The organism is Mesorhizobium sp. M3A.F.Ca.ET.175.01.1.1 (assembly GCF_004791945.1).
Taxonomy (GTDB): Bacteria; Pseudomonadota; Alphaproteobacteria; order Rhizobiales; family Rhizobiaceae; genus Mesorhizobium.
Window position 1 is genome coordinate 115344 of record NZ_SRTP01000007.1, and the last position, 57671, is coordinate 173014.

Annotated in this window: 51 protein-coding genes (2 of these 51 cut by a window edge); 28 read left to right on the forward strand and 23 right to left on the reverse strand. The window is 60.2% G+C overall.

Annotated features, from left to right (window positions below; all coding sequences use genetic code 11):
- The 8 genes from hisD to EN818_RS17975 form a co-directional block, all read left to right on the forward strand.
- Window positions 1-373, forward strand: partial view of a histidinol dehydrogenase gene (hisD, locus tag EN818_RS17940; RefSeq protein WP_135904919.1) — the 3' end only. The gene continues 938 nt to the left of window position 1, outside the view; 373 of the gene's 1311 nt are visible here — the last part of the coding sequence; its start codon lies beyond the left edge, outside the window; its stop codon occupies window positions 371-373.
- Window positions 374-436: 63 nt separating this feature from the next.
- Window positions 437-1690, forward strand: coding sequence for an ABC transporter substrate-binding protein (locus EN818_RS17945; RefSeq protein ID WP_189523803.1), 1254 nt, complete (start codon window positions 437-439; stop codon window positions 1688-1690).
- A gap of 90 nt (window positions 1691-1780) precedes the next feature.
- Entirely contained in the window at window positions 1781-2677 is an 897-nt protein-coding gene (locus EN818_RS17950) for a sugar ABC transporter permease (protein WP_127404800.1), read from the forward strand.
- Window positions 2667-3587 (forward strand): carbohydrate ABC transporter permease, encoded by a 921-nt coding sequence (locus EN818_RS17955; protein ID WP_245482196.1) that lies wholly within the window; start codon window positions 2667-2669, stop codon window positions 3585-3587. Before EN818_RS17950 ends, EN818_RS17955 begins: the two co-directional genes overlap by 11 nt.
- A gap of 4 nt (window positions 3588-3591) precedes the next feature.
- A complete protein-coding gene (gene ugpC / locus EN818_RS17960; RefSeq protein ID WP_127404801.1) occupies window positions 3592-4692 on the forward strand; it encodes a sn-glycerol-3-phosphate ABC transporter ATP-binding protein UgpC in 1101 nt (366 codons plus the stop codon).
- Between the two features lie 9 nt (window positions 4693-4701).
- The gene (locus EN818_RS17965) at window positions 4702-6198 is read left to right on the forward strand and encodes a GMC family oxidoreductase (RefSeq protein WP_127404802.1); all 1497 of its coding nucleotides are present in this window, start codon (window positions 4702-4704) and stop codon (window positions 6196-6198) included.
- Window positions 6199-6274: 76 nt separating this feature from the next.
- Window positions 6275-7690, forward strand: a complete 1416-nt coding sequence (locus EN818_RS17970; protein ID WP_127404803.1) for an aspartate ammonia-lyase — start codon at window positions 6275-6277, stop codon at window positions 7688-7690.
- 304 nt (window positions 7691-7994) lie between these two features.
- A complete protein-coding gene (locus tag EN818_RS17975) occupies window positions 7995-8804 on the forward strand; it encodes an IclR family transcriptional regulator (RefSeq protein WP_245482197.1) in 810 nt (269 codons plus the stop codon).
- Window positions 8805-8902: 98 nt separating this feature from the next.
- On the opposite strand, the gene EN818_RS17980 is transcribed toward EN818_RS17975, so the two are convergent.
- The gene (locus EN818_RS17980) at window positions 8903-9775 is read right to left on the reverse strand and encodes a dihydrodipicolinate synthase family protein (protein WP_135904914.1); all 873 of its coding nucleotides are present in this window, start codon (window positions 9773-9775) and stop codon (window positions 8903-8905) included.
- Between the two features lie 422 nt (window positions 9776-10197).
- Here EN818_RS17980 and EN818_RS17985 point away from each other — a divergent pair, with 422 nt between their 5' ends.
- From EN818_RS17985 to EN818_RS18000, 4 genes are all read left to right on the forward strand, one after another.
- Window positions 10198-11418: an ABC transporter substrate-binding protein gene (locus EN818_RS17985; protein ID WP_135904912.1), complete on the forward strand. Its 1221-nt coding sequence runs from the start codon at window positions 10198-10200 to the stop codon at window positions 11416-11418.
- A 100-nt stretch (window positions 11419-11518) separates the two neighbouring features.
- Complete coding sequence (locus EN818_RS17990) at window positions 11519-12406, forward strand: sugar ABC transporter permease (protein WP_127404806.1); 888 nt, start codon at window positions 11519-11521, stop codon at window positions 12404-12406.
- A gap of 1 nt (window position 12407) precedes the next feature.
- The gene (locus tag EN818_RS17995) at window positions 12408-13268 is read left to right on the forward strand and encodes a carbohydrate ABC transporter permease (RefSeq protein WP_245482198.1); all 861 of its coding nucleotides are present in this window, start codon (window positions 12408-12410) and stop codon (window positions 13266-13268) included.
- An 84-nt stretch (window positions 13269-13352) separates the two neighbouring features.
- A complete protein-coding gene (locus EN818_RS18000) occupies window positions 13353-14747 on the forward strand; it encodes an FAD-linked oxidase C-terminal domain-containing protein (RefSeq protein WP_210236480.1) in 1395 nt (464 codons plus the stop codon).
- A gap of 103 nt (window positions 14748-14850) precedes the next feature.
- On the opposite strand, the gene EN818_RS18005 is transcribed toward EN818_RS18000, so the two are convergent.
- From EN818_RS18005 to EN818_RS18020, 4 genes are all read right to left on the reverse strand, one after another.
- Window positions 14851-15876 (reverse strand): zinc-binding alcohol dehydrogenase family protein, encoded by a 1026-nt coding sequence (locus EN818_RS18005; protein ID WP_135904908.1) that lies wholly within the window; start codon window positions 15874-15876, stop codon window positions 14851-14853.
- A gap of 117 nt (window positions 15877-15993) precedes the next feature.
- Entirely contained in the window at window positions 15994-16914 is a 921-nt protein-coding gene (locus EN818_RS18010; protein WP_135904906.1) for a sugar ABC transporter substrate-binding protein, read from the reverse strand.
- A gap of 84 nt (window positions 16915-16998) precedes the next feature.
- Window positions 16999-17787 carry an ATP-binding cassette domain-containing protein gene (locus tag EN818_RS18015; RefSeq protein ID WP_127405896.1) on the reverse strand — a complete coding sequence of 263 codons (789 nt, stop codon included), beginning with the start codon at window positions 17785-17787 and terminating at the stop codon, window positions 16999-17001.
- Window positions 17784-18683 (reverse strand): ABC transporter permease, encoded by a 900-nt coding sequence (locus EN818_RS18020; protein ID WP_245482334.1) that lies wholly within the window; start codon window positions 18681-18683, stop codon window positions 17784-17786. The genes EN818_RS18015 and EN818_RS18020 overlap by 4 nt, the downstream gene beginning before the upstream one ends.
- Window positions 18684-19001: 318 nt before the next feature.
- On the opposite strand from EN818_RS18020, the gene EN818_RS18025 reads away from it, so the two are divergent.
- Entirely contained in the window at window positions 19002-19895 is an 894-nt protein-coding gene (locus tag EN818_RS18025) for a GntR family transcriptional regulator (protein ID WP_127405894.1), read from the forward strand.
- Between the two features lie 98 nt (window positions 19896-19993).
- On the opposite strand, the gene EN818_RS18030 is transcribed toward EN818_RS18025, so the two are convergent.
- From EN818_RS18030 to EN818_RS18050, 5 genes are all read right to left on the reverse strand, one after another.
- Window positions 19994-22132 carry a beta-galactosidase gene (locus EN818_RS18030; protein ID WP_135904902.1) on the reverse strand — a complete coding sequence of 713 codons (2139 nt, stop codon included), beginning with the start codon at window positions 22130-22132 and terminating at the stop codon, window positions 19994-19996.
- 28 nt (window positions 22133-22160) lie between these two features.
- Complete coding sequence (locus EN818_RS18035) at window positions 22161-23306, reverse strand: ABC transporter ATP-binding protein (protein ID WP_127405892.1); 1146 nt, start codon at window positions 23304-23306, stop codon at window positions 22161-22163.
- Window positions 23307-23355: 49 nt separating this feature from the next.
- Window positions 23356-24207 carry a carbohydrate ABC transporter permease gene (locus EN818_RS18040; protein WP_127405891.1) on the reverse strand — a complete coding sequence of 284 codons (852 nt, stop codon included), beginning with the start codon at window positions 24205-24207 and terminating at the stop codon, window positions 23356-23358.
- Window positions 24207-25091 carry a sugar ABC transporter permease gene (locus EN818_RS18045; RefSeq protein ID WP_127405890.1) on the reverse strand — a complete coding sequence of 295 codons (885 nt, stop codon included), beginning with the start codon at window positions 25089-25091 and terminating at the stop codon, window positions 24207-24209. Before EN818_RS18045 ends, EN818_RS18040 begins: the two co-directional genes overlap by 1 nt.
- A gap of 99 nt (window positions 25092-25190) precedes the next feature.
- Window positions 25191-26462 (reverse strand): ABC transporter substrate-binding protein, encoded by a 1272-nt coding sequence (locus tag EN818_RS18050; RefSeq protein WP_135904900.1) that lies wholly within the window; start codon window positions 26460-26462, stop codon window positions 25191-25193.
- A 114-nt stretch (window positions 26463-26576) separates the two neighbouring features.
- Between EN818_RS18050 and EN818_RS18055 the strand changes: the two genes are divergently transcribed.
- A complete protein-coding gene (locus EN818_RS18055) occupies window positions 26577-27773 on the forward strand; it encodes an ROK family protein (protein ID WP_135904898.1) in 1197 nt (398 codons plus the stop codon).
- Between the two features lie 34 nt (window positions 27774-27807).
- On the opposite strand, the gene EN818_RS18060 is transcribed toward EN818_RS18055, so the two are convergent.
- The 7 genes from EN818_RS18060 to EN818_RS18090 form a co-directional block, all read right to left on the reverse strand.
- Window positions 27808-28830, reverse strand: coding sequence for a transketolase family protein (locus EN818_RS18060; RefSeq protein WP_186815515.1), 1023 nt, complete (start codon window positions 28828-28830; stop codon window positions 27808-27810).
- Window positions 28827-29666, reverse strand: a complete 840-nt coding sequence (locus tag EN818_RS18065) for a transketolase (RefSeq protein WP_127405466.1) — start codon at window positions 29664-29666, stop codon at window positions 28827-28829. The genes EN818_RS18060 and EN818_RS18065 overlap by 4 nt, the downstream gene beginning before the upstream one ends.
- 19 nt (window positions 29667-29685) lie before the next feature.
- Window positions 29686-30435 (reverse strand): SDR family NAD(P)-dependent oxidoreductase, encoded by a 750-nt coding sequence (locus tag EN818_RS18070; protein WP_127405465.1) that lies wholly within the window; start codon window positions 30433-30435, stop codon window positions 29686-29688.
- Window positions 30436-30475: 40 nt separating this feature from the next.
- Window positions 30476-31369 carry an amidohydrolase gene (locus tag EN818_RS18075; RefSeq protein WP_127405464.1) on the reverse strand — a complete coding sequence of 298 codons (894 nt, stop codon included), beginning with the start codon at window positions 31367-31369 and terminating at the stop codon, window positions 30476-30478.
- Between the two features lie 63 nt (window positions 31370-31432).
- Window positions 31433-32395 (reverse strand): substrate-binding domain-containing protein, encoded by a 963-nt coding sequence (locus tag EN818_RS18080; protein ID WP_127405463.1) that lies wholly within the window; start codon window positions 32393-32395, stop codon window positions 31433-31435.
- A gap of 22 nt (window positions 32396-32417) precedes the next feature.
- Window positions 32418-33422, reverse strand: coding sequence for an ABC transporter permease (locus tag EN818_RS18085; protein WP_135904896.1), 1005 nt, complete (start codon window positions 33420-33422; stop codon window positions 32418-32420).
- Complete coding sequence (locus tag EN818_RS18090; protein WP_135904894.1) at window positions 33419-34945, reverse strand: sugar ABC transporter ATP-binding protein; 1527 nt, start codon at window positions 34943-34945, stop codon at window positions 33419-33421. The genes EN818_RS18085 and EN818_RS18090 overlap by 4 nt, the downstream gene beginning before the upstream one ends.
- A 130-nt stretch (window positions 34946-35075) precedes the next feature.
- Between EN818_RS18090 and EN818_RS18095 the strand changes: the two genes are divergently transcribed.
- The 3 genes from EN818_RS18095 (at window position 35076) to EN818_RS18105 (ending at window position 37850) form a co-directional block, all read left to right on the forward strand.
- The gene (locus EN818_RS18095; RefSeq protein ID WP_245482277.1) at window positions 35076-36047 is read left to right on the forward strand and encodes a LysR substrate-binding domain-containing protein; all 972 of its coding nucleotides are present in this window, start codon (window positions 35076-35078) and stop codon (window positions 36045-36047) included.
- A gap of 412 nt (window positions 36048-36459) precedes the next feature.
- Window positions 36460-37044, forward strand: coding sequence for a flavin reductase family protein (locus EN818_RS18100; RefSeq protein ID WP_167512056.1), 585 nt, complete (start codon window positions 36460-36462; stop codon window positions 37042-37044).
- Between the two features lie 116 nt (window positions 37045-37160).
- Window positions 37161-37850, forward strand: a complete 690-nt coding sequence (locus EN818_RS18105) for a GntR family transcriptional regulator (protein WP_135904891.1) — start codon at window positions 37161-37163, stop codon at window positions 37848-37850.
- Between the two features lie 194 nt (window positions 37851-38044).
- Here EN818_RS18105 and EN818_RS18110 read toward each other — a convergent pair whose 3' ends face one another.
- Window positions 38045-39181 carry a Gfo/Idh/MocA family oxidoreductase gene (locus EN818_RS18110; protein WP_135904889.1) on the reverse strand — a complete coding sequence of 379 codons (1137 nt, stop codon included), beginning with the start codon at window positions 39179-39181 and terminating at the stop codon, window positions 38045-38047.
- A gap of 580 nt (window positions 39182-39761) precedes the next feature.
- Here EN818_RS18110 and EN818_RS18115 point away from each other — a divergent pair.
- Complete coding sequence (locus EN818_RS18115; RefSeq protein ID WP_135904887.1) at window positions 39762-40646, forward strand: sugar phosphate isomerase/epimerase family protein; 885 nt, start codon at window positions 39762-39764, stop codon at window positions 40644-40646.
- A gap of 536 nt (window positions 40647-41182) precedes the next feature.
- A complete protein-coding gene (locus tag EN818_RS18120; protein ID WP_127406322.1) occupies window positions 41183-41842 on the forward strand; it encodes a GntR family transcriptional regulator in 660 nt (219 codons plus the stop codon).
- Window positions 41843-42137: 295 nt separating this feature from the next.
- On the opposite strand, the gene EN818_RS18125 is transcribed toward EN818_RS18120, so the two are convergent.
- The 5 genes from EN818_RS18125 to EN818_RS18145 all read right to left on the reverse strand — a co-directional run bounded on the left by EN818_RS18125 (window position 42138) and on the right by EN818_RS18145 (window position 47941).
- Window positions 42138-43196 carry a pyridoxal-phosphate dependent enzyme gene (locus tag EN818_RS18125; protein WP_135904885.1) on the reverse strand — a complete coding sequence of 353 codons (1059 nt, stop codon included), beginning with the start codon at window positions 43194-43196 and terminating at the stop codon, window positions 42138-42140.
- 212 nt (window positions 43197-43408) lie between these two features.
- A complete protein-coding gene (gene kdgD / locus EN818_RS18130) occupies window positions 43409-44317 on the reverse strand; it encodes a 5-dehydro-4-deoxyglucarate dehydratase (protein ID WP_127406319.1) in 909 nt (302 codons plus the stop codon).
- 39 nt (window positions 44318-44356) lie between these two features.
- Window positions 44357-45295, reverse strand: a complete 939-nt coding sequence (locus tag EN818_RS18135; protein WP_135904882.1) for a zinc-binding dehydrogenase — start codon at window positions 45293-45295, stop codon at window positions 44357-44359.
- Window positions 45296-45302: 7 nt separating this feature from the next.
- A complete protein-coding gene (locus EN818_RS18140) occupies window positions 45303-46457 on the reverse strand; it encodes a Xaa-Pro peptidase family protein (RefSeq protein WP_127406317.1) in 1155 nt (384 codons plus the stop codon).
- Entirely contained in the window at window positions 46454-47941 is a 1488-nt protein-coding gene (locus tag EN818_RS18145) for a M81 family metallopeptidase (protein ID WP_135904881.1), read from the reverse strand. The genes EN818_RS18140 and EN818_RS18145 overlap by 4 nt, the downstream gene beginning before the upstream one ends.
- Window positions 47942-48253: 312 nt before the next feature.
- Here EN818_RS18145 and EN818_RS18150 point away from each other — a divergent pair, with 312 nt between their 5' ends.
- From EN818_RS18150 to EN818_RS18190, 9 genes are all read left to right on the forward strand, one after another.
- Complete coding sequence (locus tag EN818_RS18150) at window positions 48254-49603, forward strand: ABC transporter substrate-binding protein (protein ID WP_135904879.1); 1350 nt, start codon at window positions 48254-48256, stop codon at window positions 49601-49603.
- Between the two features lie 108 nt (window positions 49604-49711).
- Window positions 49712-50656: a sugar ABC transporter permease gene (locus EN818_RS18155; protein ID WP_127405633.1), complete on the forward strand. Its 945-nt coding sequence runs from the start codon at window positions 49712-49714 to the stop codon at window positions 50654-50656.
- Window positions 50643-51527: a carbohydrate ABC transporter permease gene (locus EN818_RS18160; RefSeq protein ID WP_127405632.1), complete on the forward strand. Its 885-nt coding sequence runs from the start codon at window positions 50643-50645 to the stop codon at window positions 51525-51527. Before EN818_RS18155 ends, EN818_RS18160 begins: the two co-directional genes overlap by 14 nt.
- Window positions 51528-51606: 79 nt before the next feature.
- Complete coding sequence (locus EN818_RS18165) at window positions 51607-53205, forward strand: GMC family oxidoreductase N-terminal domain-containing protein (protein ID WP_135904877.1); 1599 nt, start codon at window positions 51607-51609, stop codon at window positions 53203-53205.
- A 184-nt stretch (window positions 53206-53389) separates the two neighbouring features.
- Window positions 53390-53866: a heme-binding protein gene (locus tag EN818_RS18170; protein ID WP_135904875.1), complete on the forward strand. Its 477-nt coding sequence runs from the start codon at window positions 53390-53392 to the stop codon at window positions 53864-53866.
- Between the two features lie 56 nt (window positions 53867-53922).
- Window positions 53923-55182, forward strand: a complete 1260-nt coding sequence (locus tag EN818_RS18175; protein ID WP_189523801.1) for an acyl-CoA dehydrogenase family protein — start codon at window positions 53923-53925, stop codon at window positions 55180-55182.
- Window positions 55179-56330, forward strand: coding sequence for a Xaa-Pro peptidase family protein (locus EN818_RS18180; protein ID WP_135904871.1), 1152 nt, complete (start codon window positions 55179-55181; stop codon window positions 56328-56330). Before EN818_RS18175 ends, EN818_RS18180 begins: the two co-directional genes overlap by 4 nt.
- Window positions 56331-56374: 44 nt before the next feature.
- Complete coding sequence (locus EN818_RS18185) at window positions 56375-57076, forward strand: SDR family oxidoreductase (RefSeq protein ID WP_245518839.1); 702 nt, start codon at window positions 56375-56377, stop codon at window positions 57074-57076.
- Between the two features lie 34 nt (window positions 57077-57110).
- A protein-coding gene (locus EN818_RS18190) for an amidohydrolase family protein (RefSeq protein WP_135904867.1) crosses the window boundary here: on the forward strand, window positions 57111-57671 show its 5' portion. The gene runs 669 nt beyond the window's last position; 561 of the gene's 1230 nt are visible here — the first part of the coding sequence; the start codon lies at window positions 57111-57113; its stop codon lies beyond the right edge, outside the window.

Genomic DNA, 57671 nt, shown 5'->3' on the forward strand with positions numbered 1-57671 from the left:
CATCGCCTCCGAGCATGTCCAGGTCATGACACGTGATCCGGACTACTTCCTTGAGAAGATGAAGAACTATGGCGCGCTGTTTCTCGGTGCCCGCACGAATGTGTCGTTTGGCGACAAGGTCATCGGCACCAACCATACGCTACCGACCAACAAGGCCGCGCGTTACACGGGCGGGCTCTGGGTCGGCAAGTTCCTCAAGACCTGCACCTATCAGCGCATTCTGACCGACGAGGCCTCGGCCCTGATCGGAGAGTACGGCTCGCGTCTCTGCCTGATGGAAGGGTTCGCCGGGCACGCCGAACAAGCCAACATTCGGGTCCGCCGCTACGGCAGAAAGAACGTCGGCTATGCCATGCCGGCTGATCCAAGCTGACTCCAACCCGCCCGATAACAGCGAAATGCGACCGGGCATTTCAACCTCAACAGGGGAATGACGATGACCAAACTCAAAAGAATTCTGCTCGCCGCCGCGCTGGGACTGCCCTTCGCGGGCCAGGCAATGGCACAAACCAAAATCGAAGGCCTGCATGTCTGGACGTCGGCGAGTGAAGTCGGTGCCCTGAAAGTGATTACCGACAAGCTCAAGACCATGGGCTTCGAGTGGCAGGATAGCGCGGTTGGCGGTGCCAATGGCGCCAATGCCCAGCAGGCACTTCGCACCCGCGTTGCCGCCGGCAATCCGCCTGCCGTCATGCAGTTCCTCGGCTTCGAGGGACTGGGCTGGGCCAAGGAAGGCGTGCTTCGTTCATTGAATGACCTCTACGCCAAGAACGGCTGGAAAGACGCCCTCCCGCCGGTCATGCTGCAATTCCTGCAGCAGGATGACACCTTTTTCTCGACCCCGATCAACATGCATCGCCAGAACTGGGTTTGGGCGAACAAGGCTGTCTTCGACAAGGCCGGGATCACCATTCCCACAAGCTGGGACGAGCTGATTGCCAGTGCCGAAAAGCTGAAGGCGATTGGTGTCACGCCGATCGCGATGAGCGATGAGAGCTGGCAGATCGAAGAGCTGTTCGAGTCCATGCTCATCGACGTGAACGGCCCGGATTTCTACAAGAAAGCTGCCATCGATCTCGATGAAACGGCGCTGTCCAGCCCTGAGATGATCAAGACGTTTGAACTTCTGGGCAAGGTGCGTGGATTGCATGACGCCGGTTTCACCGGCCGTGACTGGGCGGCTGCGACCAATCTGGTCGCCAACGGCCAGGCCGGCATGCAGATCATGGGCGATTGGGCGAAGGGTGAATTCCTTGCCAAGGGGATGAAGCCGGGCGTCGATTTCCTCTGCTTTCCGACGCCGACCGCCACGCCGAACTACAAGTTCGTGTTCGATACATTCGGCGGCTTCAAGATCAAAAATGCCGATATCGAAAAAGGGCAGGACGCGGTTGCGGAAGCGATCATGGACCCCGAGGTTCAGAAGAAGTTCAATCTGATCAAAGGCTCGATCCCGGCTCGTCTCGATGTGCCTATGGACGACTTTGACGACTGCGCCAAGCGTAGCTTTTCGGATCGCGTCGCTGCCATCAAGAACAACGCAATCTACGGATCGCTCACCGACGGCTTTGCTGTCGAGCCGCGCTTCTCGGGCGTGTTCCAGGACGTCGTCGGCAAGTTTTTCGTCACCGATATGAGTGCGGAAGACGCGGTCAAATCCTTGGTCGACGGGATCAACAACGCACGCTGAGGCGTGCGTTCGCTGCCGGGGCAATGCCTCCCATGAGGTCCCGGCAGCGCCTTGCTAGCAGCTCCATTGACCCAATCCGAGGGCAAGCCGATGAGCAGATCCATCCCTTTATCGAACCGTATCGAGAATTGGCTGCCACGGCTGGTGCTGGCGCCCAGCCTCTTGGTTGTCCTGGTTGCGGTCTACTTGTTCATCTGCTGGACGGGTTGGATCTCGCTCTCATCTTCCATGATCGTGCCGAAATACGATTTCGTCGGCCTCAATCAGTATGTCCGCCTGTGGTCGACGCCGCGCTGGCACACGGCCGTGTTCAATCTCTTCGTCTTTTCAACACTCTTCCTGGCTCTGACCACGGGGCTCGGACTGCTGATGGCAATCCTTCTCGATCAGAAGATCCGGGTGGAAGGCACATTGCGGGCGATTTTTCTTTACCCGATGGCGCTGTCCTTCATCGTCACCGGCACCGCCTGGAAATGGATTCTCAATCCCGCCCTGGGCGTGCAGAAAGTGGTCAATGACCTTGGCTGGACCAGCTTTGTGTTTGACTGGATCGCACAGCCGACTTTCGCGATCTATTGCGTGGTGATTGCCGCAGTATGGCAATCGACCGGCTTCGCCATGGCGATCTTCCTGGCCGGACTGCGCGGCATCGACAATTCGGTCATCAAGGCCGCCCAGATCGAAGGTGCAAGCCTGCCGCTGATCTATCGGACAATCGTCGTGCCGATGCTGCGCCCGGCCTTCCTGAGCGTGATCGTTCTGCTCAGCTACATTGCGATCAAGAGCTTCGATCTCATTCTGGCGCTAACCAACACCGGCCCCGGCTCCGCCACCGAGATGCCTTCCACCTTCATGTACTCCGCCACCTTCCGGCGTGACCAGATGGGCGTTGGCGCAGCCAGCGCGATCATGATGCTGATGACCGTCGCCGCGATCATCGTTCCGTATCTCTATTCAGAGCTGAAGGGGTCCCGCGATGGCCAGTAATGCCGCGTCCTTGGCTAGCAATTCCACGCCCTTGGCCACGAAAGCCGCGTCCTTCCGTCGGCAGCATCGGATCGGTCGCGCCGTCATCTACGGCAGTCTGTTTTTCATGGCTGCGTTCTACCTGATGCCGCTATGGGTGATGATCACCACTTCGGTGAAACACCTTGATGAGATCTATGCCGGCTCCTTCATCGGCCTGCCGCAGCAAATCAGCTTCGACGCCTGGCGCACCGCCTGGTCGGAGGCTTGCAACGGAACGGCCTGCAAAGGGCTGAAACCCTATTTCATCAACTCGCTGCTGTTGACGATCCCGGCAGTGATCATGTCGACCGGCATCGGTGCGATCAACGGTTATGTCATCACCAAATGGCGGTTTCCTGGCTCCAACGTGATTTTCGGGCTGCTGTTGTTCGGTTGCTTCCTGCCTTTTCAGGCAGTGATTCTTCCCATGGCGCAAACGTTGGGGATCCTTGGTCTGGCAGGGTCTCTTCCGGGGCTCGTGCTGGTCCATACAGTCTACGGGATTGCGTTCACCACGCTGTTTTTCCGCAATTATTTCGTCAGCATTCCCGATGAACTCGTAAGAGCAGCGAAGATCGACGGTGCGGGGTTCATCAGGATCTTCGTATCGATCATGCTGCCGGCGGCGCTGCCGATCATCGTCGTGTCCTGTATCTGGCAGTTCACCCAGATCTGGAACGACTACCTGTTTGGGGCGTCATTCACCGCCGGCGAAAATGCACCCATCACCGTAGCGCTCAACAACATCGTCAACGTCTCGATGGGTCGCAAGGAATACAACGTCGACATGGCTGCCGCCATGATCGCCGCGCTTCCGACCCTCTTTGTCTACGTCGTCGCTGGACGATATTTCGTGCGCGGCCTTACCGCCGGCGCCGTGAAAGGCTGATGCTATGTCAACTCTCGAAATCGATCGTGCCCGTAAGCTCTATGGTGAACTCGAAGTCCTGAAGGAAGTCAGCATCTCCATCGGCACCGGTGACTTCCTCGTACTGCTGGGCCCATCGGGCTGCGGCAAGTCAACGCTGCTCAACATGATCGCGGGATTGGAAGAGATATCGGGCGGCGAGATCCGTATTGCTGGCAAGGTGGTCAACGATCTTTCCCCGAAAGACCGGGATATCGCGATGGTATTCCAGTCCTACGCGCTCTATCCCACGATGACCGTGCGCCAGAACATCGAGTTCGGCATGAAGATACGCAGAGTGTCGCAGGCCGAGCGCGACAAAGCCGTGAAGACCGCGGCCGATCTGCTCCAGATGACGCATCTTCTGGACAGGAAGCCCTCGCAGCTTTCCGGCGGCCAGCGCCAGCGCGTAGCGATGGGGCGCGCGATTGTGCGTCAACCGAAGCTGTTTTTGTTCGACGAACCTTTGTCCAACCTGGACGCCAAGTTGCGTGTCGACATGCGCACCGAGATCAAGCGCCTCCACGCACGACTGGGAACCACCATCGTATATGTCACCCACGACCAGATCGAGGCCATGACGCTCGCCACGCGCGTCGCAGTGATGAAGGATGGCGTGGTCCAGCACCTTGACGATCCGCAGTCGGTCTACGACCGGCCGGCGAACGTATATGTGGCCAAGTTCGTCGGGTCGCCATCGATGAACATCATTCCGGCGCGCCTTCAGGTGGAAGACGGCAGGCCCGTTGCGGTGATCGACATCCCGGGCGCGGCGACAGCCCGCCTCTCGGGCATTTCTTTATCTTCACAGGCGGCAGCCAAATACGCTGGGCGCAGTATTCTGGTGGGCATTCGTCCGGAGTTGTTCAGCGTCGCCGGCGAGCAAGCCTCGCAAGCGCTCACGGTAAACATCGATGTTGTCGAGCCCACGGGCCCCGATACGCTCGCCCTGTTCCAGGCAGGCGGGGTCGAGGTCACGGCCCGGGTGCCGCCAAGGGCCGTGGCAGCCCGCACTTCGGCGACCCTCGCGGTCGATACTGGCAAGATCGTGCTGTTCGATGCCGACAATGAGCAACGCATAGACTGAGGCATCGACGTGGATCAAACAGCTGATATCGTCATTATCGGGTCGGGCATAGGAGGCGCTTCCCTGGCCTACAGCTTGGCCGGCACCGGCAGGCGCATTGTGATTCTGGAACGTGGCGAGCACCTGCGCGACGCGCCCCAGGCGCGCGACGACCGGGCTATATTCCTCGAGGGCTTCTACCGTTCGACCGAAGAGTGGCTCGGCGACGATGGGCAGGCTTTCCTGCCTGGCAATTACTACTATGTCGGAGGCAATTCCAAATTCTTCGGCGCGGTCATGTACCGCTACAGGCTCGAGGATTTCTCGCCCCGGCCCCACATGGACGGCGCCTCACCTGGATGGCCGATCACCTACGAGGAGCTTGAGCCCTGGTATGAGCGAGCCGAGGCGATTTTCAAGGTGCGGGGTGACCCCTCGCAGGATCCCACCGAGCCGCCGCGCATCAGTCCTTACCGTTTTCCGCCGGTACCCGACGAGCCGGCCATAGCGGCCGTGCGCGCTCGCCTCAAGGAGGCGGGGATCCACCCATCCAGCCTTCCCCTGGCTATCGACATCAATGAGTGGCTTCGCCGCGCTAAGACCGGTTGGGATGCGTTTCCCAATACGGGTTTCGGCAAGATCGACGCCGAGGTTGGACCACTGACAGCCGCTTTGGATAGCAGCAACGTCAACCTCGTGACCGGGGCCAATGTCGTGCGGCTGGAAACCGATCCGACGGGTCGCAAGGTGACTGCGGCAGTTTTTTTGAAGGATGGTGTTGAGCGCCGGATTAGCGCTGGCATCTTCGCCGTTGCGGCCGGCGCGGTCCAGAGCGCGGCACTCTTGCTGCGCTCGGCGAATGCTGCGCATCCGCGTGGGCTGGCCAACGGCTCCGACCAACTCGGCCGCAACTTCATGAACCACAACACCACCGCAATGCTGGCGATCGACCCGCGGTCGGCCAATACGTCGGTTTACCAGAAGACCCTAGCATTCAACGATTTCTACAATGCCGATCCGGAGACCGGCTTCCCGCTTGGCAACGTACAATTGCTTGGTCATATCACAGGCAACATCCTCAAGGCGAACGCGCCCTTGCTGCCACGCTGGCTGGCGGGGCTCATAGCCCGCAATTGCTATGGCTGGTTCTTGACGAGCGAGGACCTGCCCAACCCAGAGAGCCGGGTCACAGTTCAGAATGACCGCATCGTCATGCATTGGGTCCGCAGCAACATGCGAGCGCACGAGCTGCTGATCCGCAGGACACGAGGCGTGATGCGAAGGGCGGGCTTCCCCATCGTTCTTACTCGAACCTTCGGCAGAAAGACGACCTCACACCAGTGCGGCACTGCCCGACTTGGAAACAGTCCGGAGACATCGGTTGTGTCGCCTGAGTGCCGCTCTCACGAAATCGAAAACCTCTATGTCACGGACGCCTCGATACTTCCCACTTCGGCGGCTGTTAACCCGGCACTGACCATCGCAGCGCTCGCCATAAAGGCTGGCGCGTCCATCAGCCGGTCGTGAGGGGGCAATCTCACGGTCTTGTCGGACACTCGGGTCTGCTTTCGTGACGGGTTTTGTCTGAAGGAACTTTGCAATCATGTTTGCCGACCGCGTCGAATCGGATCTGATCGGTCCGCTGGATATCCCGGGCCACGTGCTCTACGGCGTGCACACCCGCCGGGCAGAGCAGAACTTCGATGTCTCGGGACTGCGGCTCAAGGATTTCCCCGAGCTCGTCCAGTCGATGGCGATGGTGAAAAAGGCCTCTTGTCTTGCAAACAGGGAGCTCGGACTCCTTTCCCCCGAAAAGGCTGAAGCCATCTCCAGTGCCTGCGACGAGATCATCGAGCTGAGGGGGATCGAAGAGAACTTCCCCGTCGACATGATGCAGGGAGGTGCCGGTACCTCGACAAACATGAATGTCAACGAGGTTGTGGCGAACCTGGCCCTGATCAAGCTCAGCGCCAAAGTTGGCGACTACGCAAAGCTGCACCCCAATGACGACGTCAACCTCTCCCAGTCGACAAACGATGTGTATCCGACCGCGATTCGTCTGACGGTGTTGCGGGCCTGCGAAGGGCTTGTTTCGTCGCAAACCAGCTTGCGCGATGCCTTTCGTGCCAAGGCGCTGCAGCACGCAGATGCGCTCAAGGTTGGTCGAACCCAGCTCCAAGATGCGGTGCCGATGACAGTGGGGCAAGAGTTCGGAGCCTTTGCCGAGCTCATCGACGAAGATATCGTCCAGCTTCAGTCGGCTTCGAGGTTGCTGCTTGAAATCAACCTCGGGGGCTCGGCGATCGGCACCTCCATCAATGTGCCCCGTGAGTTCCCCAGGGTTGTTTGCGGTCATCTCTCGCAGATATCGGGCATCCAGCTCGTTGCTGCCCGAAACTTTATCGAGGCAACTTCGGATACCGGCGGCTTCGTTTCCTTTTCGGGAATGCTGAAGCGCATCGCGGTCAAACTGACCAAGATCTGCAACGATTTGCGACTGCTTAGCAGCGGGCCGCTTGGCGGACTGGGCGAAATTCGATTGCCCCCCGTGCAGGCTGGCTCTTCGATCATGCCGGGCAAGATCAACCCGGTGATACCCGAGATGGTGAACCAACTCAGCTTCCAGGTCATCGGCAATGATCTTGCCGTGACCCTCGCCGCAAGCGCCGGGCAGCTCCAGTTGAATGCAATGGAGCCGGTGATCGTTTTGAACATCCTGCAATCCATGCGGCTGTTGACGAGAGGAATGCGGATCTTCAAAGAGCGCTGCGTGGACGGGATCGAAGTCGACGAGGATCGCTGCAAAGCCTTGTTGGACCAATCCCTTGCCTTGGCCACGCCGTTGGCGAAGCTCATCGGCTACAGCAAGGCTGCGGAACTGTCGAAGCGCGCTTTGGCAGGCAAGAGAAATTTGCGCCAGATCGTTGAAGAGGAGGGTGTTCTGCTCCCTGAACAGATCGAGCAAATCTTCGGCAACAGTGCCGAGTTCGCGGGTCTCTCGAACGCCGTCTCGGCTTGAAGCGCTGACCGGCCCCGCTGCGGTAACCGATAGAAGGCATAGGCCTGCGCCAGCACCTCGGGTGGCGGTCAGACGATCGTCGACCCTCTCGCTGTCTGTGTTGCCCGATGTTTCGGTGAGTGATATCGTTGTTTGGCAGGTGTAAGATACGAGTCGCTTCACCCGACTGTCGATTCGTATGCCCTGGGCACGGCGGGTAGCGGGAATGCTCACTGAACATCTCTGATTGAGCGCTTGCTGGCGGAGGCTCTGGCCAGTTTAGTTTGCTGGCGTCTGCCCATACGCCTCATACGGAGTTGGCTAGTTGACGGAACCATCGCAAAATCTGACCGAGAAAGTCCGTTTCGACGCGGTCGACCGGACTATGGCGATACTGCGCGTCCTGGAAAAGGCGGAAGGGCCACTGTCTTTATCGGCGATCGCAAGGGAGGTTGACCTCGGTAAACCAACGACGTTGCGATACCTGGCAAGCCTGGTCGGCCATGGGGTCATCGAGCGTGTGGACGGGAACGGCTACACGTTGGGTATCGACCTGTTCATGCTGGGACAGAAAGCCTTGCACCGTCGTGACATTCGCGCCGTGGCTCGCCCTTATTTGCAGAAATTATATGAGCATTTCAATGAAACCATCAACTTGGCGCTGCTTGTCCGCCAGGAAGTCGTCGTCGTGGACAGCATTGAGACAACGCAAATGCTTAGGCAGGGCGGGGCGGTTGGTTCCGTAAATCCCTGGCATGCATCATCGCTGTCCAAAAGCATATTGGCGTGGCTCGATCGCGACGAGGCCAACCGAATGCTGCAGCGATGCAGTTTTGACCGTTACACCCCGCGGACATTGACCAGCGCAGCCAAGGTTTTGGCCGAGTTGCCGGAGATCGTCGAACTGGGTTACGCTGTGGACAATGAGGAGGCAACCACGGGAAGCAGGTGTGTCGGGGCAGCGATATTCGATGCCTCCGGTCGCCCGATAGGAGCAATCAGCATCTCCGGTCCGACGACCCGCATTGTTGACGATGCGATTTCTTCCGTTGGGACTCATCTGCTCGAGGTTACTGGGCAACTGTCGCGAGCAATTGGGTTCGCCGGCAAAAGAGATGCCGGCTCTCGCACTTAAGGGTCGGACGCGATCGCGAGTGGAGTTGCGGACTTTGGCGAAGCGGGATCGTCTACCTCGACATAGGCCGTGGGACGACGACCCCGCCAGCAAAGTGGCTACCGCAGTCCGGCGACCCTGAGAGCATCCTCGATAGCCGCTTTGTCAGCTTGGCCAATCCGGTCCAGCGGACGGATGGGCGTCCCAACATCCCGACCAAGCAGGCAGATCGCATATTTTATGCGTGTGGGAAAATTGGTTGCCTGACTGACTTCTCGGCAGATCGGGCCAATGGCTTTGGTCAACTGCATAGCTTCTGCGATATTGCCATCTTTGAAAGCCTGATAGATTTCGACATTCTGCTTCGGCAATACGGCATGAATGCCACAGATCGAAGCCTCCGCACCCATCACATAGCCAGCAAGTGTGATCGGATCATAACCGGCGGCTACTGTCACATGATCGCCAACAGTCTGCACAAGCTCCCCTATGTTCTGGAACACACACTTTATAGCAATTACTTCAGGCACCCGAGCGATCCTCTTCAACAGATCGACGGAGTAATTGAAATGGTCGTAAAAAACTATTGGCAACCCAGATGCGGCGGCCACATCCGTGATAAAGGCGAGCGCCGACTCGTCGGTGATGCCATTGTATGTCGGTGGGCAAAGCAGCAACCCGGCGGCCCCCGCCAGTTGCGCAAGCTTAGCCCGGTTAATGGCGTCCTTGGTCGTGTCTGGGATGATGCCGGCGATAACGCGCAGGTTGCTCTTGCTCGTCGCAGTTCGAATCAAAGACGCTAGTTCTTCAGCGCTCAGCTCGTTGCCGGATCCAGTACTTCCGCCAATGATGATCACCTTGATGCCGGATGCCTCCATGAACGAAAGTTCACGCTCAAAGCAATTGAGATCGATTGTCTCATCGCGGCTAAACGGCGTTACGATCGGTGTAATGACGCCTCGAACTTCTTCGCGCCTTAGTGCTTCAACCATTTTGCAGTTCCTGCTGAGAGGGATTGTTGTGAAACCGGTGGGATGTCGTGCCCCAGTGTCGATGATGCGCTCGGAGGTCGATGCATCAAGTGTTTCATTGAGCGAAACAGCATATCGACTATCGCAAAATCGCGTGACCGCCGAGCCCTTGTCAAGGGGAATTTAGATGAGTAGTCCTGGCGGAAAGTTCGAACTATCGCAGAAGCTGCCAATATCTGCATCACATCGCGTCAGTTTCTTACCGAGTGCGCAATTGCTGGCGTTGTTCCATTGTATGAACCTCTGTACCGGTGGGCGGAAAACTATGATGTAAGATCACCGGGGCGGCGCGGGGACACAGGTTCTAAGCGCCTGTACTCATCGCAATTCGAAGATAGTTGGGAGAGGAAATGCGTAGTCGGTCTTTGTTACTGGGCGCAGCCATGTGCAGCATGATTTCTGCGACAGCCCACGCTGAAAATAAGTCTATCGAGGTCATCCATCATTGGGTGTCTGACAGTGAGGTGGCTGCCGTAAACACGATCAAGCAAGAGCTGGAAAAGCGCGGCGTCGTCTGGAAGGACACCGCCATAGGCGGTGCAAACGGCGCGAACGCCGAGCAGTCGCTCCGGGCTCGCATCGTCGCCGGCAATCCGCCTGGTGCAATGCAGATGCTAGGCTACGACGCTGCGACCTGGGCTAAGGAAGGCGTTCTGAGGGACCTGACCGATTTGGAGACCGCGAGTGGCGGCGTTCAGTCGCTTCCGGCCGACTACAGGCGCCTGGCGGCTCCCGACGGCAAGTGGGTCGAGGTGCCGATCGATTTGCTTCGTTCAAACTGGATCTGGGCCAACAAAAAGGCGTTCGACACCGCAGGCGTTTCGGTTCCCAAGACCTGGGAAGAACTCATTGCGTCAGGCGAGAAACTTCGCAAGGCTGGGATTATCCCTCTGGCAGCCAGTGACGAGCCATGGCAGATCGCCAAAATCTTCGACAGCCTGATCGTGGATTTGAATGGGCCGGAATTCTACACGCAAGTCGCGCTCAAGGTCGACGACAAGGCCATTCGCAGCCCCGAGATGGTCAAGGTGTTCGAAAAGCTGCGCCAGGTGAGAGGCCTGGTGGATGACAACTTCGTGGGCCGTGACTGGGCCGTGGCGACGGAGATGGTCGCGAGTGGCAAGGCCGGCATGCAGGTTATGGGCGATTGGGCAAAAGGCGAGTTCCTGGCCAAGGGTCTGAAGCCCGGTGTCGACTTCCTCTGTTTCCCGACCCCAACGTCGACGCCGAATTTCCTTTGGGCGATGGACTCGTTCAGCATGTTCCAAACCACCGATCCGAGCCTGCGGGCCGCGCAGGACGAACTGGTCAAGGTGCTTCTCGATCCGGAAGTGCAGATCAAGTTTAACCTGATCAAGGGATCCATTCCACCTCGGCTTGATGTCGACATGTCGAAGTTCGACGACTGCGCCAAACAGGCGGCTGTGGACCTCAAGGCCTCGATCGAGCACAAATCGTTCCTCGGCACTCTGTCCGGCGGGTATGCTGCCGAACCCCAGTTCGCCTCGATTTTCAAGGAAGTCGCCGCGAAGTTCTTCGTGTCGGACATGCGTGCGCAAGATGCGGTGACGCTTCTCGCGGACGAGATCAATAACGCACGGTAAGGACCACCCACGATGACCGGAAGGCTGTCGTTGGGCCTTCCGGCGGGCCTGCTGCCTGAGCGTCTATTGGCTCGGCAGATCCAGGAGACAAATAATTCCGATGATTGCGATAAAGCGATACCTTGCCGCCCAGTTGCCCAAGCTCGTGCTGGCGCCGAGCGGCATGGTTATCGTTGTAGCGATCTACGGTTTCATCGCCTGGACTGCCAGTGTCTCGCTCAGTTCATCCAAGGTGATGCCGATTTACGACTTTGTGGGTCTGGAGCAGTATGTCCGCCTTTGGTCGACGCCCAGATGGCACGTAGCCGTTGAGAACTTGTTTGTCTTCACCGCACTCTACCTTTCGATCGCCACCCTCTTTGGTCTCTTTATCGCCATTCTCCTCGATCAGCGCATCCGCGCCGAGGGCTTTCTGAGAACTGTCTTTTTGTATCCGATGGCGCTGTCCTTCATCGTTTCCGGCGTTGCCTGGAAGTGGGTACTGAACCCTGGCCTCGGCCTTCAGAAATTGGTTCGTGATTGGGGGTGGACCTCCTTCACCTTCGACTGGCTGGTGAATCCAAACTATGCTCTCTACACCGTTGTCATCGCCGCGGTATGGCAGTCGTCGGGCTTTGCGATGGCAATCTTTCTCGCCGGTCTCAGAGGCATCGACAACTCGATAATAAAAGCCGCTCAGATGGAGGGGGCTTCTCAGGCCCGTATCTATGTCAGCGTTGTCGTGCCGATGCTTCGCCCGGCGTTTCTCAGCGTGATCGTCTTGCTTGGGCAGATCGCTATCAAGACGTTCGACCTGACGTTCGCGCTGACGAATGGGGGGCCCGGCGGAGCGACGGAGATGCCGTCAATGTTCATGTTTTCGGCAACGTTCGAAAGGAACCAGATGGCGGTCGGCGCAGCCAGCGCAATGATGATGCTGGCCGCGGTGGTGGCGATCATGATCCCGTATCTCTACACCGAACTTCGGAAGCCCAGCAATGAGCACTAGAATGCGCAAGCTGGAGCGCTACGGCGGCAGGCTGTTTGTGTATGGGTGCCTGGCTGTCCTGGCCACCCTCTATCTGGTGCCGCTCTGGGTTATGTTGATCACATCCTTCAAGCCCCTGGACGAGATTTATTCCGGCTCGCTTATCGGGCTGCCGAAACAGATAACGTTTGAAGCTTGGTCAAAGGCCTGGAGCACGGCTTGCATCGGTACCAACTGTGTCGGGCTTTCACCGTTCTTTCTGAACTCGCTGATTATCACGATCCCTGCGGTCTTCGTGTCCACCGCAATCGGCGCAATCAACGGCTACACGCTGACGAAGTGGAAATTTCGCGGAGCGGATCTCTTTTTCGCCGTCATGTTGTTCGGCTGCTTTCTCCCGTTGCAGGCCGTGTTGCTGCCTATCGCGCGAGTGCTTGGAATGTTGCGGCTATCGGGGTCCACCGCCGGCCTCATACTGGTTCACTCGGTCTATGGAATCGCATTCACGACAATGTTTTTCAGAAACTATTTTGTCTCGTTCCCCGATGAACTGACCAAGGCGGCCTTGGTCGACGGCGCCGGCTTCTTCAGGATATTCTTTAGCATTGCCCTGCCTACGGCCATTCCTATCGCTGTCGTCTGCTGCATTTGGCAGTTCACGTCGATATGGAACGATTTCCTGTTCGGCGTGTCGTTTTCCGCCGGGGGAAGTTCGCCGATCACTGTCGCGTTGAACAACGTCGTGAACGTAACCCTGGGGCGCAAGCAATATAACGTGGACATGGCGGCGGCGCTGATAGCCGCGCTTCCCACGCTGATCGTCTATGTCCTGTCGGGACGATACTTCGTCCGGGGCCTGACGGCCGGCGCGGTCAAAGGATAATCGCGCCGCCAACGGCAAGCCGGCCGGTCTCTTCAAGAGCCAAGACGAACCCGGACATACATACACAGTTCGATGGGATCTCCAATGAAGCATTCGTTGCCGACTGCCTTTGTCCACGAGGTCGCAAAGGTGCTTGGCGACCGCTTCACGACCAACACGTCGCTGAGGCACCAGCACTGCGGCGGAGAGGGGTTCCACGCGGTGGAAGAACCGGACGCCGTCTGCTTTGCCGAGACCGAAGCGGAGGTCGCGGCGATCCTCGAGAACGCCAATGCCCACGGGGTGGCGGTCATTCCCTTCGGAGCCGGAACGTCGTTGGAAGGGCATTTGAGCGCCGTCCACGGCGGCGTCAGCCTGGACGTCAGCCGCATGAATCGAATACTTGCGGTGCATCCTGATGATCTCGACGTGGTCATTGAACCGGGCGTCACGCGACAGGCGCTGGATAGGCATCTGAAGGATCTGGGGTTGTTTTTCCCGGTGGATCCTGGTGCTGAGGCAACGATTGGCGGGATGGCGGCTACGCGTGCTTCCGGCACCAATGCCGTGCGATACGGCACGATCCGCGAGAACGTGCTGTCCTTGCGTGTGGTATTGCCCGATGGCCGGGTCATCAAGACAGGGAGTCGGGCGCGAAAATCGTCGACGGGCTACGACCTGACCAAGCTTTTTATCGGGTCGGAAGGCACTCTGGGCGTAATCACACAACTGATCATCCGCGTGCATGGTATTCCAGAAGAGACCGTCGCGGTCGTGTGCGGCTATCCTTCGCTGAAAGCTGCGGTCGACACGGTGACTCAGATTATTCAGCTGGGCTTGCCGATTGCGCGAGCGGAGTTGATGGACGAGCCCGCCATGCGCGCATGCGTCGATTACTTCAAGCTCGACTATGGAATTCAGCCCACCTTGTTTTTTGAATTCGCCGGTGCGCCACAAGCCGTTGCCGAACAAATAGCCACGGTGGGGGCGATATCTGCCGAAATGGGAGGAGGCGAGTTTCGCTGGGCGAAAGATCAGGAGAGCCGGGCAGCCCTTTGGCGCGCGCGCCATCGCATGCACAATGCGCTGTTGGCCAGCCGGCCCGGCGCGAAGGTGATGCCCACGGATGCTTGTGTACCGATTTCCCGACTGACCGAGTGTGTCGTGGAAACGAAGGCCGACATCGAAAAGGCTCCGTTCTTTGTGTGTCTGAACGGACATGCGGGAGACGGGAACTTCCACCTTGGTCTGGTGATCGATCCGGATAGCCAGGAAGAATACGAGATCGCTAGCGGCATCAGTTCCCGGTTGGCCTATCGCGCCTTGGCGATGGAAGGGACCTGCTCCGGGGAACATGGGATCGGATTGGGCAAACTCAGATACATGGAAGCCGAACACGGGCCTGCCCTGGATATCATGCGCGCTATAAAGGGTCTTTTTGACCCGAACAGCATCATGAACCCCGGGAAACTCATTCCACAATCTTCTGGCCGCGGCTAGCAAGATTTGGGAAAGACGGACCGGGTCTTTCGCAAGCTCTAAACAATATTGTGAGGGCAGGCACGGCTCAGGAGGGACCGGCGCCTGTACTTGCGCCCACGCGTCAGGCATCGTCGTGGACGGTGATGACAGCCTTGATCAGCCCAGCCTTCTCACGTGACCAGCGCGCAATGTCATGAGGGCTCTTGGCCAGAGTGGTCCGGTGGGTCACAAGCCTGGCAATCGGTATTTTGTCGTCCCGGATCGATGCCACGACCTGATCGAAATCGCTTCTGGTGGCGTTACGGGTGCCGATCAGCGTCATCTCGCGTTTGTGGAATTCTGGATCGGAAAAGGAGATCTCGTCCTTCACCACGCTGACCATGACGAGCGCGCCGCCATGCGCGACATAGCCAAAGGCGGATCGGATCGACGCACCGTTTCCGGTGGCGTCAAAGACGATATCGAAGGCCTCGCCGGCGGTGCGACTTCGCAGAAGCTCGGCGCTTGTCGCAATTGACCCGTCGACGACGGCGAAACCGAGGTCCCGTTCGACGAATTCCAGCCGATCGCGGTCGACATCGAGTATCGTGACCTCATGGCCCGCAATCCTGGCGAAGAGAGCCGTGCCGAGGCCGATCGGCCCCGCGCCGATGACCAGGGCCCGCTTTCCCTTGCCTGGCATCGAGCGGCGAACGGCATGAGCGCCAATGGCGAGAAACTCGACGGCTGCGGCGTCGCCCAGCGAAAGCCCGCCGGTGGGATAGAGATTACCGGCAGGAACCAGGATCTGCTCGCACATGGCGCCATCGCGATGAACGCCAAGCACCTCGATGGCGACGCAGCAATTGGGCTTGTCCTGGCGACAGGCAATACAACGGCCGCACGACAGATAGGGGTTGACGATCACCGACTGGCCAGTTGCGACGCCGACGCCCTCACCGGCAGCCACGACCGTCCCGGAAAATTCGTGACCCATCACGCGAGGATAGGTCAAGAAGGGGTGCTTGCCTTCGAAGATGTGATAGTCGGTGCCGCAGATGCCAACATGGCTCACGCTCAGCAATGCCCACCCTGGCGGTGGCAATGCCGGCCAGGCCAGGTCCCTGAGAACCAGCTTGCCGGGTGCAAGACAAACGGCGGCTTTCATGGCGAGGATGCTCCTCGTGCAATTGGGCGTGCGCGGACCCCTGGGCAACGAATTCGGATTTCAGCGGTGCCGGGTGAACGGCCCGGCGGCAATCACAACCGCCGGGCGATCTTTTGACTATTCGAAGTCTTTGACGTTGGCGAGCGTCACCAGCCCCGCGCCGGTGTCAACATTTGCCTCCACCTTCTCGCTGTGTATCGCCCTGACCACGGTATCGATGCCGAGTTCACCCATCTTGGCCGGAAACTGGGCGACGCTGGCATCCTCCGCTCCAGATTTGATCGCCTCGATCTCACCGCAGCACGCATCGAAGCCGACTAGGATGAACTTGTCGTTGGCAATCCCGGCGTTGGCAATCGCCTTCGCCGCGCCGGGAATGGGCGGTCCGCAAGCGGCGTAGATGGCTTTCAGGTCGGGATTGGCGGTGAGAATGTCCTCGGCGACCGAGGTTCCGAGCTCGAGGGTACAGTTGGTCGCTCCCTTGCCGACGACCTCTACCTTGAGATCGCCCAGGCCCTGCATCATGCCGGTCACGCGATCGTCGAGCGCGGGCACGCCCGGCACGCCTTGCAGAATGCCGATCTTGTCTCCCGCCTTGAGAACCGTCTTGAGATATTCACCCGCGATCTTGCCGCCGTTCAGATTGTTGGTGGAGACAAGCGCGCTCGATCCCTTCCAGTTCGGTATGCCATTGTCGACCAGCACGACCTTGATGCCTGCTGCCACGGCCTTGTCGAGTGCAGGCGCCACCGTCGGATCGACGGGCGTGATGGCCAGACCCTTGACGCCTTGGGTAATCATCGATTCAATCAGCGAGATCTGACCTTCTATGTCGGTCGCCGATTGTCCCTGGCCGGTCACCAGCTCGACCTCGGGATGGGCCGCCGCATATTTCTTGGCGGCCTCCTCCATCGTTGAATAGAAGGGGACTGGGAATTTGGTGATCAGGCCGACCTTGATCTTGTCGGCCGCATGGGACGGCGTCGCAAGCGCCAATGCTATGGCAAGCCCTCCCAACAGTTTTCCTTCCAGTCGCATGCTCGTTTCCTCCCTTGTTTGGGCGCCTTCCGAAGGAAGGTTCACCCTCGTTGCAGGCTGCCCCTGCAGCCGACAAAATCCTTGTCAGGCCCCGACGATCATGGAGACCAGTTGCTGCTTGTTGTCCTCGTTCGGGACCAGTTCACCAACCTTGCGTCCTTGGCGGAGCACGACGGCCCTGTCCGCAAGCTCGACGACATGTTCCATGTTGTGGGTGATCAGGATGACGGCGTTCCCCTGGTCGCGCAGCCTCGCGACCAAATCAAGGACCTGGCGGGACTCGCGCAGGCCGAGCGCGGCAGTAGGCTCGTCTAGAATGACCACCTTGCGAGCGAAGACCGTCGATCGCGCGACGGCGATGGCCTGCCTCTGTCCTCCCGACATCATCGCGACGACGGTGTCGTTCCTAGGCAAGGTCACTTTGAGATTGTCGAGCAAGGATCGAGCCTCGGCGTCCATGCGCCGCTGCCTGAGAAATCGCAAACCGCGTGGCAGCCATTGCGGTCCCGCGATTTCACGTCCGGCGAAGAAGTTCTGCGCCGGAGTCAAGTTGTCGAATAGCGCGAGGTCCTGGTAGACCGTTTCTATTCCAGCGGCGCGCGCCTCGGCCGGGGATCGGATGGGCGTGACCTGTCCGTCGATTACGATCGAGCCGGCGTCCAGGCGATGAACGCCGCTGATACACTTGATCAAGGTCGACTTGCCGGCGCCGTTGTCGCCGAGAAGGCACAGGATCTCTCCCCGCCGCACCGAGATGCTTACATCGCTCAGCGCGAGCACGGAGCCAAACCTTTTGCTCGCGACTTCGACCGACAGGACCGGTGTATCCTCAATACTGGTCCATTCTTTGGAGCTCAGCGAAACGGCGCTCATGACTGCTTCCCCGCCTGCATCACGCGAACTCGCCCTTCGAGATAGTTGCGAAGAACGTCGCCTTCGACGGCGATGACGATGACCACCCCGATGACGATCAACTGGAAGAAGATGTTGACGTTGAGCAGGTTGAGCGAATTGCGAATGACGCCGATCATCAAGGCGCCGATAAGAGCGTTGCCGAGATGTCCGCGGCCACCGAGGAAGCTTGCCCCGCCTATGATGACGGCAGCGATCGTGTCGAGCTCGAGCAGGTTGCCAAAAAGCGGCGAGCCGGCATCGGTCCTCCCGGCCAAGATCACAGCTCCAATGCCCGCGCAGGTGCCTGATACGACGTAGGTCGAGACCAGCACCCATGATACGGGAATGCCCATGCGCAGGGCGGCATCCGGCCGCCCGCCAACGGCGTAGATCCAGCGGCCCCAGACCATCGTCCTGGTCACCACGAAGAACGCGGCCGCGACCGCCAAAACCACGAAGACCGATCCCGGCAACCCCCCGAGCGCATCCGTGCCGAGGGCGCCGATGGACGGCGGCATGCCTGGAATCGCGCGTCCATCGGCAAGCTGCAGGGCAAGTCCCTTGGCTATGCTCAAGGTAGCAAGCGTGATGATGAATGGATGCGGCAGGCGCCCGAAGACGTAGAAGCCGCCGTTGATGGCTCCGACCAGGGCGCCAGACAAGACCATGACCGCGATTACCAGCGCAGCCGGCGCGCCTGCATGGAACGACAGAGCACCCAGGACCGAAGCCAGAGCCAGGTTTGACCCTACGGACAGGTCGATGCCGCGCGTCAGGATCACCAATTGCTGCCCCATGGCGACGACCGAGATGACTGCCGTTTGCGCCAGTATGTTGCTGATGTTGCGGGCAGTGAGAAAATAGGAGGATGTCATGCTTAGCGCTGCAATGAGTAGTAGAAGGATCAGCGCTGGGCCAAAGTTCAGAATGGCAAGACTTACGGACAATGTGTTTGGCTGCGGTAGCGGATCTACCATGGTGTTGCCGCTAGTGTCTGTTATGGGGCTCTTGGTCATTCCAGCCAAATATTCGCCCGAGATCGAACGTGGCGCGCACGTCGATTTCCCTGCTTGCTGTTGTTTATTGCCTCTTCCTCTTATCGATAAAAAACAATACTATCCGCGCCAGCGTCAAGTTGTTTTTTATGGATAAAAATTCGCCAAAAAGGACAAGCCTGGGGAGGGTTGGCCTTCATGAAAACCGACACCGTCTTCAAAAAGGCATTCAATCGAATTCTCGATCTTATGGTCCGAAGCGACATTGAGGATCCGCTGCCCTCGGAAAACGCGCTCAGGCGTCAGCTGGGCGTGAGCCGCACCACCATTCGCAAAGTGTTGAATGAGCTGGATCATCGTGGCGTCATCGCCTGCGCCACGCGGTCCCGCGTCAAAGATCGGCAAGTTCAACCGAGCGATTATTTTCCTGATGTAGAGACGACGCCGCGCAATATGCATGTCGAACAGCAGTTCATGGAATGGATGCTTCGCGGCGACACCAAGCCGGGGACATTGATCAACGAACTTGATCTGTCGCGCCAATTTGGCGTCGCGACCAGCGGAATACGGGAGTTCCTAATCCGCTTTGCCCGGTTCGGTTTGGTCGAAAAGCGTCCGAACTCCGGATGGATATTCAAGGGGTTTACCGAGGATTTCGCGCTTGAGCTTTTCGAAATTCGCGTGATGTTTGAGTTGCGATCAGCGCGGCTCTTCGCCATGCAGGCCGCCCACTCTCCCCTATGGCAAAAGCTCGAGACACTGAAGTGCGCACATCTCGATCTGCTGGGAGACATCGAATATCGATTCCATGACTTTTCCAGTCTCGACGATCGTTTCCATCGGCTGGTTAACGAGGCTTCATCCAATCGATTTATCAGCGACTTCTACGATATCATCAGCTTCATCTTTCACTACCACTACCAATGGAACAAGCGCGACGAGAAGCAGCGGAACCACGCAGCCTTGATCGAGCATCTGGCTTACATCGATGCGTTATTGAGTCACGACTTGTCGCGCGTTGAGCTGGCGGCCGACGCCCACTTGTCATCCGCAAGGGAGACGCTTTTGCAGTCCCTTCTGGCGGCGAGTTGAAGGGTATCGACTCGACCCAAGTGTGTGTTCGGGGGATGAGGCGGTTCGTTTATTCCGGGCCGTCAGGCCCGTATGCCTACTCACGCGCTCGAGCCGAATCAGTCGAGCCGAATGACCACGCAGCCATAGGCGTCTAGCGGCAGTGTTCCCGAGACGGGCTTTCCTGCCAACAGATCGACGCCCGCGGGAACGTTCGGCACAATGACCGGAGTCTCCGTGGTGTTGAGCACGAACATCAACCGGCGGTCTTCGGCTTCCCGGACAGTGACCTCCACTCCGGCAGGCAGTTCAGGCAGCAAAGGCGCGATGCCGGCCTTGGTGAGCACGACATCGACAAGTTTCTCAACCAGCTGCTGCGTGAGATACGTGCCGACATAGACGACACGCCCGCGCCCCACCTGACGGGCGGTGATCGCGGGAGAGCCGGCGGCGAAGCGGTTCGACCAGGCGCCAAGCACCTCGGTGTCGGGCGCTGCCTCGAGCAGCTCGTACAAATGCGCGGCCTGGAATTCTTCATTGCCAAGAGTGAAAAGGTATTTGCGTTCGACCGATGAGGCCGGAAGCGGCGGCGGCGCATAGGCGCCCATGGCGGCCGGACGGAACAGGGGGAAGAGGCCGCTGCCGCCTTCGGGAGCGACACGGCCGAACTCCGTCACCTTGACGCCGCTCAGTGCCGACAGGGCGTTGCCGGGAGCCTGCTCACGGATGATGTGATTGTTCTCGTCCCTTGTTCCGCTCAATGCCGACAGGATCAGCGTGCCGCCATTGCGCACGAACGTCTCGACAGCCTCGTTCCATTGATCCTTCCACATCACCCAATGCGGGATGTAGAGCGCCTTGAGCCGCGAAAGATCGTCTTCGGGATGAATGAACCCGCATGCAATGCCATTGTGATAGCAATGGCGATGAAGCAGCGTCGCGTCTTCGAGCGGGCTGGGAAGCCCGATCGGATAGGTCTTGTATGCTTCCTGGTTGTCGAAGTCGGCGCCGGCAATGCCGAGATCCATGCGCACGGCCGTACCTAGGATCTGGTCCTTGACGGCGGCGATTTCGTGGAAGAACCGGCTTGCCTCGTCATAGCGGCGGCGCGGTACGTCGTCGTGATCGATGACGCCCATCCAGTATATTTCGGCTCCGAAATGCGCGGGACGCCAACGAAAGAACATAATGCCGTCGGCGCCGCGCGCCACCGAGGTCATGGCCATCCGGCGCATTTCGCCCGGCTCCGGCGTCATCGTCGAGAATCCGGGCTGACTGCCGAGGCCCGAGGCCTGCTCCGGCACGATGAAGTTGCCGGAGTAGGCGCGGCATATATCGAGGTGGAAGGCCTGGGTCGTCGCGTGCCCGCCGGTCCGGCGCATCTCGTCATAGAGCATCGGATAGATGTCGAAGCCGATGAAATCGAGGTCCTGTCCGAACCGGCCGCGCAAATCGATGTCGGCAAGCTGGCCAAGATTGTGAAAGATGAACCAGTCCGGATTGGCGGCGCGCAGGATCTCGACTTGGTCGTCTTGGAACGCGGCGGTCGCTGCGGCCAGAAAGCGATGGTAGTCCTGCACATGGCCAGGGCTGGGGTATGACGGCATAAGCGGTCTCGGTAGGTCGATCTGCGAGAAGTCGTCGTAGGCCGTCGCCCAAAAGTGACCGCCCCAGGCGAAGTTCAGCGCCGCGATAGTGCCGTAGGCCTTCTGCAGGTATTTCTGGAACTCCAGCCGGGTCGAGGGCGCAAACGATTCCGACACGGTGGTGTTGAGCTCGTTGTCCGTCTGCCAGCCGATTACACGCGGGTTATCCCGATAATGCTCGGCCATGGCGCGCGTGATGCGGCGGCTGTGGGCGCGGAATACCGGGCTTGTGGTGTCGGCATGCTGGCGCGATCCGTGGCTCGAGGGCCGCCCGTTTATGTCGACGCGCAGCACTTCGGGATAGTTGACGGTAAGCCAGCGCGGAGGGGTCGCCGTCGGCGTGCACATGATCGTGTCGATCCCCACCTGGCCGAGAATTTCGATCGCGCGATCGAAAAGGCCGAACTCGAACCTGCCTTCACGGGGTTCGAAAATGTGCCAGGCGAACTCCCCCATGCGCACGGTGTTGACTCCGGCGGCAGCCATGCGCTCGGCGTCACGCTGCCAGCTGCCCTCGTCGACATGTTCGGGGTAGTGCGGCGCTCCGAGCAGAAAGCGGTCGAGATTAAGGGGCCGCCATACGGATAGCGGGGCGGGCTTCTTGCGGTTCATTCGTATGGGACTTTCGAATTTTCGAGGTTCAGATTGAGGCGACGGGTTTTCTTGGCGTTAGCGTGCGCCCATCGGGCCCGAACAGGTAGGCGTCGCCGGTGTCGAAGCCCACCTGCAACGTGGCGCCGACGCCGATCGCGGAAACCTTGTTGAGCTGAAGCGTGAAATTGCCGGTGCCGCTGTCTGAATTGGTCGTCTGAAGCGGGGAGGCATCGACGTAAAGAACGGTTTCGCGTCCCAGCTGCTCGACCAGCCGCACCTGGCCGGAGAAGACCGGCATTGCGCCGCCGCTCGCTTCGACGACATGCAGCGCCTCCGGCCGGATGCCGATGGTCACGGCGTCGCCGGCCGAAAGGCTGGTCACGTCGATACCGCCGAAGCTCAGTGTCGGCAGGCCGGCTGCCGTTACCGAGACGACGGATGCCTCGACGCTGACCGCTTTCGCTTCGATGAAATTCATGCGGGGCGCGCCGAGGAACCCGGCGACGAAGATGTTTGCGGGGTTGGCATAGAGCTCCAACGGGGAGCCGACCTGCTCGATACAGCCTTTGTTGAGGATCACGATCCGGTCGGCCATGGTCATGGCCTCGACCTGGTCGTGGGTGACGTAGATCATCGTCGATCCGAGCTGCGCGTGCAGGCCCGAAAGCTCGACCCGCATCTGGGTGCGCAGTGCGGCATCGAGGTTCGAAAGCGGCTCATCGAAGAGGAACACCTCGGGCGAGCGTGTGATGGCGCGACCGATCGCGACGCGCTGGCGCTGTCCGCCCGACAGTTGTTTCGGGCGCTTGTCGAGTTGCTCCTCCAGACGCAAGATCCGTGCCGCGCGTTTGACGGCAGCCTCGATCTCGGTCCTGGGCCGTTTGGCCATCCTGAGGCCGAAGCCCATGTTCTCGGCGACGGTCATATGCGGGTAAAGCGCATAGGACTGGAAGACCATTGCGATGCCGCGGTCGCCGGGCTCTTCCCTGGTGACGTCGCGCCCGTTGATCACGATCTGGCCGGAGTTGATCGTTTCCAGCCCGGCGATCGTCTTCAGCAATGTTGACTTTCCGCAGCCGGACGGGCCGACCATGACGACGAACTCGCCCTTTTCGATCTTCAGGTCGACTGTCTTGAGGGCATGGTAGCTGCCATAATGCTTGTCGACTTTTCGCAATTCCACGCTGCTCATATCGCGGCGCCTTTCCGTGCGTGTCGGGTGCGGCAGGGTTCGCGGCGGATCATCCCTTGACGGCCCCCATGGTTAGGCCGGCGACAAAGTGTTTTTGCATCATGAAGAACATCACGACCGGCGGCAGGGCTACGAAGACCGTGGCCGCCGAAACGATGTTCCAGGCCGATGTCCATTCGCCGCGCAGATTGTTCAAACCTGCGGTAACGGGTTTGACCGCATCGCTCTGGGTAAGCACGATTGCCCAGAAATAATCGTTCCAGACGAAGGTGAAGGTGAGGATGGCGAGTGCCGCCAGTGCCGGCCGCACCAGGGGAACAACCACGTGGCGCAATGTCTGGAATGGCGAGGCGCCTTCGGCTCGCGCCGCCTGGAACAACTCGCCCGGCAAAGCAGCGATGAAGTTGCGCATGAAAAGCGTAGCAAAACCGGTCTGGAACGCGATGTGAAAAATGATCAGTGCATAGACGGTGTCATAGAGGCCGAGCCGTACCATCAGGTCGCGGACGGGGATCATCATGATCTGCGCCGGCAGGAAGTTGCCGCCGACGAAGAGCGCGAAGATCAGGTTGGAGCCGCGGAACGGATAGCGCGACAAGACGAAGCCGGTGAGCGTCGACAGGATGAGGACGCCGATGACGGAGGGTATGGTGATCAGCAGGCTGTTGAGGAAAAAGCGCAGCATGGCGGTCTGCTCGAAAACCGCCTTGTAGTTCTCGATCAGGCTGAATTTCTGCGGCCAGCCCCAGTAGTTGCCGGCCATCAGCTCCTCGTTGGAGCGGATCGAGGTCAGCATGACGGCAAGCAGCGGCAGCAGCCACAGGATCACGACCAGGGCGACACCGCCCAGATACAGGGCTCGCTGGATCCTGGCATCGTCGGGAATTGGTCGCGGGTACATCAGGCGTTGCTCCGCTCAGCCTTGATGAGGCCATTGAGATACCAGGCGATGAAGACGATCATGATCACGAACAGCACCGTGGCGATCGCGGCGCCGTAGCCGAAGCGATAGGAAAAGATCGACTCCTGGTACATCTGGTAGGCGAGCACGGTGGATGAGCCGTAGGGGCCGCCACTGGTCATGACCGCGATCATGTCGAAGGAGCGCAGCGCGCCGATCACCGTCACCGCGATGGCGATGAAGCCGACCTGCGACAGCTGCGGCAGGACGACATGGCGCAGCATGCGCCAGCCGCGCGCGCCGTCGACGCGCCCGGCGGCGATCAGATCGTCGTTGAGGCCGTTCAGCCCCGCCAGGAACAGGATCATGCAGAAGGCGATCTGTGGCCACAGAGCGGCGGCGGCAACCGCGAAGGTGACGAAGGTCTCGTCTGAAAGCAGCGCCGGGGCGGTCGCTCCAAAGGCGCTGAAGACAAGCTGCAGCAAGCCGAAGTTCGGATCGTAGACCCAGCCGAACACTACACCGACCGTAACGGTCGCCAGAACCAGCGGCACGAAGAACAGCGATTTGAGAATACGCATGCCGCGGATCTGCTGGTTCACGATCAGGGCAAGCGCGAGGCCGATCGGCGGCGCCAGCATGAAGATCAGCAGCCAGATGAGGTTGTTCTTGAGCGAAACGTAGAACTGCGGGTCGTCGGCCAGTTCGGCATAGTTGGCGAGGCCGACCCAGGCCTTGGCGCCTATGCCATCCCAGTCGTGCAGCGAAATCCAGACCGTCTCGACGGAGGCGGCAAGGATCACCGTTCCAAACAGGATGAGACCCGGCAGCAGGAACAGGGCAGGGGTCACCCAATGACGATTTCTGCGCCATAGACGAGACATGGCAGGCTATCCCAAAAGAGACGGGGTTATCCGAAACAACCGGTCACCCAAAAAAGAGGCGGGAGCCGCCGAAAGACGGCGCCCGCCAGCCAGGGAGGATCAGCCAAAGATTCTCTTGCGGGTTTTTTCGAGGCGCCCGAGGATCTGGTCGCGGCGGTCTGGCTTGACCATGAATTCCTGAAGCGCGGTCATGCCTTCCTGAGCCATGTCCGGATCGGTGTCGCGGTCGTAATATTGCGATGTCGCGACCACCTTCTTCAGTTCCTCGACCGCGGCATTGACCAGCGGGTCCTTGCTTGGCGGGCAGTCATTGCGAGGCGGAATGGCGCCTTCGGCGGCAAGGAAGGCCCCGAGATTTTCCGGCTTGTAGAAATAAGCCAGAAAGTCGCGCGCGCCCTGCTTGTTCTTTGCATTCGCAGGTACATGGATGGAGTTGACCGAGAAATCCTCGTAGCGGGCGACGCCGGGCACGATCTCGGGAAACGGCGCATAGGCAAGCTGGGGCAAGTCCGCCTCCGGGAAAGCGGACCTGACGAAACCGCCAAGGTCCATCATGGCCGCCTTCTTCTGTGCCAGGGCAGCACCGGCCTGTTCCCAGCCGAAGGAACTGTGGCTCGGCGAAAAGAAACCGGCCTTGAGCAGGTCGTTCCATTTGTCGAAGACGGGCGTCAGCACTGGATCGGTATACTGAACCTTGCCGTCCATCAGAGCGATGTGCTTGTCGAGGCCGTTGATGCGCAGATTCATATGGTCGAACCAGCCGCCTGCGGGCCACAGTTCCTTGGTGCCCATGCTGATCGGAACAAGGTTCGCGGACTTCGCCGCCTCGCCAAAGGCCAGGAACTCCTTCCAGTCCTTAGGGGGGGGCCAGTTGTGCTGCGCAAAGACGTCCTTGCGGTAGAACAGACCCCAAAGGATGCCGCCCATCGGCAGGCCATATTGCTTGTCGCCAACCGTGACGGCACTCGTCGTCGCCCCGAGCACGCTCTTGTAGTTCTCCCGCGCGAACAGATCGGAGATGTCGTCGAAAAGACCCTTGGCGACAAACGCCTTCATGCGGTTGCCGGAGAACCAGAAGCAGATGTCAGGGGCGCCGACGACAAGATAGCTGCGAATGGCCGTCTTGTGCGCTTCGTGGTCCATGTTGTTTATGACCACCTTGGCGCCGGACTTCGCCTCGAATTCGGTGGCCAGCCGCTGCAGGATCTGACGCTGCTCGACATTGCTGAGATTGGAGATAATCGTGATGTCCTGCGGCTGCGCCAAAGCAGGCAGGCAAAGCCCTCCAGTGGCGGACGCGACAAGCGCCGCGCCGGTGCCTTTCAGGAAACGGCGCCTCGTCGTCAACAATGCGGCAAGCTTGGTTGTCATGGCTTCTATCTCCTCCCTGAGAACAGCCGGATTTCATTTGAACCGAGGCTATGGGTAGCGTATGCAGGTGAGATCGGTCAATAGTTAATTTACAAAATTAATAATGAGACAGACATGAAGCTCAAGGGCGACCAGCAGACGTCACGTGCCATAAATCGGCGGCTGATCCTCAATCTGCTGCGGCGGGAGGGGGCGATCAGCCGGGCCGAGATCGCAGCGATCACCGGGCTCAGCCCGGCGGCTGTGACGTTCGTCGTCACCGAGTTGCTGGAAGAGAAAATCCTCGTGGAGGGAGAGGCGAGCCCGGGCGCGCCGGGACGTCGGCCCATCCCGATCAACATAAACTACGCCGGTCGGCTGGTTGTCGGACTGCAATTGAAGGTCGGTGCGATCGATTGCGTGCTGACCGATCTTGCCACGACCCCGCTTGTGACCAGGCAGGTAGCCGTCCCCGATCCGTCCCCACAATGCACGGTGGAAGCCTGCGCCAAGGCGGTCAATGAACTGATCTCCGATCGCGGAGCCCCGACGACCGCGCAGCTCAGCGGCATCGGCATCGCGATACCAGGCGTCATCGAGAACGGCGTCTGTCGCCTGAGCCACCGGTTCAACTGGGCCGACGTGCCGTTTGCCGCCATGCTTGCCGAACTCGTGCATGTGCCGGTCTGGGCGGACGACGACACCAATGCTTTCGCGCTTGCACAGCAACTGTTCGGCCTTGGCCGGCATCATCGAACCGTCGGCGCGCTGGCCATCGGCGCCGGGATCAGCTGCGCGGTCGTGATCGATGGCTCGGTCCATCACGGGGCGAATGGAGCCGCGGGCAAGATGGGTCACTCGATATACGATCCAGATGGTCCGCTGTGCGAATGCGGCCGACGCGGCTGCCTGCAGACCTTTTTCTCGGAGCCGGCCTTGGTGCGGCGATGGAAAGAGGCCCGTCGCCTATCGGGGGAGGTCACACGCCACGACATGCTGAGCGCGGCTCAGGCCGGCGACAGCACAGCAATCGATCTGTTGCGGGAGGCAGGCCTGGGAATAGGAAGATTCCTTGGCGGCTTCTGCAACATCGTCGATCCGGAAGTGATTGTCGGCGGCGGCGAAGCCGTCACTTTCGGCGATTTTCTGTTCGAGCCGATGCGCGACGCACTGAAGCGCTATGCATTGTGGAGCCCGCCACCAATCACGCCAGACTGGGCAGACGATTCCTGGGCGCGTGGCGCGGCGGCGCTTGCGACCCAAAGGCTCTTCGACTTTGAAAGCAGCCCAGGCGAGGTCGCAGGCGTGGGACTGCAGATATCAGGTGTCTAGGCTCGTTGATGAGCGAAGAGGGCGATCTGGTCACCTACTTAGCCCATTCACGAACACGGCGCGCGACCTCAGCTGTCGACATCCCGTAGCGATCGTGAAGCGTCGGCAGAGCCCCGGCATCGAGAAACTCGTCGGGGAGCGCGATCTGCCGGAAGACAGGGCTCACACCCTCGCGCATCAGCAGGGCGGCCACACCTTCGCCCAGCCCGCCGATCAAGGTGTGGTTTTCCGCAACCACCACCATTCGCCCGGTCCGTCGCGCCGCGGTAAGTATCGTTTCTGCGTCGAGCGGCTTAATCGTTGGAACGTGCAGCACAGCGCAGCCGATACGGTCCGATTCGAGAGCTTTTGCGGCCTCCAGCACACGCATGGTCATCAGGCCGCTGGAAATGAACAGCACGTCGGCCCCTTCGCGCAGCAGCCGCGCCTTGCCGATCTCGAACCGGTAGTCGTACCCGTCGAGGACCACCGGCACCTTGCCGCGCAGGAGCCGCATATAGACCGGCCCTTTGTGGTCAGCGATTGCCTCGGTGGCCTGCTCGATATCGATCGCGTCGCATGGATCGATAATCGTCAAGTTGGGCATGCCGCGGAAGATGGCGATGTCTTCCGTCGCCTGGTGGCTGGGGCCGTAACCGGTGGTCAGTCCCGGAAGGGCGCAGACAATCTTCACGTCGAGCTTTTCCTCCGCGATAGCCATGCAGATGAAGTCGTAGGCGCGACGTGAGGCAAAGACGGCGTAGGTCGTTGCAAATGGCGTAAACCCTTCCCGGGCCATCCCCGCAGCCGCGCTCATCAGCACCTGCTCGGCCATGCCCATCTGATAGAAGCGATCCGGATGTTCCTGGGCGAAGACATGAAGGTCGGTGTATTTGGCAAGATCGGCGGTGAGCCCGACGATCCCGTTCCGCTGATGTGCCAGCCTGGCGAGCATGTGGCCGAAAGGGGCGCTGCGCGTCGGAATGCCGTCCGGGGCGATCGAGGCGATCATCGCCGAGGTGGTCTTGCGCTCTCCGGCAATGACAGCCTGACGTGGCTCGAATTTTGACAACCTCACTGCGGACGTCCCTTCTCCAGAGCCTCGAGCGCCAGCGTCCATTCATCCGGCTCGACACGGATGAAATGCGTGATTTCGCGGGCCTCCAGGAAAGGCACACCCTTTGCCATGCGCGTGTTGCAGACGATGATGCGCGGGCGCGGCTCCTTGAGGTCCCGGGCAATGTCGAATGCCGCGCGGACCGCCTCGATGTCATTGCCGTCGACACGCTGTGCGTGCCAGCCGAAGGCCTCAAACTTATCGGTCACCGGCTCGGAAGACAGCGTCGCCGTCGACGGACCGTCGGCCTGCTGGTTGTTGAAGTCGACGATGGCGATGAGATTGTCGAGCTTGTGGTGGGCGGCCGACATCGCCGCTTCCCAGGTCGAGCCCTCACCGAGCTCGCCGTCCGACAAGAGATTGTAGACGAAACTGTCGCTCCGCTTGCGCTTCAGCCCCAGGCACATGCCGACGGCGATGCCGAGCCCATGGCCGAGCGAGCCGCCGGTGATCTCCATTCCAGGCGTGTAGGCGGCCATGCCGGACATCGGCATGCGGCTGTCGTCCGTGCCATAGGTTTCGAGTTCTTCCTCCGGCAGCACGCCTGCTTCGATCAATGCCGCGTAGAGCGCGATCGCATAATGTCCGATCGACAGAAGAAAGCGATCGCGCTTCTCCCATAGCGTCTCATCTGGCCGATAGCGAAGCGCATGGAAATAGGCGACCGCGAGCACGTCGGCGATGCCAAGCGCCTGGCCCACATAGCCCTGGCCCTGGACTTCGCCCATGCGCACGGCATGCCGGCGGATGCGATAGGCCCGTTCGGCAAGGCTGATATTGCTGCCCGAGCGCGGCATCTCAAATTCTGCCGCCCCCTCAGCCATGGATCAGCATCCCGCCATTGACGTCGATCACGGCGCCGGTGATGTAGCTGGCCAGATCCGACGCGAGGAACAGGTAGGCGCCAGCCACGTCGCGCGCCTCGCCGAGGCGGCTGAGCGGAATCCCCTTGATGATGTCGGCGCGCATGGCCTCCGTCAGCTTGCCGCCGGTGATGTCGGTCTGGATCAGGCCTGGCGTGACGCAGTTGACGCGGATGCGGTCGGGTCCGAATTCGCGCGCCATCGCCTTTGCCAGGCCGAGCACGCCCGCCTTGGCGGCGGAGTAATGCGGGCCGCCGAAGATGCCGCCGCCGCGTTGCGCCGAAACCGATGACATGCAGATGATCGAGCCGCCATTCTCGCGCATGTGGGGAATGAAAGCCTGGCTGAGATAGAGCACACCGCGTAGATTGACGTCGAGAATGCGGTCCCAATCGCCTGGGCTGATCTCCAGGGTCTTCACCGGCTGGGTAATGCCGGCATTGTTGCAGAGCACGTCAACCTTGCCGAAGTTTTCGGTGACTTGCGCCGCCGCTGTCTTGCATGCGGCGAGGTCGGAGACGTCGCAGGCGAGGCCCATGTGGTCGCCTCCGAGCGAAGCGGCGGCATCCCGCGCCAGTTCCTCATCGAGATCGAGGATCGCGACGCGTGCCCCATGTTCGGCCATCAGCGCTGCCGTGGAGCGGCCTATCCCGCGTGGGCTCGCGGCGCCTGAAATGACCACAGCCTTGCCCTTCAGCAACATGTGGAACTCTCCTGCTTTTTCCAATCTCTTGGCGGATGATCTAGAGCCGGTAGAACCGGGCGGCGTTGTCGTGGAACAGCGCGAGCCGCTCTTCACGCGGATAGTGTCGCGTGATCTCCTTGAAGGCGTTCACGACGGCGTCGAAGCTCGAGAACAGCTTGTCGACCGGGAAGTTCGTCGCAAACATCGATCGGTGGATGCCGAAGGCGGCGATCGCCTCCTCGACATAGGGACGGATCGACGCCGTCGTCCATGTCCAGTCGCCCATGCCGAGACCCGAGATCTTGCAGGCGACGTTCGGCGCCTGCGCCAGCTGGCGCATGCCCTTCTTCCAGGCGTCGAAATGCTCGGGTCCGTCGACCTGCATGCCGGTATGGTTGAGAATGATCTGCACGTCGGGAAAGGCGCGCGCCAATTCAAGAAACTCGCCCATCTGCGGATAATAGAGCTGCAGGTCAAAACTCAGCCCGCGCTTCGCCAACTCGCGGAAGCCGCGCCGCCATTCGGGTGTCCGGCTGACCTCCGGCCGCGCCAGATAGGTCTTGGCGGGATCGGCATGGTAATTCATCGACTGCCGGATGCCGCGAAAGTTCGGATATTCCATGTGTCGGTCAAGAAGGTCGCCGACATCGGGCTTGGACAGGTCGGCATAGCCGACGATGCCATGGGGAAAGCCCCGCTTGTTGGCGATGCCTTGCAGCCAGCGCGTCTCCCCAACCGGATCGGCGGGATTGAACCCGACGTCCAGATGCACCGATTTCACCAGGTTCTGGTTCTTGGCGTCTTCCAGATAGTCGTCGATCAGGTAGCTCTTGCGGATCGCCTCATAGTCGCCGAAGGCGGCCGGCTTAACGCCATCGGTCAGCCATGGATAATAGTGGGTCTCCAAATCCCAAAGGTGATGATGCGGATCGATGAAAGGCAGTTCGGCCACGGTCGGGGTCCCTCGCTTGCTGCTGGACCCGCCGGCTTTGCCGGCGGGTCCGTTCGAAGGCGGTCAGTTGCTCGGGGGGAAAACGCGGGCGATAACCTTCTTCGCCTCGGGACTGTCGACCTTATCGGCGGTGACCAATGGCATCACCAGGGCCAGATCCTGGGTCACCTTGCCTCCCGTCAGGGCGTTGTAGACTTGCTGGGTGCCGTCGATGCCTTGGCCGACCGCTTCCTGGAAGAAGATGCCCTGGATCGCCCCCTTCTTCAGCAGCGCAATGGTGGTGGGCGAGCCATCGGCGACGGTGATGCCAACTTTGCCGGTGAGGCCTCGGGTCTCGACCACCTTTGCGGCACCGCTCCCGGCCTCATCATACATGCCGTAGATAGCCTTGATGTCGGGATGTGCAGTCAGCAGGTCGTTTCCCTGGGTGACAGCCTCGTTGATGGTGAGGCCCCGGGTTTCAAGCATCTGGACCAGGTCGCAGCCGTCTGCCGCGAACGCCTCCTTGGCGCCCTTGAGATACTTCTGCGCATTCTCCCGGTCCTGCGGCAGCGACAGCATGCCTACCTTGTTGCCGCCGCGCTCCTTGGCGAGATCGCAGGTGAATTTCCCTTGCGCCTTGCCGGTCTCATAATTGTTTGCGGTGACAGAAGATGTGTAGTTGGTTAGTCCCGGCTGCGGACCGATGCCGGCGAAGGCGATCGGCACCTTCTGCTTTTCCAGATAATCGAGCAGCGGCGGCGTCGATGTTGAGCTGACCGGACCGATCACGATTGCCGCGACCCCCTTTGTCACGGCCGTCCTCGCATTGTCCATCTGTTTGGCCGGCGAGTTCTCCGAAGTGTACTCGACATAGTCCATGCCGAGTTCCTTGGCCTTCTCCTTCACGCCGTACCCGACCCATTGCCAGTAGGAGATGTCCAGCGAGGGCGCGATATAGGCGACGGTCTTTTTGTCCTCGGCATATGATGCGCTGGACAAGGCGGACGCCGCCAGTGCTGCAATCAGGATGCTCTTCAACTTCATCTTGGTTCCTCCCGTTGATGATCTAGAGTCGGTTCTTGTTGCTGAAGCGGTCGATCAGAACCGCAAGCAGGATCGCGGCGCCGGTGACGGAGCCTTGCCAGAAGCTGTTGACGCCGATGAGGTTCACGCCGTTCTGGATGCAGGTGATCATCAGCGCGCCGAGCACCGCGCCGATCGCGCTGCCGGTTCCGCCAAAGAGGCTGGCACCGCCGATGACGACCGCGGCAATCGCCTGCAGCATCAGGCTGGCGCCGGCCGTTGCCTCGGCATTGAGGATGTAGCTCGCCGTCAGCAGCCCGGCGAACGAGGCGAGCAGGCCGGAAATGACATAGGCGGCGAATTTGATGCGAAGCACGGGAATGCCGAGCAGCCGGGCTGCGGTCGCCGATGACCCGACGGCATAGAACCAGCGACCCAGCACGACCTTGCGCAGCACATATTCCAGCAAGACCATCAGGACGATGCAGAACAGAAGATGATTGGGGATTCCGGGGACGATCTCGCCGGAATTCAGCAGCCAGAAATCCGGCGCGCTGATCGGCATCGAGCGACCGTTGGTGACGATGAAGGCCAGGCTGCCCGCCACCGCGTAAGTGATGAGGGTGACGACGAAAGGAGCAAGCCTGACGACAGTGACGAGAAACCCGTTGATCGCTCCGAATACCAGCCCCACGGCCAAGCCTGCCAGGCAGGCGGTAAGATCGTCCGCTCCATTGGCCATTGCCAGCGCCGTGACCATTCCAGTCAGCGAGAACACCGAGCCGACCGAAAGATCGATGCCGCTGGTGACCACGACCAAGAAGACGCCGAGCGACATGATGATGAGCGGCGCGGCGGCCTGGATGATGTTTTGGACGTTGCCCATGCTGAGCGCCGCGGGGACGAATATGCCCACCGCCAGCAACAGGACGACAATCGCGCCGGCGATTGCGGCCTCGGTGCGGTAGGACAGAAGAATCCCGGGAGCGCGGGTCCCGGCGGCCCGAGCCTTCTTGCCCGTCGCGGCGCCGTTGGTTGCGTCGGTCATGCTGCCATCCCCGTCAGCTCGGCGAGCCCGTCTTCGGTGAAGCGCTCGTCTGGCAGAAACCCCTTCGGGCGCCCCTCGGTGTCGAAGGCGAAGATCACATCGCACAGCTCGAGCAGCTCGACGTTCTCGGTCGACCACCAGACAATGACTGCTCCCGTATCCGCCATCTCGCGGATCAGCGCGTAGATATCGTGCTTGGTGCCGATGTCGACGCCGCGCGTCGGCTCTTCCAGCACCACCATGCGCAGCGGCAATCCGAGCCAGCGCGCAACGATCAGCTTCTGCTGGTTGCCGCCGGACAGCGACGCCGGAAGGTCCCAGATCGAGCCCGCCTTCAACTTGAGCGCCGAGACCAGATCGGAACATTCCTGCCGTTCGGCGGCGCCGACGATCCGCCGGTTGTCGCGAACCCTGCGCGCGGCAAGCACGTTGTCGACGATCGGAAGCTGCGAAAGGATGCCCTTCGCTGCCCGGTCACCCGAGACGAAGCCGATGCCCGCGCGCGCCGCCGCGGCCGGGGAGGGGAAGCCATCTGCGAGACCCTCGCCGGAGAGGCGCCAGCAGGCGCCCTTTCCCGCGCCGACGAGGGGATCGATCAGGCCCGTCGGACCCGCCGGTGCGCCGGCCAGCCCCAAGATGGTGCCGGGCCAGATTACCAAAATGGCGCCGTCGGGCCCCAGCAACTCCACCGGCGTACCCTCTCGGCTGCGCTCCCGCCGCTTGAGCTGCGCGCCGGAACGGTGGGTCGATTGTCCCATCTGCTGGATGATCTCGGCGTCGCTCAGCGAGGCAAGCGGCGTCCCATTCGCCACAGTGATGCCGTCCCGCAGGATGGTGCAAACATCGCAGAGCTCGCGGATTTCCCGCATCCTGTGCGAGACAAATACGATTCCGATACCCTCGTCGCGCGCCAAACGCTTCAGCACGGAGAAAAGCTTGGCCGTCTCGCCTGCGGTCAGGTTGGCGGTGGGCTCGTCGAGAAGCAGCACTTCGGCGCCCGTTGAAAGCGCGCGAGCGATCTCCACGATTTGCCCTTCATGCAGGGACAATTTGGCCGCCGGGAGGTCCACGATCTCCTCGCCGATCGCCGCATCTATCAGGCGCAGCGCATTGAGCGCGATGTCGCGCATGCGGCGGCGGCTGCTCTGCGACAGGCCGGACTTCGCATGCACGATACCGATGTTTTCCGCGACCGACAGTTCGGGCAGCAGCGCCAGCTCCTGATGCACCACCGCTATGATCGGGCCGCCCCGGCCGAGCTTCGCCGACGTGAAGGCGACCTCGCCGGCATCGCGGGAGGTAAGGCCTGTGATGATGCGGATGAGGGTACTCTTGCCGGCGCCGTTGCCGCCCAGCAGCGCATGTATTTCGCCTGCCCGGACCTGAAAGCTCACGCCGCGCAGGACGCGGGTTGCGCCGTAGCTCTTCTCGACATTGGCAGCGTCGATCAGAGGCGTCCTGGTCGATGCCTGTGCGGCCGCGCTCACATTGCCGGCGACGCCCAGGCCCTGGGCCGTTTCCATCCTGCATCTCCTCCCGAGATCGCAGGGATGATGCGACCGATTGACATTCGGCTCAATTCTCGTTTCTTAACATTCTGTGTAGCTGAACTTAACTGACGATCACGATATGTCGGACATCAAGTTCAAGTCGATGGCGCATTTCGAAGCCGTTGCGCGCCTCGGCGGCGTGGCGAAAGCGGCGCAGGAATTGCAGGTGACGCCTTCGGCCGTCAGCCAGCAACTGCGCTTGCTGGAGCACCAGTTGGGCGTGCGGCTGTTCCAGCGCGAAAAGCGCCACCTTTCCCTGACGATCGACGGGGAGCGGCTCTACCAGACCACCACGCAAGCCTTCGAATCCATCCGCGAGGTTCGAAACGCCATCGTTCGGCAGCGCGAGAGCTTTCAACTCAGCCTCCGGGTCAGCCCGTCCTTTGGCGAAAAATGGCTGGCGCCGCGGTTGGCTGAATTCAGCAAGGACTATCCGACCTGGAATCTGCGGGTCGACGCGACACCCAATTTTTCGGATTTCGAAACTGAGGTCATTGATCTCGATCTTCGCTACGGCGACGGGGGCTGGGCCGGCCTTTATTCGGATTGCGTGGTCAACGACCTGATCCTGCCGATGTGCTCGCCTTCTTATCTCAACGAACTACAGAGGCTTTCATCCGACCCGCGCGAGCAGCTGCGCCAGGCAAGACTGATCGACAGCGTGAAGGCCTATTTCCGCTGGGATTACTGGCTGCCGCGTAACGGTGTCCAGGGCGCGCGCATGACCTATCCCTATCGTTTCGACCGCTCCTCGATGTCGGTTCAGCTGGCGAAGGATGGAGCGGGCGTGGTTCTGGAAAGCACGTCAATTGCGTTCGAGGACCTTGTTTCGGGCGCTTTGGTGCCCGTCTCGACCGAGTTCGACGTGATAGAGTTCCCCGGATACTGGCTTGTCTGTCCTTCGCGGCATATGAACCGGCGCGCGGTGCGCCTGTTTTCCGAATGGGTGTCGCGGGTCGGCAGGCGCGACACAGACCGTGCTCGGGATTTTATGTCCGAGTTAGGGCTGCGCATATCGTTTGAACGACGGCCTCATTTCGGATTGCGGGATGACAAGCCCGCCGCCATGGCTTGAACAAGAATATCTGGCGCTCTTGCTGGATTCCACGCTCCAAACAAGCCAGTTCGCGACATAGGTAGAATAAAGTTATCTGGGGATTGGAAGCGCCGATCTCGCTTGTTTTGTTTTCGACCAGACTATGTGGGCGATCCATTTCTTCCAATGTCGTGAGCTGCTCGGCTCAGTGCAACCGTACCCCGTTGCAAGCTGTGGCCTTGAGACCCTCCTGGCTGCTCAGGACCTAACGCTGAACACCTCCGACCACACCTACAGATTCCCGTTGCGCACTGCGGAGTTCCTCGACTACGCAAACAGGCCTCCCAAGGCCCTGCGAGGTGGATTTGGCTAGCGACCTGGCTTGCAAATCACATTCATGCGCGCTAGTGTATGCAGAATTCAGTACGCAATCGAAGGCTGGCACACGGGCATGACATCTCAGACGGTCGCCTCAACTTCGAAAGATGAGCAAAATCCAGGAGACCGGGCAGGTGTGGACGCCGACACCTTTCGTGGCATATTCGGCGGGTTTCCCAGTGGCGTAACCATCGTGTCGGCAACCGACTCCGGTGGAGCGCCGGTCGGGTTGACCGTCAGTGCAGTGATGTCCCTGTCGCTGAGCCCCCCGCAGCTGGTCATATGTCTGCAATCGTCAAAATACACGCTTCAGGTCATCCGGGCCCAGAAGCGTTTCGCGGTCAATTTTCTGGCCAGCGATCAATCGTGGATCTCAGATCAGTTCGCGTTCGGTCAAGGCGATAAGTTCGGCGGCATAGATTGGGCTTTTGGCGAAACCACGGGTGCTCCCGTGATCAAGGACGTGCGTGCATATGCGGAATGTCAGGTGGATTCCCTGATTGAATCTGGCGACCATACGATTGTCGTTGGACGCCTGGTCGCCGGCGGCACAGCCGATGCTTCTCCTTTGGTTTATCACGCTCGCAATTACGCTTTGCTTTCGGCCCATCCTGGAAGCTCTCGCAGGGCACCTTCGGACCGGCCAAACAACAAGTAGGCGCACAATCGCGGCATTGCATCGAAGCTGAGGCACAGGTTTTGCCAAACCACGGATTTGAACGACCGTCGGCTTTCATGACGAACATAGCGCCGCCGTCGTTTAGGTAGGGAGCAGTGATTACCGTGCAGGAACTTGAAAAGAATGCAGCGGTTGGCGTGCCGGCTTACGCGATGGTCAAGAAGCTGATCGTTGACAGCAATTTGCGACCCGGTGAACTGATCTCCGAAAGCGACCTTGCAGAGCGTCTGGACATCGGCGAACCGCTAATCAGGGCGGCAGTGGAGCGATTGGTTGAAGATGGTCTGGTCAATCATGTAGACGCGAAGTTCCTGCAGGTGGCTGCGCTCGATAGAAAATACATCGACGATGTCTACCAGGTTAGCAAGGCCCTCGAGATTCAAGTCGCGGTACAGTCGATAGACCACATACCGGCAGACGCGGTCGAGGAGTTCGCGATGGTGCTCGAAAACATCCGACCGAACGTGGAAGCGGGCAATCCATACCCGGTTCGCGAGGCCTATGAGCATCTGCAGCGCATGTTCCTGACATACTGCGAGAACGATCTTATCTGCTTGATACTTGGACGGCTGCAGGATCATCTGAGCCGCGTCAGGCTGGCCAGTCGCGCTACCGATGACCGCCAATGGCTGCACATAGAATATTGGGTCATGAAGGACGAACTCGATGCGCTTCGTGCGCGCGACGTCAACAGGCTGACCACAACGCTTTCCGCGCATATGGACATGTTCCGGCGCTGGATACTCCAAAGCTGGATCTCACCCGATCAAGCCGAGAAAGGCTGACGGTTTCTTCGCAGGGCAAAACCGCCGTCAACCCAAAGGTCCGGCCACTCATGAATCCTGCCTCATCGCTTGAGATATCCTCGGCGTCGTTTCCTTCCTGGTTCACATGGTCGAGCTCTAAGGGATCTTCATCGAAGCGCCTCGGAGCGAAGTCTCGACGCCATCCTGTCCACAGGCGGCTCTTGGGGAAACGCTCATAACTCGAATGGAACGAACACGCTTCCCGCCCCGACTGACCGTAGCGCAGTGAACATGAAGCCTACGCCCCTTGCCCCGTCGTGAACGGTGGGGAAGTCTCCATTGTCGGGCGTGTTTCGACCTTCCGAAATTGCCCGCGCCACCGCTGAATAAATGTTGGCGAACGCCTCGAGATAACCTTCGGGATGGCCGGCAGGAATTCTGGAGGCTGCTTTCGCTCCGGCGCTGACGCCCGCGCCGGCTCGGGCAAAGACAACCGGCTGCTGCCCGGATGCCGTAAAGGTGAGTTGTTCGGGATGCTCTTGGTGCCAGGTGATCGCGGCATCGGATCCGAACACACGCAGTGCAAGGCCATTTGGACAGCCGTGAGCTATCGAGGTGGTCCAAAGGGCTCCACGGGCTCCACCTTCGAAGCGCAGCAACATGTTGACATGGTCGTCGAGCGGATTGCGCAAGCTGGCCAAATCCGCAGCCAGCGCTTCTACACGTAGCCCGCTGACATATTCGGCCAGATGGAATGCATGCGTCCCAAGCGACGCCACGACACCGAGCGCTCCTGCCTTGGTCTGGTCGTGCTGCCATTCCTTCTTGCCGAAGGCCTGCGTCTGGTACTGATGCGCATATTCCACCTGGACGGATAGGATCTGGCCCAGCCTGCCCCCGGCAATCATGTCCCTTGCCATTCGCACCATGGGATAGCCCGAATAGGTGTATGTTACTGCAAGCAATCGACCAGTCTCGGCCACCCTTGCGCTCAGGGCGCGGGCATGCTCGCGGTTCACTACTAGCGGCTTGTCGCAGATTACGTGTATGCCCTTGGCAAGAAACGCATCGGCGATTTCATAGTGGGTTTCGTTGAACGTACAGATCGTGACGGCGTCGATGCCGTCCGGGCGCTCAGCCTCGCGCGCAGCCATTTCAGTGTGGTCTGCATAGGCTCTTTGCGGGTCGATGAAGAGGTCTCGCGCGACCTGTCTGGTCCGCTCCGGGTTGCGGGAGAAGACGCCCGCAACCAGCTCCCAACGACCGTCCAGGCGCGCTGCCGAGGCGTGGCTGGGCCCGATCGAACTGCTGCCGCCTCCACCCACCATGCCCAGCCGCAGCCTTCGGCCGAATGCATCTGCCTCCGTCATCGGAGCCTCTCCAGTTGAACTTGCAATCGCGATCGATCGAGAAACAGGCCCCGTTACGTGCGCAGATCTCCGAGCGCTTTAACAACTTGGAAACAGGGGCCTCAGCATCTATCAAGTCTGATTTCTGAGGTCTGCCCAGAAGCTTTTGGAATGCGGGCGAAATGCGCGGCCAAGGCGATGTTCCGACAGCCCAAGCCCATGTCGAAAGGCCCTCTCGGAGAGCCGGATTTCAGCTCCCAGGCCGCATCGGTGGCCGGGGACGCGCCGGCTTCCGAGCCGAGCTCTCTCAACTGGCCTGCGCCATAGCCTGAAGGCCGGTGTGAACATCGATTATTTCCAACCCTGCCGCGAGCGTTTGTGTATCCAGTATTCAATCTTGAGTGAGCGTCCTGTCAAGAGAAAACATTCGTGACCTCGGCGCCTCCGGGAGCGGTTTTTAAAGGCATCTTTCTCCACTTGATGATCGGGGAGACGAACGTTGACAGCCTGAATCGCAAATTGCATACTGAATGCGATTGATCCTTCGAGTTGCGAGGTCGTGAGGGCTGGCTTGGCGGTTCCTTGAGTTGATGGACGCGAAATGACGGAAAAGAAGAACAGGCTGATCCTGCATTCGTCAGTGGCTTGGCACGTGCCCCTGATCATGGACATCGATGTGGCGCGAGCGGTCGGTTTCGACGGCATAGATCCATCAACCAGAAAACTGCGGGGCTTCCTCGATGCAGGGTTCACCGAACAGGAACTGCTCGCCAGGCTCGAAGGCATCGACATACCGGGTTTCGGCGCCGTCTTCGATATTGAGAGGGGAGGCGCGTCAGAAGCCGATTTGATGATGGAGGCGGAGTCTACCTTCAGACTGGCACACCTCGTCGGGGCAAAGGGCATACAGGTGATGACGGGCCCGGTGGATGTCCGGGCAGTTGTTGCGCATGCCAAGGGTGAGCACACTGATCTCTACAAAGGGATGCTCGGCTTTCCTCGCCAGGAGCAGATCGCGGCCACCGTCAAGAACCTCTCTCGCATCGCTGACCTTGCCGTGCAGTTCGATCTGCTTCTCTATCTTGAGCCGATGTCGTGGACGCCGCTGAACAAGATTGCCGACAATGTGGAGATCATCGAGCGATCCGGCCGCGACAATATCCGATTGATTGTCGACTATTGGCATTGTTTCACAGCCGGTGACACCCCTGATGTGGTCGCCCGTCTGAGCAAGGATTTGCTCTACGGCGTTCACATAAGCGACTCGCGTCCTTTTGCCGCCGGCATCCCGATCGAGGATGATTTGCGCGACATCGAAATGGGATCTGGTGTCATCGATCTGAAATTGTGGACGGACGCTGTCAAGGCCACCGGATATGACGACTGGTGGGGTTGCGAGTCCTTCAGTCGGAAATGGCATCAGGAAAATGCCTACGAGATCGGACGAGAAGTGCACAGGCAGATGAAGCAACTGGTGCAGGGCTAACGCTTTAGCAGATCTCGGCGCCGGTGGCTCTAGCCCGCCTGGGCTCAGGAAGACGCATCGGCTCGCGACCAGGCACGTTGTTGCCTAGCTTAGTTTGGCATCGCGACTCCTCACCCGTAGGGTGGCGCGTGCAAGCCAAATTCTGTATCCTGTCGGCTGGATGCAATCTGATCTCGGTGCTAATATGAACTCGATTTAGCGTTGGAGGTCGGGAAAATGTCGAGGCTTATGGTGGCAATGACCTTCGTCCCAAGCTCATGCGATTTTGGGACTTACGGTCACGAGCGGCTGTGGGATGAAGTTCCTGAGCGATGGAAGGCGACCTTAGCAGCGTTTTTCGTGTTGTTCCGACATTTCCGTGGAAGACCCAAAGCGACATCCAAGCCGACTTGATGAACGGCCACTTCTGAACTGCTCGCGGATCGCACCTGCCAAGCCACCGGTCAACAAGTGCATCCACTAGCACCCTTGCCAGTATTCAGCAGCCTCTCCATTATTCTTCAAGCGATTCGAGGCTCCGATCGAAAAGGAAAATTATGCAGGAGGTTGAGCGCAACATACCCTTGGGCGAGCGGGTCTATGACATCATCAAGAAGATGATCACCGATGGCGAACTACCCCCCAACCAGGTGGTGCCTGAGAGTGTTTTGGCCAAGCAACTCGGAGTGAGTCGCTCCCCCGTCAAGGCAGCACTTACCCGCCTGCAGGAAGACGGGCTGGTTGTAGGAGAAGCATGGAAGGTACCCTACGTCGCTCCGCTTGACGCGAAATATGTCAGCAACGCGTATCAGGTCCGTAAGGCTTTGGATTCGCAGTGCGCGATTCAGGCTATTGGAAACATTCCGGCCGCACGGATCGAAGAATTCGGAGTTTTGCTCGACAAGGCGCAGCAATCATTGGATACCGACGATCCTTCGCCAGTGAGGAACGCGTTTTTCTTTCTTCAAAGTATGTTGCGTGAATACTGCGACAACGATTTGCTCCGAAGCATGCAGGGCAAGTTGAATGATCATCTGACTCGTATCCGGACGATTATCCATTCCACGAATGACGGCGAATGGCTGAAGATTGAGTATTGGATGCTGAAGGATCAACTCGAGGCATTGAGATCTCGAGACGCCGCTCGTCTCGTAGCAGCCTTGAACAATCAGCACGATCAATTCGTACGGTGGCTTTTTAAAAATTGGAGCCTCTAGAAGGTCTCTGGCGATCGGTTGGCGTGGCAATATCGTCCGACATCTCTGTGGCGGCTGCGCCGCCCCTGATTGGCCCTTCACTGCGTCGAATTCGCCGTTAAAGACAGGGCACCGGCCTTGAGCGCGGTCAGAAACGGCTTTGGCTTGCGAGCTCATGCGGCGGCAGCACAGCCCGACAGAATGAGCCGGCGTGCCGTGCGCTGGCCGCCAGGGCTAGGCTCGCTTCCGCCGATCCCGCCACGGCTTGGCAACGGCCCGGTTGTTCGGGGCGCGCTATCAGTACGTGAGTTCAGCTCTACTCACCGTGCCCAATATCGTGATAACTCGAAGCATACGAGAATATTGCAGGCAAGCCTCCCGTGTGCAGGAAAACGGCCCGGTCAGATTTGTTGAGCCGCCCGCTTTGAATATCACCTACCAAACCAGAAAAGCCTTTTCCCGAATAGACCGGATCAACAAGAATACCTTCGGTTCGGGCTAGCAGCGCGGCGGTCTCTTGCGCGGCTGCCGCGGGTTTGCCGTAGTCGTCTCCGACGAATTCTGTAGAGTTGTTGATGCGCTCGGGACCCAGGTCCAGCCTAAAGCCGAGCAGTTCGGCAGCCGCGCAGCATCGGCTGGCGATTTCGTCAGGGGACTCATAGGCCTCATTACGTGCATCCATCGGATTGATGCCGCAGATTTTTACGCCATGACCCAGCAATTCGGCAGCGGCCTGAAGGCCAGCCTGTGTACTGACTTGTGAAGTGACGTATATGTGGGAGGGCAAAGGTTCGCCCAGAGTTTCGAACTGCTCCACGAGTTCAAGATAGGCTCCGATATATGCGACCGCCGCAAGGGTCAGTGCGCGCTCGGCACCCATGCCGAGTATCATCGGCCTGCGGCCGCTGGCCTCAAGCCGTGCGGCCATATCCTGCTTAGCCTGCTTTGTCGAAGCGCTGGCTTCGATCGGGACAATCGTTGCTCCGAACCGACGCGCGATCAACTGATTGCCCTGCACATGCTCGAATTGGACGTCTTTGCGCGGCATTAAGATGCACTCAATTCCAAGTCGGGCCGCGGCGGCAGCCAATTGGCGCGACTGGTTCGATTGTGAGGCAGCGCCTTGGATCACCACGTCCACGCCGCGGCTCAGCGCATCGCCCAGAATGTATTCGTGCTGGCGGACCTTGTTGCCGCCAAAGGCCAAGCCTGTGCAGTCGTCGCGCTTGAACCAGATCTTTGGGCCGCTCAGTTCGGCCGCCAGTCTGGGGCAGGGATCAAGCGGTGTCGGGAGATGTGCTAGGCTGGCACGTGGCAGTTGCGCCAGCGCCCCGGCAATATCGGCCCTTGAAACAGGTGGCACGGGATGCGACATCGGTTATCCCAATCGAGAAAGAGAGATCAGCTGAATTTCAGCTCGTTATGAAAGCCGAACGCCGGTCGAGCGGTCAAAAAGGCTGAAGCGCGATGCATCTCTGCGAAGGCGTGCCTGCTCGGGCGGGCGCCATTGCCTCTTCAAGCTGCAATACGTCGACATTCGGAGAGACAGCACCGGCGGCGGATCGCTTCTTGTCCTTTCCGGTTTCGTTACTGCAGGGTCTGTCTGGCAATGAGCAATGCCAGCAGGTCTTGTTCTTCGGCGGACAAATCCGTCAGCGGCGCGCGAACCGCCCCTGCATCAAAACCTTTCAACCGGACTCCGGCCTTGATCGCCGCCACCGCGTAGCCCTTGGCGCGATTGCGGATTGCCATGAACGGATAGAAGAATTCGTTGAGCAGGGCTTCGCAGCGGGCGCGTTCGCCGGCTCGAAGGGCTCGGTAGAACTCCTGAGCCAGGGCCGGAACGAAATTGAACACCGCGGACGAGTACGTCGTGAAGCCCGCGCCAAGATAGGCTTCCGCAAAGAGTTCTGCCGTGGGCATCCCACCAAGGTAAGTGAGCCTGTCACCCAGCTTTGCGGTAATTTGCCGGATTGCTCCGATATCACCGGTGCCATCCTTGAAGCCGATCAGGTTGGGACAGGCATCGCAAAGCCGCGCCAGCGTGTCGGCCTGGATGACGGAGTTGTCACGGTTGTAGACCATGACGCCGATATCGATCGACTGACAGACCCTGCGAACGTGCTCGTACAGTCCCTGCTGCGGAGCATCGATCAGATAGTGCGGCAAAAGCAGGATGCCGTCGGCGCCCGCCTTCTGTGCGGCCTTGGCGATGGTGACAGCGATCTCCGTGCCATAGCCGCATCCCGAAACGATTGCGGTGTCGCCCGCCGCCTCCTTGGCGGCTCGGACGACTTGCGGGACCTCTTCAGGCGTCAATGAGAAGAACTCGCCGGTGCCGCCTGCTGCGAAGAGCACCGGCGCCTCGAAGCTCGAGAGCCAGGAAACGTGCGATTTGTAGCTTTCGGGAGCGAAGCGGCCCTGAGCGTCGAAGTGGGTTACTGGAAAGGACAGCAAACCTGATCCCAGAGCAGCTTTTATATCGGTTGGCGTCATTGCATCCTCTTTTATTTGGCGCGGGTTCGAAGAAGGTGGTCAGGGGAGCGGCCATGGCGCTGCATGTGCGAATCCGGTCACATCGAGCACAGCCTTGCCGCGGAACCCGGACTGCAAAACGGCCGCGGCCGCAGCAGGCAAGGTCTCCCATGGTTGACGCAGCTGGATGCAGGTCCTGAGCGCGCCGCTCTGCAGAAGCCCGAGCAATTGCGTGAGCAGCGCCCCGACATGACGTTCGCCGATGGCGAAGCCCTGAATTGTGCCGCCGTTTTTCATCAGATGGTCCAAATTGGCGAAGACCGCGTCTTGACCTGCGCTCCAGCCCAGGGACTGCAAACTGCCGCCAGCATTGAGCAGGCCCGCTGCCTGCACGAGGGACGGGCCGCCCAAGGTTTCGATGACGAGATCTGCGCCCTTGACGTTGCCAAGGTCGGTGAACACATCATTGGCACCCAGCGAGACAAGAAGCTCGCGATCGCCTTCAGCGCGCGTAACCGCACTGACCCTGGCGCCTCCCAGACGCGCCAGTTGAATCGCAAACTGTCCGACGCTGCCCGATGCGCCGGTGATGACTACCGTTCGCCCCAAGATGGGACCGCCGCGCTTGAGAACCGCCAGAGCGGTTGTGGCGGCGGTGGCCAGCGTTGCGGCACGGCCGAGATCGACATCCGCGGGAATGACGGCGACATCCCCGCAATCGGCAATGCGACATTGCGCCCAGTCGCCGGCGGGAGCACGTGCAACCACTCGCGTTCCTAGCGGCAGCCCCCGTGCCCCGGCTCCAACCTGGCTGATCACACCTGCCGTGTCCCAGCCGGGGACAAAGCCTTCGGCAAATCCCCCATGGATCGCGCGACGCGATTCGCCGCGATTGAGCGCGATTGCGCCAACATCGATGGCGACCTCGCCCGGACCCGGGCTAGGACGGGTTCGCTCCGACAATCTCAACCCAGTTGGGGTGGCTTCATAAGCAAGCATGGGCGCATCACTCCGACAGGATGGCCCGGGGTAGCCGGGAGAGACGCTCGGGGCCGGTTTCGGTCACAACGACTGTCTCGCTGAAGGCCAACTGCGGCGTATGCAGGACGACATGGAAGACCATGTTGGGCGCGAACGACCAGGTTTGGCCCGGCGCCATGATCCGGGTGTGGTCGCTGACACGGGGCACAGCCTGATAGCCGAGCGTGTAGCCGGTGATCTGGGTGAAGACTGTCTTCAGCCCTTGGCGCAGCACCTCGCCGCGGCAAATGGCGTCGACGTCGCCCCCATTGGCGCCTGGAAGCATCGCGGCAATCTGGCGGTCCTGGATCGCGATCATTTGCCGGGCGAGGTCCACGTCCGCGGCGGCTGTCTTGCCAACGACTACTGGCCGAACAAGGCGTGCGCTATAGCCACGATATTGCGGCGTGGCCTCTACGAACACCCGCTCGCCCTGCGCCCACGGCGCTCCTGTAACCCCGCCTATCAAGGCATCCATGCCGGTCATCCGCCCCAGGATGGCGGCCCGGGTGTTGTCCGCGCCGTGACTGATGGAAACCTCGTACATTGCGGCAAGACTGTCGCGGTCGCTCACTCCGGCTTTGATCGAGCCGGCGCCGATGGTCACGATGTGATCGGCGATGTCTGCCGCACGGCGGATATATGCCAACTCAGCGGGCGACTTGATCAGTCGGTGTTGCCAGATCACGCCTGAGAAGTCGACTATCTCCATGCCCGGATTGCCGGCACGGATCTGGTTCAGCCGCGCGATCGTGAGGATGTTGCTGTCTTTCTCTATCGCAAGGCTTTTCGGGGCCAGTCTCGCAATAGCGCTGGTCACCCGAGCGTGCGAATCCTCGTCGTCGGCAAAGGTTTCATAGGACCTTGACCAGGACTGGTCGAGGAAGGTGCCGAGATCGAGTTCGCGAACGATCAGCCAGGGTTCTCCCTCCGCGGGGATCAGGGCAGCCTGGTAGCGGGCCGCGGTCGCTAGATAACCGAAAAGGTAGGCCAGATGATCGATCTGGTCGACAAGGAGCATCTCTGCCCCGCGCACCTCCATCTCGGACCGTATCGCGCGAATGCGGGCCTGGTACTCAGCCTGCTCAAAATCCAGGGGGCCGCACGTCGAAGAGCCAGCCCCGGCCGCCTGGTTGCTCATGCGGGTTCCTGTCTAGCTTGGTGCTCAGCTCGATAGTTAACGTCGGCACTGATGGGCCACATCGGCCGTTGCAAACGATGGCGATGCAACTTGCTCACATCGATGGGCGAGAGCCCCGGCGGATCTGTGGTGACGATGCGGGCGCAGCGCGGCTCGAACCAGGCCTTGAAATGCTGGCTCGATTTCAGCGCCACGATCGGAAATTGCGTGATATCGATTCCAGCCTTGATGAAGGGCCCATCATCAAGTGTCTGTCGGCGCCCACTGGACACGACCACGTCGACGCCGCCGATGCGCAATGTCGCCAGAAGACCCAGGTCGATCGTCTCGCCGGTTCCCATCGGGCTCTTTACCTGGAAGAGCCCGTTGTTGAGGCCAAGAACCTGTGCATCGGCTTTGATGGGAGGGCCGAGAAGGGCATCGGTGTGCCCGCCTAGGCGGACATTGATGCGCGCGCCGACCCCGGCAGCGGCCGCCTGCGCTACTGTGGCGGGGTCGAAGATGTGTGAAAAGCAGGACCGTGCGCCCGCCGCGATGAGAGCCGACAAAAGATGGGTCCCGTCCCCGGGGCTGCCGGCGCCGGTGTTGTCGGAAAACTCATTGATGACAATGGTGCGTCCATCTCGCATTGCCTCTTGGATCGCACCTTCAGGCGGCAGGCTCGGCACCTTGATCTGGTCCCGTCGCTCCCAAAGGGCGGCGGCGATACGCCGCGCCAGTCGCCGGGCATCATCGGTTCCATTGCGGCGGGCCACGACGACCACCGATGCACCAATGCAAGGCACGTCTACATAGGGAAAGCCGTGCATGACACGCGCGCACGCGACGTCTTCCTGCTTTTCGATCTCGGTGCAGAGGCCGTCGAGCTCGACAAATGCCGGCAAGCTTGTCGGAACGGGTGGGAACAGCATCGGGACCTGTTCGATCGCCGTTTCGAAGTCGGTTCTCGACAACACGATTTCGCAAAGACATCGGGCCGCTTCCACCCCGCGCTCGTACTGGTCGATGTGGGGATTGAGCCGCACCGGGAACAGCGCCGAGCAAAGATCACCCAGGCGCTGACGGATGTTGCCGTGAAGGTCCAGGGTAGCCACGATCGGGATTTTATCGCCGAGACGTTGACGCAGCGCGGCACACAAATCCTCCTCAAGGCTGTCAATGTCCTCCACGACGCCCGCGCCGTGAATTGACAAAAGAAGCGCATCCAGATCCGAAGCCGCGGCCTGCTCGACCAATTCCTCACGCAGCGCGACATAAGACTCGCGCCGGATCGTGCCGGATGGTGTGGCTTCAGCGTAGAGCAACGGGACGGCATCAAAGCCGAGCGCGCCGGTCTCCTCGATCAGACCACCAAGATAGGTGCGCGCACCGTGGCTGAACGAAGAGATCTCAACGCCGCGCAGGACCTGAAAATTAGCAAGCCCTGTCGGGGCAGCAAATGTATTGGTTTCGTGGAAAATCCCGCCGATGCCGACCCGAGCCATGCTGGCCAAACCCTCGTTGCGACCGATCACTGGCGAGTTTGTAAACGAGGCTGATGTACCTCCGGCTGCTGTAGATCAGCGGACGATGCTCGGTTACCGCGCCCGCCAGGCGCCGTAGTGCATACTGCATCCAATAAATCAAAATAGTCGGTTTGCCAACAGCGTTTCGGCGGGAGCTCGAAAATGACGCCAATGCTTGGAAGAGCCTGGCGATTTCGCGGCGGAAGCCGCCTTTTTTAGAGGAAATCGGGCATAGCTTCCCGGAAAATGGGCAAGAAAGGCCCTTGACAACGTCCAGGCCAGCTCCACAAAGTGTCGCCTGAACGCTGTCGCCACTTTGAGTGGGCCAGCGCGCAGACTCACTCGAAGCAAAAGCAAAAGGGGAATGCAATGACCAACAACTGGCAGGGTTACATGGTGCGTGCGCTTCTGGCCGCAACGGTGTTGTGCACCGCGGCCACAGCAAGCGTCGCGGACGACAAGAAGCTGGAGGTGCTGCATTTCTTCACGGCAGGCTCGGAGGCCGCGGCCATCGGCGTTATCAAGGATGCCTTCACTGCCAAGGGTTATGGCTGGGTCGACCTGCCCGCGACGGGAACCGACACGCTCAACCAGGTACTGCGCTCTCGCGTTACGGCCGGCTCGCCGCCTAACGCAGTGCTGATGCACTCAAACGAGGTCAAGCAGTGGGTGGACCAGGGCGCGCTCGTTGATCTGTCGCCAATCGCCACCAAGGGCAACTGGGATGAGGTGATGTCAAAGGGCCTCATTCCCCATCTGAAGCTCAACGGCGCATACTATGGCGTGCCGACCACCGTGGAGCGCACAAACTGGCTTTGGTACAACAAGAAGGTGTTCGACAAGCTCGGTCTCCAGCCGCCGACCACACTCGATGAGTTCCACGCAGTGGCCGACAAGCTCACGGCTGCCGGCGTGATCCCGTTGGCGATCGGCGGCGTCAACTGGCAGGAGGCAACTCTCTTCGAAACGGTGCTGGTGGCTGTCGGTGGCCCCGACTTCTACCGCAAGGCGATCGTGGAGCAGAACGAAGAAGCGCTCAAGAGCGACACCATGATCAAGGTCTTCGATGAATTCCGCAATATGAACAAGTATGTCGACCCGAACTACCCGGGCCGCGACTGGAACATTGCCGCCAAGATGGTGATGACCGGCGAGGCCGGCATGCAGGTCCTTGGTGACTACGTCAAAGGCGAGATGGTGCTGGCAAATCTGAAGCCGAACGCCGACTATGGCTGCGCACCGCCTCCAGGCAATGCCCAGACCTATCTGAGCGTGTCCACCGCGTTTGTCTTTTTCAAAAGCAAGAACGCCTCCGTCGAGGCCGCGCAGGATGCGTTGGCCGAGACCACGTTCGATCCTAAGGTCCAGCTGGGGTTCAACCTGAAGAAGGGAGCCACGCCGGCACGCACCGACGTCGACTCCGCCGCGCTCGATTTTTGCGCGCAGGCTTCTTACAAGGCCCAGGTGGACGCAGCCTCTCACGGCCAGGCATTCCCGGCCATTTCGCATTTCGAGGCGTGGAGCCCGGCCAAGAGCGGCATTTTCATGGACGTGGTTTCGACGTTCTTCGAGCAGCCTTCGATGACCTCGAAGGCTGCAGTCGATCAGCTCGTGAACGGACTGAAGACGATCTCCGAATAATCAACACGCTCCCAAGCGGTCGTGCCGCGGGTGGTCGCCTCACGGGACCAGCCGCGGCATGGCTATCGACCAGGGACAAATCTTCCTCATCGGTTGGCGGCAAAGCGAATGGAAATGCTATCGCTGAAGTCCGAAATCTTGACGGTGCGTCCGTCTCTCGAGACCGGGCGTGTGCGGATTTTCATCGGCAGACACGCGTCCCAGATCGCCCTCGCGCCTTCGGTCGCGATAGCGTCGATATTCGTCTATGGCTTCATGCTCTGGACGGCCTACATATCGTTCAGCGCTTCAGGGATGTTGCCGGACTATCATTGGGTCGGGCTGCGGCAGTACTACAATTTGTGGTCCAACCCGATCTGGGTGCAATCGGCGAAGAATATCTTCGTTTTCACATTTTTGTACATTCTGCTGACGACCGTGGTCGGTCTGTTTCTTGCTATACTTCTTGACCAGAAAATAAGAGCGGAAGGGGCCTTGCGGCTCATCTACCTCTACCCGATGGCACTTTCATTCGTCGTCACCGGAACGGCGTGGAAGTGGATCCTCAACCCCGGCCTTGGCATAGAACGTGTCTTGCGCAATTGGGGTTGGGAGGATTTTCGGTTTGACTGGTTGGTGAACCCGCGCTTTGCTCTCTACACCGTCGTGCTGGCGGGTGTCTGGCAGGCCTCCGGCTTCGTCATGGCTCTGTTCCTTGCCGGGTTGCGCGGTATAGACGAGGATTTGATGAAAGCCGCGCGACTTGATGGGGCAGGTGGCCCCTCGATCTATCGGCGCATAATCATCCCGCTTCTTGGCCCAACCTTCGTGACCGTTGCTGTGGTGCTGGTCCAGCAGGCGCTGCGGACCTTCGACCTTGTCGTCGCCCTCACCAACGGTGGGCCCGCCAACAGCACACAGGTGCCGGCGACCTTCATGTACAAGCAGACTTTCGAACGCTCTCAGCTAGGCGTCGGGGCGGCGAGTGCCGTGATGATCTTCATGACAATCCTGGCGATCGTCGTGCCCTATCTCTATACCTCAACCAGGAATGCCTCCGATGAGCACGCATGAAGTGGTGCTGGGGACCGGCCTTGCGCACAGGGTCACCCGCGTCATCATCTACGGCGCGCTTCTGTTCATGGCCGCCATCTATGTCTTTCCGCTTCTTGTCGTGGTGCTGACTTCGCTGAAGTCGCTGGAAGAATTGCGCGCCGGCACAATCATCGACTTTCCCACCGCCCCGACGATGCAGCCATGGTACCAGGCCATGTTCACCGCCTGCATAGGAACAAGTTGCAACGGACTGGCACCATATTTCGTGAACTCGGTGATGATGGTGGTGCCGGCTGTGCTGCTGTCGACCCCGATCGGCGCGGTCAACGGCTTCGCCCTCACCCATTTCAAGTTCCCGGGCCACAATTGGGTCTTCGCGTTTCTATTGTTTGGTGTCTTCATTCCGCTGCAGATCGTGCTCATCCCATTGGCCTATGTGATGGGTTCGCTTGGCATCGCCAACAGCGTCGTGGGTCTGATCCTGGTCCATGTGATCTATGGCATTGCCTTCACAACGTTGTTCTTTCGCAACTTCTTCGTCACCGTGCCGCACGAGATCGTCGATGCAGCCCGCATGGATGGCGCCAGGTTCCTGCAGATTTTTCGTCGCATCGTGCTTCCCATCGCCATCCCAACGGTGGTGGTGTCGGTCATCTGGCAATTCACCCATATCTGGAACGACTATCTTTTGGCTACCACTTATACCTCCGGCCTGACCTCGCCCGTAACCGTCGGGCTTTACAACATGGTGGCATCAACCACCGGAACGAAGGAATACAACGTCAATATGGCCGCGGTGTTCTTGACCGCTCTGCCAACCCTTTTGGTCTACGTCTTTGCCGGCCGTTATTTCCTGCGCGGGCTAGTCGCGGGATCCGTAAAGGGTTGAGCTGGGCCGGCCCGTGCGAGACGACCATGATGAACTTGACGCTGCCGGGCGTCAGATTTGCTTGCCGTGAGAAAATGTCGTGACTGAAATTTTTGATTTTATCATCGTCGGTGCGGGATCGGCCGGTTGTGTGCTGGCAAACCGACTGAGCGCCGATCCGGCAGTCAAGGTGTTGCTGCTGGAAGCCGGGCCAAGGGATTGGAACCCCCTGATCCGCATACCGATTGGCGTTAACTATACCGTGGGCGGTCACCTGGATTGGCGGCTGACGAGCGAGCCGGAGCCAGGCGTCGACTACCGGTGCATAAAGCTTCCGCGTGGCAAGGTGCTAGGTGGGTCGTCGGCGATCAACGGCATGATCTTTGTCCGGGGACATGCGGAGGACTTCAACGACTGGCAGCGGGCGGGCGCCACGGGCTGGGACTGGAACGGTGTATTGCCCTACTTTAAACGCATGGAGACCTGGCAGGGGCCGCCGTCCCAGGATCGTGGTTCATTTGGGCCGATAACGGTCAGCTATGGCAATTACCGCACGCCTTTGTTCGAAGCCTTCCTCGAGGCAGGGCGCCAGATGGGCATGCCGGTGGTCGAGGACTACAACACCGGAAATCATGAGGGCTTCGACTGGGTCCAGTACAACATCGACAAGAAGCGCGGCGTTCGCTGTTCAGCAGCGCAAGGCTACCTGCGACCGATCGGCCACCGCAAGAACCTGACCGTCGTCACGCATGCCCATGTCACCGGTCTCATCCTGCAAGGCCCGCGATGTACTGGGGTGCGCTACGCCATCAAGGGAGTTCAGCACTCGGCCGCGGCCGCTGAGACGATACTGTCTGCCGGTGCCTATATGTCTCCCCATCTTCTGATGCTGGCGGGAATCGGCCCTGCCGAACGTTTGCGCGCTGCCGGCGTTGACCCGATCCTCGATCTCCCAGGCGTCGGCGAGAACCTTCAGGATCACTGCGGCAGCCTTGTGCAGTTCGCTTGCACCAGGCCCTTGACCTACTATTCGTTGAAGCATCCTGTCCGTGGCCTCAAGGCGGCGGCCGAGTACGCTTTCAGACGCTCAGGCCCGATAGCTGTTTTCCCTATGTCGGTTCAGGCTTTCCTGCGCAGCAACCCTGCCGAGGAGCGACCGAACCTGCAGGTTCAATTCTACCCCGTGAGCCGCGACCTGAAATCTCCCAAGGGCGAGATCGCAACCTTCAACGCCTACACGCTTCAGTTTGGCCTGATGCGGCCGAAGTCGCGTGGCAGGCTGCTATTGCAATCAAGCGATGCCTTCGTCCCCCCAAGGATCCAGCACAACCTTCTTACCGATCCGGTGGACATCCAGGCCCTGACCGAAGGCCTTCGGCTGGCGCGCGAAATCAATGCCCAGGAAGCGTTCCGCGATTTCACCGGTGAAGAGCTTGACCCGGGCCTGCACATCCAGTCCGACCGCGACATCCAAGCCTATAATCGTCGCAACCTGTTGAACGAGTATCACCCATCCGGCACCTGCAAGATGGGAACCGACGACATGGCGGTAGTCGAGCCCGGGTTGCGCGTGCGCGGCATAGCAGGCCTGAGGGTAGCCGATGCGTCGGTGATGCCCGTGGTGACATCAGGAAATACCAACGCGCCCACTATGATGATCGGGGAAAAAGCCGCGGCACTGATTCTGGGTGAGAAATAACTGCATGCGATCCACGTCGGACCGGTCACCTGTTGGGGCCTGAGGCCCCTTCATCTCAAAAGGGCATCAAGAAACTGGAATAAAAGGCAAATCGCGGCGCGTAAGGCTGCGGGTGGATACTCGTGTGCCCTGCGTAGGGATAGCAACAGCTGCATACAATGCGAACTCTAAGAGGATTGGGCCCATGCGGGAAATCAGAGACCAGATCGAGGAAATTCAACGAGAGACGGAGGGGCATTCCTTCTCCGCGTTCAGCCACGTTGATGCGCTGAGTCTTGGCAAGACCTTGCTCAGTCTGGCGGAAGACGAAGGGCTGCGCGTGGCGGTCGGCGTCGATCTCGGCGAGCAGGTGATCTTCCGTGCCGCGCTGCCTGGCACCAGCGCTGACTATCAGCATTGGATTGAAAGGAAATTTGCCTCGGTGAGACGCTTCGCCAGAGCTTCGATGCAACTTGAGCTGCAAGCCAGGCTGGAGCCCGACTTCGCCTCTGAGCGCACGCTGGACCCCAGCCGCTACGTGCTTTGCGGGGGCGCGGTGCCGATCTGTGTCGGGACCGTCATGGTGGGTGCCATTGGCTGCGCGGGCCTCGCTTCCATCGATGACCACCGGCTGGTCATTCGTGCCATCGAAACATATCGAAAGGGCATTGACGGCAGATAAACAAGATTGCATACTGCATGCACTATTCTGTCGCCGATGATGAAGGAAGGAATGGAATGTATCCGTTCAAGACAAACCCCGAAGACACGCAATGGATCGAAAAGGCCAGAGCCCTCAAGGAGGTCTTTGCCGAACGAGCAAGGCAGGTCGACGCGGCCGGCGGTTGGCCGCAGGAGAACTGGCAAGACATCATCGACGGCGGCTTCCTGAAGCTTGGTGTGCCGAAGGAATATGGCGGGTATGCCAACGAGGATGCTGGCTTCAGCAATTTGTGCCACGCCGTGGTCGAGATCTTCGCCTCGGCCTGCGGCAGCACCGGCTGGATCATCCAGAACCAATATCACTGCTTTGGACTGGTCGCCGGGCTCGGCAACGAAGAGCAGAAGCGGCGCATCTTAACCGACGTGGCGCAAAACGGAGCCGGCGTGGCGTCGGTCGGTAGCGAGGTCCAGCCGGGCCGCTCGCAGGTGGTACCGCACAAGGATGGCAAGATCTCGTTCGCCTCGGATTTGACGCCCACAGAGGGCGGCTTCCTCGCGAACGGCTTCAAGGGTTTCACCAGCGGTGGCGCGGCGTCGAAATACCTGCTGTTTTGGGCATTGGCCCCCGGGACCGATGACCCCGATGTTGGTGCAAGCGTCTTCGTCATCGAGTTGCCCAACCCCGGGGTCGAGTTCGTCTCCGGTTGGGAAGAGGCCATTGGCATTCGCGCGTCGCTGTCGGGCGGTGCCAAGTTCACCAACGTCTTCATTCCATGGAAGAACGTTCTTGGCGAGCCGGGTGATTTCAACCAAAGCCATCCCTACACCTTCGAGCTTGCATATGCGGCGCATTCGCTTGGTTCGGCGCAAGGCATATACGAGGAAGTGCGCGATGCGGTCGTGGCGCGACCCTTCCTTCAACAAGACGACATCAATATGTACTCGCTCGGCGAGATGGCCTCGGCAATCGCTGCGACGCGTTCGCAACTGTGGTACGCCCAATATCTCTACGACCAGAAGATGTGGGGCGAAGCCGCGCACGCCACCCTCATGGGCCTGCATATGGCCAAGACCACAGTGGGGATGGTTTCAACCAAGGCCTTCGAAATCGTCGGGACGAGGGCGGTGTTCCGGTGGAGCTCCATCCCGCGGCTGATGCGGGATGCACGCGTCGCCACGCTTCATACGCGTGAAAGCATGATCATGAAGACCGTCGCCAAGACGGAATTGTCGCGGGACTATCACCCCAAGGCGAAATATGGTCGTCGGCTTCCCGAAAGCGAGCGCAAGACCTGGGCCGATCTGGGCTTCCGTTTCAACCGGGACGCAGCATGACGGGCAATGCCGCCAAGGCTTATACCTCGCCAACCGCGCTGCCCTTCGACCGGGCGGAATTCCGGCGACGTGTGAGCCGTGTTCTTGCCGAGATGGCTGATCGCGGCGCCGACCTGTTGCTCGTCGATCAGATCGACAGCCTTGCCTACCTGACAGGGTACGCGCACTCCGGCGCCCGCTACCAGGGTGCGCTGATCTCACCGTCGGGCGATGTGACACTACTGATCCGCTCGGCGGATCAGTTCGGGGCCCAACGGCAGGCCCCAGTCGACGCGTTTGTCACCTTCGACGATAACGAGGACGAAATCGCGCTCTTGGCGGGACTGATCCGCGACAGCGGCGTGAAGACGTTGGCCATCGAGACGGACAGCCATTTCCTTACAATCGAGCGATATGAGCGCATCCAGGCGGGAAATCCCGGACTGACATTCGTCGATTTCGGCAAGGTGATTTGGGAACACCGTTTGATCAAGTCGCCGGCTGAGATCGAGGCGTTGCGCCGAGCCTGCGCGATAGCCGACGCGGCGGTCCAGGCCGGAACCGATGCGATCGCCGTAGGCAGATCGGAACGCGAACCTGCCATCGCGACATACCGCAAGGCGATCAGCCTGGGGGCCGACAACGGCCGTGTCGCCGTCTTCGGCTACGGCAGCACAGTCGCCAACATGCACGGCCGACTGGGCGAGCGGATCATGCAGGCTGGCGAGCTCTATTTCATTGAGGCTGTGCCGCAGGTCTATGGCTATTCTGGGCGCATCGCCCGGCCGATGGCGGTTGGACACGTCTCTGATCGTCACCGCGCGATTGCGCAACGTGTCCTCGAGATTCAGGACGAATTCATCGCTGCGATGGTTCCCGGCGCCATTTCGGGCGAGATCGACCGCGTCGCCCGCGAGACCATGCTTCGCGAAGGCCTCAAGAAGAGCTACCCGCAGGTTTCGGCCTACACGCTCGGCTTTCACGCCGTGCCCCGCACGTCCGATCATACCCGCATCTTCATGCCCAACGAGACCTGGGCACTCGAGCCGAACATGGTTTTTCACGTCATCCACTATTCCGAAGGCATGCCCTTCAGCGAGACGGTTCTGGTCACGGAAAAAGGGCCGGTCCGTCTAACTCAGACCGCCAGGGAGATTGCCGTCAGATGAGCCAAGGTGGACAGCGTGTTCTAGTCGTCGGTGGTTCCAGCGGGATGGGGGAGGCTGGCGTGCGCGCTCTTGCCGCCTCCGGCGCGCGCGTCGTCATGGCCGACAGGAAACCCGCGCCTGGCAATCTGGGCGCTGAGCGGGTTCTTACAATCGACATCGGTGACGACGAGCGCATTGCCTCGGCAGTGGCCGAGGCGGGCGAAATCCTCGGCGGTCTCGATGCTGTCTGGAACAATGCCGGTGTTTGCCATGTCGGCACGCTCGAAAGTATGGAATTGGATGCCTTCGATCTCAGCTTCGCGCTGAACGTTCGCGCCAATGCTGTGCTGGCACGCGCCGCGCTTCCGCTGCTGCGTGAGGCCGGAGGCGGCAGCTTGCTTTTCACGGCATCGGCAGCATCGATCATGGTGGCCAAGGGTTCGTTGCCATACATCGTTTCAAAGTCGGCATTGCTGACGATGACCCGGCAACTCGCGCTGGAATATGCCAGCGACAATATCCGGGTGAATGCCCTCTGCCCCGGTTGGGTGGATACGCCCTTCAACGCACCTGCCTGGGAGATGTTTGGCGGGCGGGAATCCTTCCTGCAGAAGGTGCCGGAGCTTGTACCGCTGCACCGGATGGGAACCGTCGAGGAATTCGGCGCCATCGTGCGCTTCATCCTCTCGGCCGACGCACGCTTCATGACCGGCCAGGCAGTCGTGGTCGACGGTGGAGAGTCGCTGATCAAAGGGCCTGCACGCTGATCGGCGGTGGCCCGTCAGACCTACAGGAACAGCCATGAGTGATATCGTAATCACCAACGCCACCGTCCTCGATCCCCGAGAAGCGAAGTTGCGTTCGGGTCAGCAGATCAGGATCGAGGGTCAAAAGATCATCGAGGTCGCCGGATCGGTCGATGAACCAAGTGGCACGGTAAAAATCGATGCTGGCGGCCGCGTGGTGATGCCGGGCCTGATCGACGCGCACGTTCATGCGATGGCCCACGTCAACAACCAGGTCACGCTGGCCAACACCGCGCCCTACCTCGTTGCTGCGCACGCCTCGAAGATCCTTGCTGGTTACCTGCGGCGTGGGTTTACCACCGTGCGGGATTCGGGTGGCGCCGATGCGGCGCTCGCCGAAGCGACGCGACTGAATCTATTTCCCGGTCCACGCCTTTTTGTTCCCGGGTTGGCGCTCGCCGTAACGGGTGGCCTGGGGGATTTCCGTGTCCGCACCGAGCACGAGCAAGGCTGCCCGCATTGTCGCAGCACGCGCAACATCAGCCGTGTCGTGGATGGCGTGGATGCTGTCCGTCGCGCCGTGCGCGAGGAGATCGCGGCAGGCGCTCACCAGATC

Excerpts from the sequence above, each read along its gene's own strand:
- EN818_RS18115 (WP_135904887.1), top strand. The coding sequence starts at position 39,762 with ATGACGGAAAAGAAGAACAGGCTGATCCTGCATTCGTCAGTGGCTTGG.
- EN818_RS18135 (WP_135904882.1), bottom strand. The coding sequence starts at position 45,295 with ATGCTTGCTTATGAAGCCACCCCAACTGGGTTGAGATTGTCGGAGCGA.
- EN818_RS18040 (WP_127405891.1), bottom strand. The coding sequence starts at position 24,207 with ATGTACCCGCGACCAATTCCCGACGATGCCAGGATCCAGCGAGCCCTG.
- EN818_RS18120 (WP_127406322.1), top strand. The coding sequence starts at position 41,183 with ATGCAGGAGGTTGAGCGCAACATACCCTTGGGCGAGCGGGTCTATGAC.
- ugpC (WP_127404801.1), top strand. The coding sequence starts at position 3,592 with ATGTCAACTCTCGAAATCGATCGTGCCCGTAAGCTCTATGGTGAACTC.
- EN818_RS18110 (WP_135904889.1), bottom strand. The coding sequence starts at position 39,181 with ATGACGGAGGCAGATGCATTCGGCCGAAGGCTGCGGCTGGGCATGGTG.
- EN818_RS18020 (WP_245482334.1), bottom strand. The coding sequence starts at position 18,683 with ATGACATCCTCCTATTTTCTCACTGCCCGCAACATCAGCAACATACTG.
- EN818_RS18100 (WP_167512056.1), top strand. The coding sequence starts at position 36,460 with ATGACATCTCAGACGGTCGCCTCAACTTCGAAAGATGAGCAAAATCCA.
- EN818_RS18180 (WP_135904871.1), top strand. The coding sequence starts at position 55,179 with ATGACGGGCAATGCCGCCAAGGCTTATACCTCGCCAACCGCGCTGCCC.
- EN818_RS17955 (WP_245482196.1), top strand. The coding sequence starts at position 2,667 with ATGGCCAGTAATGCCGCGTCCTTGGCTAGCAATTCCACGCCCTTGGCC.
- EN818_RS18170 (WP_135904875.1), top strand. The coding sequence starts at position 53,390 with ATGCGGGAAATCAGAGACCAGATCGAGGAAATTCAACGAGAGACGGAG.
- EN818_RS17980 (WP_135904914.1), bottom strand. The coding sequence starts at position 9,775 with ATGGTTGAAGCACTAAGGCGCGAAGAAGTTCGAGGCGTCATTACACCG.
- EN818_RS18155 (WP_127405633.1), top strand. The coding sequence starts at position 49,712 with ATGGAAATGCTATCGCTGAAGTCCGAAATCTTGACGGTGCGTCCGTCT.
- EN818_RS18055 (WP_135904898.1), top strand. The coding sequence starts at position 26,577 with ATGAAGCTCAAGGGCGACCAGCAGACGTCACGTGCCATAAATCGGCGG.
- EN818_RS18185 (WP_245518839.1), top strand. The coding sequence starts at position 56,375 with ATGGGGGAGGCTGGCGTGCGCGCTCTTGCCGCCTCCGGCGCGCGCGTC.
- kdgD (WP_127406319.1), bottom strand. The coding sequence starts at position 44,317 with ATGACGCCAACCGATATAAAAGCTGCTCTGGGATCAGGTTTGCTGTCC.
- EN818_RS17945 (WP_189523803.1), top strand. The coding sequence starts at position 437 with ATGACCAAACTCAAAAGAATTCTGCTCGCCGCCGCGCTGGGACTGCCC.
- EN818_RS18145 (WP_135904881.1), bottom strand. The coding sequence starts at position 47,941 with ATGGCTCGGGTCGGCATCGGCGGGATTTTCCACGAAACCAATACATTT.
- EN818_RS18085 (WP_135904896.1), bottom strand. The coding sequence starts at position 33,422 with ATGACCGACGCAACCAACGGCGCCGCGACGGGCAAGAAGGCTCGGGCC.
- EN818_RS18010 (WP_135904906.1), bottom strand. The coding sequence starts at position 16,914 with ATGCGACTGGAAGGAAAACTGTTGGGAGGGCTTGCCATAGCATTGGCG.
- EN818_RS18095 (WP_245482277.1), top strand. The coding sequence starts at position 35,076 with ATGGCGCATTTCGAAGCCGTTGCGCGCCTCGGCGGCGTGGCGAAAGCG.
- EN818_RS18070 (WP_127405465.1), bottom strand. The coding sequence starts at position 30,435 with ATGTTGCTGAAGGGCAAGGCTGTGGTCATTTCAGGCGCCGCGAGCCCA.
- EN818_RS17985 (WP_135904912.1), top strand. The coding sequence starts at position 10,198 with ATGTGCAGCATGATTTCTGCGACAGCCCACGCTGAAAATAAGTCTATC.
- EN818_RS18030 (WP_135904902.1), bottom strand. The coding sequence starts at position 22,132 with ATGAACCGCAAGAAGCCCGCCCCGCTATCCGTATGGCGGCCCCTTAAT.
- EN818_RS18050 (WP_135904900.1), bottom strand. The coding sequence starts at position 26,462 with ATGACAACCAAGCTTGCCGCATTGTTGACGACGAGGCGCCGTTTCCTG.
- EN818_RS18080 (WP_127405463.1), bottom strand. The coding sequence starts at position 32,395 with ATGAAGTTGAAGAGCATCCTGATTGCAGCACTGGCGGCGTCCGCCTTG.
- EN818_RS18090 (WP_135904894.1), bottom strand. The coding sequence starts at position 34,945 with ATGGAAACGGCCCAGGGCCTGGGCGTCGCCGGCAATGTGAGCGCGGCC.
- EN818_RS17990 (WP_127404806.1), top strand. The coding sequence starts at position 11,519 with ATGATTGCGATAAAGCGATACCTTGCCGCCCAGTTGCCCAAGCTCGTG.
- EN818_RS17950 (WP_127404800.1), top strand. The coding sequence starts at position 1,781 with ATGAGCAGATCCATCCCTTTATCGAACCGTATCGAGAATTGGCTGCCA.
- EN818_RS17970 (WP_127404803.1), top strand. The coding sequence starts at position 6,275 with ATGTTTGCCGACCGCGTCGAATCGGATCTGATCGGTCCGCTGGATATC.
- EN818_RS18045 (WP_127405890.1), bottom strand. The coding sequence starts at position 25,091 with ATGTCTCGTCTATGGCGCAGAAATCGTCATTGGGTGACCCCTGCCCTG.
- EN818_RS18065 (WP_127405466.1), bottom strand. The coding sequence starts at position 29,666 with ATGCCGCGCTCGGGCAGCAATATCAGCCTTGCCGAACGGGCCTATCGC.
- EN818_RS18015 (WP_127405896.1), bottom strand. The coding sequence starts at position 17,787 with ATGAGCGCCGTTTCGCTGAGCTCCAAAGAATGGACCAGTATTGAGGAT.
- EN818_RS18140 (WP_127406317.1), bottom strand. The coding sequence starts at position 46,457 with ATGAGCAACCAGGCGGCCGGGGCTGGCTCTTCGACGTGCGGCCCCCTG.
- EN818_RS18005 (WP_135904908.1), bottom strand. The coding sequence starts at position 15,876 with ATGAAAGCCGCCGTTTGTCTTGCACCCGGCAAGCTGGTTCTCAGGGAC.
- EN818_RS18035 (WP_127405892.1), bottom strand. The coding sequence starts at position 23,306 with ATGAGCAGCGTGGAATTGCGAAAAGTCGACAAGCATTATGGCAGCTAC.
- EN818_RS18025 (WP_127405894.1), top strand. The coding sequence starts at position 19,002 with ATGAAAACCGACACCGTCTTCAAAAAGGCATTCAATCGAATTCTCGAT.
- EN818_RS18125 (WP_135904885.1), bottom strand. The coding sequence starts at position 43,196 with ATGTCGCATCCCGTGCCACCTGTTTCAAGGGCCGATATTGCCGGGGCG.
- EN818_RS18175 (WP_189523801.1), top strand. The coding sequence starts at position 53,923 with ATGTATCCGTTCAAGACAAACCCCGAAGACACGCAATGGATCGAAAAG.
- EN818_RS17995 (WP_245482198.1), top strand. The coding sequence starts at position 12,408 with ATGCGCAAGCTGGAGCGCTACGGCGGCAGGCTGTTTGTGTATGGGTGC.
- EN818_RS18160 (WP_127405632.1), top strand. The coding sequence starts at position 50,643 with ATGAGCACGCATGAAGTGGTGCTGGGGACCGGCCTTGCGCACAGGGTC.
- EN818_RS18000 (WP_210236480.1), top strand. The coding sequence starts at position 13,353 with ATGAAGCATTCGTTGCCGACTGCCTTTGTCCACGAGGTCGCAAAGGTG.